This window comes from Streptomyces sp. NPDC029151 (genome assembly GCF_055564315.1).
The window spans coordinates 55,297-106,326 of record NZ_JBVHWQ010000012.1 but is presented as its reverse complement, the minus strand read 5'-3'; the positions used below and the strand labels follow the sequence as shown (position 1 = coordinate 106,326).

The window sequence follows — 51,030 nt, the reverse complement described above, 5'->3', positions numbered from 1 at the left end:
ACAAGAAAATACAACCACCCCCCCCCCCCCCCCACCCCCTCCCCCCCCCCCTCCCCCCCCCCCCCTCCCCCCCTCACCCCCCCCCCCCCCCCCCCCTCCCCCCCCCCCCCCCCCCGCCGTCGTGGGAAGCCGTGGGAAGGGCGCGGCTCGGCCAACCACCGCGGGCAGAGGCACGGCCCGCGGCCCCGCGAGAAGAAGTGAGCAGACGGACGCCTGACCGCCGTAGGGCGAGACGCGCCCCGCCGCCGTAGACGAAGACCGAGCTGCGCCCCACCGCCATAGACGAAGACCGAGACGCGGCCCCGCCGTCGTAGCGGAAAGGCCCCGCCGGAGAGCCGTCGTGGAAGAAGGCCTCGCCGGGGGAGCCGTCGTAGCGGAAAGGCGGGCGCTCAGCCGCCCTGGAGCAGCTTCTTCACCGCGGCGGCGACCCGGCCGCCCTCGGCCTGGCCGGCCACCTTCGGGTTCACGATCTTCATGACGGCGCCCATGGCCCGCGGCCCCTCGGCACCGGAGGCCTTCGCCTCCTCCACGGCCTGGGCGACGATCGCGTTCAGCTCGTCGTCGGACAGCTGCTTGGGCAGGTACTCGGCGAGCACCTCGCCCTCCGCCTTCTCCCGCTCGGCCTGCTCGGCACGGCCACCCTGCGCGAAGGCGTCCGCGGCCTCCCGGCGCTTCTTCGCCTCGCGGGTGATGACCTTGAGCACCTCGTCGTCCGACAGCTCCCGCTTCTCCTTGCCGGCGACCTCCTCCTTGGTGATCGCGGCGAGCGTCAGCCGGAGCGTGGAGGAGCGCAGCTCGTCGCGCTCCTTGATCGCGGCGTTGAGGTCGTCGTGCAGCTTCGACTTGAGCGTGGTGGTCATGGCCCGATTGTCGCAGGTGTACGCCCGGCGACGCCCGCCCATTTAACCGGCGGCCGGTCTCACACCGGCCAACCGGTCTGACACGATGGAGACATGCGCGCGCGATACGGAATTCCGCTGGGAATCGTGGCGGCCGGCACTGCCGGCCTGGTGTATGCGGCGGGCTTCGAGGCCCGCTCCTTCCGTCTCCGACGGGTCACCGTCCCGGTCCTGCCCCCGGGCATGCGCCCGCTGCGTGTGCTGCAGGTCTCCGACATCCACATGGTGAGCGGGCAGCGCAAGAAGCAGCGCTGGCTGCAGTCGCTGGCCGGGCTGCGCCCGGACTTCGTGATCAACACGGGCGACAACCTGTCGGACCCCGAGGGCGTACCCGAGGTCCTGGACGCGCTGGGCCCCCTGATGGAGTTCCCGGGCGCGTACGTCTTCGGCTCGAACGACTACTACGGCCCCCGGCCCCGCAACCCCGCCCGCTACCTGCTGGAGAAGGTCCAGGGCAAGCACGGCCTGAACGGCAACCCGCCGGTCGTCGGCGCGGTCCACAACCCGTGGGAGGACCTCCGGGACGGCTTCGACACGGCGGGCTGGCTGAACCTCACGAACACGCGCGGCGTGCTGAAGGTCGAGGGCGTCTCCATCGAGCTGACCGGCCTGGACGACCCGCACATCAAGCGCGACCGCTACGCCCAGGTGGCCGGCGGCCCGTCCGGCACGTACGACTTCTCGCTCGGCGTGGTCCACGCGCCGTACCTCCGCGCCCTCGACGCGTTCACGGCGGACGCCTATCCCCTGGTCCTGGCCGGCCACACCCACGGCGGCCAGGTGTGCATCCCCTTCTACGGCGCCCTGGTCACCAACTGCGACCTGGACACCGACCGCGTGAAGGGCCTCTCCACGCACACGGCGGAGGGCCGCACCTCCTACCTCCACGTCTCGGCGGGCTGCGGCACCAGCCGCTACACCCCCGTCCGCTTCGCGTGCCCGCCGGAGGCGACGTTGCTGACGCTGGTGAGCAAGGAGGGATGAGGGTGCCGTGAGGGGCGGTGCCTGAGGTAGGTGCCGCGAGGGGGCGCTGCCTGAGCAGTGCCACGAGGGGCGGGACCTGAGGTGGGCGCGCGACGCGTGGTACCTGAGGCGGGTGCCGCGAGGGGGCGGGCCTGAGACGGGTGCCGCCAGGGGCGTAACCCACCTGGACGAGTCCGCGTGGCCGCGCCCCTCCCCCGCTCCTAGCGTGAGGGCATGACCGCCCCGATACCCAGGGACATCCCGGACCTGCCCGCGGTCCCGGGCCCGCCCCTGCTGTTGCCCGCCCCGGTCCCGGCCGCGGCGGTGGTGGGCCCGGTCCGCCGCCCCGTGGCCGCGGTGTTCCGCCTCCTGACCGCCGTGGCGGCGGCCGGCGGCGTCGCCCTGGAACTCCTCATCGGCCCCCCGGCCCGCATGCTGAGCTACTTCAGCGTCCAGACCGGCATCCTGCTGGCCCTGGTCATGTTCCTGTCGGCGACCCGGGCCTGGCGGGCCCGCCGCCCGCTCCCCCCGGCGGTGACAGGCGCCGGACTCCTCTACGCCCTCACCTCGGCGCTGGTCTACCACCTGCTCCTGGGCCACACGACGCCCCCGTTCTCGATGACCGGCGCGACGACGCCCCCCGAGCGCTGGCACGCCCAGTGGGCGGCCCTCCAGGTCCTGCACACCCTGGTCCCGGCAGCGGCCCTGCTGGACTGGCTCCTGCTCACCCCCGCACCCCGCCTCCACCTGCGCCAGACGGCGGCGTGGCTCCTCTACCCCCTGGCCTACCTGACCTTCTCCCTCACCCGGGCCGCCTTCCTGCCGCCCACCAGTCCGTCGCGCTACCTCTATCCCTTCCTGGACGCGACGGCCCACGGCTACCGGAGCACCCTGGCCAACGCCCTCCTCCTCGGCCTCGCGATCTACGCCCTGGCCGTTCTCCTGGTGGCCCTGGACCACACCCGCCCGACCCCGGTCCGCCACGGCGTCTGAACCGGATTTCGTCTCCGGCCACCAGTGGGCTAAAGTAAACGACGTCGCCGCGGGAAGCAGCGACACCGGGGTGTAGCGCAGCTTGGCAGCGCGCTTCGTTCGGGACGAAGAGGTCGTGGGTTCAAATCCCGCCACCCCGACAGCCGAAATAGCAGATCAGCCACCTCCCAACGTTGGGAGGTGGCTGATCTGTTTCTGCGTGCGTGTCTCTCTGCGTGACTGACGCTTTCCGCGTGTCTACGACCGTCGCTCCTGCGTGCCGAAGATGCCGTCCATGACCACGGCACCGGTCTGGATCACGGGGCGGATCTGCTTCCGGTAGACCTCCTCGGTCACGGCGGTCCCGGGATGGCCGACGAGCCGAGTCGTGTTCCGTCCTCCGCCGATCGGCCGGGGCGGTGGTCCTCCGCTCCTTTCACGTTACGGGTGGGACGTCAGCGTGCCGGTGCCGAGACGCGAGCCGGTCGGGTCAGGCCGTTCCGGGATCGTGGTCCGCCTATGGTCGCGGGACGCAGGCGGATGTGAGCGTCGAGGCCGCCGCCGGGTGCGGTGTGGAGCGTGATGTCCCCGCCGGAGGCATGGACGAGGTGGCGGACGATGGGCAGACCGAGGCCGGTACCGTCGTGGTGGGAGTCCGAGGCTCGCCAGAAGCGGTCGAAGGCACGCTGCCTGTCAGCCGGGGACATCCCGGGGCCTTGGTCGACGATGTGGAGTTCGGCGGCGGGGCCGCGGGCGAGGGTGATGGTGGTCCCGGGTGGGGAGACGCGCAGGGCGTTGGCGAGCAGGTTGTCGATGATCTGCTCCAGTGCTCCGGGGATGGCCCAGACTCGGCCGATGGTCCGGCCGGTGACTGCGACGGTCACATGCTGTTCTTCGGCAAGGGGCTCCCACATGGCGGCGCGGTCGGCGATGACGGTGTCGAGGTCGACCGGTTCGGGTGTGGTGGCGGCGTTCTCCAAGCGGGCCAGGGCGAGCAGCCCCTGGACCATGCGGCTGAGGCGCTCGACCTCACCGATGCTCTCCTCCAGGCTTGGGTGGGCGCGCGGGTCGAGGTAGGGCTCGAAGTTCTCCAGGCGCAGGCGCAGTGCGGTGAGCGGCGTCTTGAGCTGGTGGGAGGCTTCGGCGGCGAAGGCGTGCTGGGCCTTGAGCAGGTGCTGGAGCCGGGTGGCGGTACGAGTGAACTGCGTCGCCAGGCGGCGGAGTTCGGGCGGACCGGTATGGGTGTCCGGCGGGCTGTCCAAGCGGCCGTCGGCGAGCTGCGTGGTGGCCGCTTCCAGGGTGCGCAGGGGTCGGGTGATCCAGCGGGCGAGGGCGAAGGCGACCAGCGCGACCAAGGCCAGGACGCAGGCGCCGGCAAGGGTCAAGGCCGCCCAGATGCGGTGCACCCGGGCGGTGACTTCGGCCATGGGGTAGGTCAGGCGCAGGGCGCCGCGGACGGTCGTGCCGGAAGAGCCGGGCATGGTCGCCGAGAGTGCGTCGTCGCCGGAGGTCACGGTCGGGGTGTTGCTCAGAGCCCGGGCGATGTCCGGCTCGGCGGAGAGGTCGGTGCCGACGGCGTCGCGGGCGCCGGAGTCCGCCAGTACGAGCCCTGCGCGGTCCGTGACCACGGCCCGGCCGCCGGTGCGTGTGGCGTAGTCGCCCACCAGGTCGGGCAGCGCGGCGAGATTGCCCTTCTCGATGTTCTCCTCAGCGACCTCGGCGAGCATGGAAGCGTCGCGTTCGACGCTCTGCGACGTACGAGAGATCTCGCCGCGGGCGTAGATCCAGCCGAGCGGGATCTCCAGGCCGGCCAGCACGAGCAGGGCCAGGCCGAGGTAGCTGAGCAGCAGGCGGCGGGTCATCCCTATGCCCTCGCGTCCGCGCCGTCGCCGGGGACGGTGAAGCGGAATCCTACGCCGCGCGTGGTGGTGATCCAGGCCGGATCACCGAGTTTGCGGCGCAGGGCGGCGACGTGAGCGTCCAGAGTCTTGGTGGGACCGAAGAAGTGCGGGTCCCACACCGCGTCCATGATCTGCCGGCGGGAGTGCACGGCTTCCGGGTCACGGGCGAGGTAGGCGAGCAGGTCGAACTCTCGGGGCGTCAAGGCGATCAGCTCCCCGTCGACGTGCACTTCGCGGGTACGGCGGTTGAGCGCCAACGCTCCCAAGCGCTGCTCTCCATCCGGCCGTTGTGGTGTCTCCCGTGCCTCGGAGGGAGTGGCCATCGCGTAGGGCTGGGCGTTGGCCCTGCGAGTGACAGCGCGAATACGGGCCACCAGCTCCCGTACCCCGAACGGCTTGGCGAGGTAGTCGTCGGCGCCCAGCTCCAGGCCGACGATGCGGTCGGCCTCCTCGCCCCGAGCAGTGATCATGATGATCGGCACGGCGGAACGGGACCGCAGGCTACGGCACACGTCCAGGCCGTCCATGTCCGGCAGGCCGAGATCGAGCAGGACCAGGTCCGGTGCACCCGTGGCATCGGCCAGGCCGGCAGCGCCGGTGCGGACGTGGTCCACGCTGAAGCCGTAACGCCCCAGGCCCTCGGTGAGTGGGCCCGCGATGCGGTCGTCGTCTTCGATGAGCAACAGGCGCATGGCGCCAGGTTCGCACAGCTGTACCAGGTGAGTTGTGCTGTTCATGGAAGCCGCCTGCGACTTGAGAGGCGAGGGTGCCGTCCGGCCGGGTCTGCGCGCTGGGAGGGACCGGCCGGACGGCACTCGGAGGGCGGTGACGAACCGGACCGGGAGGTCAGTGGTTGCGCTGACCGCCGGGAAGGTGAAACCAAAGCCGGCGAGCGCCCGGCAACCGACAGGGGCGAACTGTGCCGTAGGGCCGTCTCCATCCGCCCGCCCCTGCCGGGAGGAGCTGCCGTCGAATCACCGCTCGGCAGAACTCCGCTTCGAGGGTCGGCCGGCATCCGCTTCAGGGACGGGCATGTGTCTCAGCCGCCGTTCTCCGCGTCCTTCTCCTCGGTACCCTCCTGCTTGGTGCCGCTGACCTTGTACGACTTGTCGAGGTAGACCTCGACGGTCGAGCCGTCCGCCTTCTTGACCTCCACCGCGTACATGCCGGGCTTCTCCGCGTCCTCCTCGGACTTCACGACCGTGCCCGGGTACTTGGCCAGCGCCGCTGCCTCCGCCTTCTGCTTGACCTCGCCGGTCAGTGGCGGCTCAGGCTTGTCGTCACCGTCTCCCTCGTCGGCGGCCTGAGCTCCGCCCCCGTTCTGGGCCGACTGCTGGGTATCCGCGGCCTTCGAATCACCGGAGCCGGAGTCAGAGCCGCCGCCGCACGCGGTCAGGGCGAAGAGCAGGACGGCGACGGGAGCGGCGGCCAGGGCACGACGGGGCAGTGCGCGCATCAGTCATCTCCAGGTAATGGCGCTTCGGAGATCCGGGTTCGTGACCTCCGGGGGACGCCAACGACCCTAGGGAGACGACGTACATAGCCGGCCCAGCAAAAAGAGAGAGCAAGACCAGCAGACGACCAATCTTTCGCCACCCGTCCCAGGAGATCGACCCGTCAGCGGCAGGAAGAGACGGTCCGTAATCGAGGTCATCGCATGGCTCGCGTTGCCGCCGGCAGTACCACCGCGAGGACCTGAGTGGCGACGACCACCGAGATCAAGGCGGGAATCGAGTAGCCGTACAGGCCACCGGTCAGCGCGCCGCCGGCCAGGCTGTAGGAAGGTGCACGCTTCTTCCACCGACCGGACGGGAAACAGCGGGGAGCCAAGGTCACAGCGACGCCGGCTCCCTGGTCAGCAGGGGAGGTCGCACCGAGTCGTGATCGATGGGTTCAAACCCCGCCGCACGCGTCTCCGACCCGGAGATCATCCCGTCACGCCCGGAGCCGGCTCGGCTCGTCGGCGTCGGCGCGAGGTGGCGGCGGAGTTCGCCGGTGCTGCCCTCACGGCGTGAGGACGACCTTCTCGCAGTGGTCCTTCTTGTTCTTGAACAGGTCGTAGCCGGTCGGTGCCTCGGTCAGGGGCAGCCTGTGGGTGATGACCCGGGTGGGGTCGATCTTGCCCTGCTCGATCATGCCGAGCAGCGGCTTCATGTACTTGTGCACGTGGCACTGCCCGGTGCGCAGGGTCAGGGACCTGTTCATCCAGGCACCCGCCGGGAACTTGTCGATCAGTCCGCCGTAGACGCCGATGACCGACACCACGCCGCCGCTCCGGCAGGACAGGATGGCCTGGCGCAGGGCGTGCGGCCGGTCGGTCTCGGAGCGGACCGCCTGCTTGGCCCGGTCGTAGAGGTTCACGTGGGAGGCGCCGTGGGTGGCCTCCAGGCCGACCGCGTCGATGCACTTGTCGGGGCCCCGGCCGCCGGTGAGTTCGAGCAGGGCGGAGCGTACGTCGGTGTCCTCGAAGTTGACGGTGGTGTAGCCCTGGGCGGCGGCCATGTCGAGCCGGTAGGTCTCCTTGTCGATCGCGATGACCTTCTCCGCGCCCAGGACCCGGGCGCTGTCCATGGCGAACTGGCCGACCGGACCGGCGCCCCAGACGGCGACGACGTCGCCTTCCTGGATGTCGCACATGTCGGCGCCCATGTACCCGGTCGGCAGGATGTCGGACAGGAACAGCACCTGCTCGTCGGTGAGGTCAGACTCGATCTTGAGGGCGTTGGCGTCGGCGAGCACCACGCGGGCGTACTCGGCCTGGCCGCCGGCGAAGCCCCCGGTGAGGTGGGAGTAGCCGTAGATGCCGGCGGTGGGGTGGCCGAAGAACTTCTCCGAGATTCCCGCGTTGGGGTTGGTGTTCTCGCAGCACGAGTACAACTCGGCACGGCAGGACGCGCAGGCGCCGCAGGCGATGGGGAACGGCACGACGACGCGGTCGCCGACGCGCAGCTTGTCGCCGCTGATGCCGGAGCCGACCTCGACGATCTCCCCCATGAACTCGTGGCCCATGATGTCGCCCTTTTGCATGGTGGGGACGTAGCCGTCGAGCAGATGGAGGTCGGAGCCGCAGATCGCCGTCGCGGTGATCTTCACGATGGCGTCGCGGCTGTTCAGGATCGACGGTTCGGGAACGTCCTGCACCTCGACCGAGTTGCGTCCCGTCCAGCAGTTCGCCTTCATGCCAGGGCCTCCTTCAGTTCGTCCTCGGTCAGCGGCCGGGCCGGGTGCTGCGGGAACTCTCCGCGGGCCCGCTTGCCGCCGGGGGCGCCCTCGGAGCGGACGACCTCGCCGGTCTCCGCGATCTGCTTGAAGCGGCGCAGGTCGTCGTCCAGCTGCTGGTGCGGTTCCTCGCCGAAGTAGCGCGCCGCGGCCTGGCCCAGCGCCCCGCCGGGCAGGTCGTAGCGCAGGGCCACCCGGATCTCCGTGCCCCGGCCGCCGGGGGCGGGCTCGAAACGGACCTCGCCGGAGTTGTCGATGTCGGCGCCGTCCACCGACCGCCAGGCGATCAGCCGGCCGGCGACTTCCTCCGTGGTCTCGGCGTCCCATTCGACCGTCCTGCCGAACGGCGCGTCGGCCCGCCAGTGACTGGTGCGCGGGCCGGTGACGCGCACCTCCTCCAGGTGCGCCATGAAGTCCGGCAGCCGCTCCAGGTCCCTCCAGAGGGCGTAGACCTCGTCCGGGGGCCGGCTGACGGTGGTGGTCGCGGTCAGTTCCATGGGGGTGCTCCTACGGGTGCGGGTCACGGCCGCGTAGACGTCCGTGACCGTGAGGGCGGTGACCGCGGCGGTGGCGGCGACGGTGCGGCCCAGGCCGCGGCCGTTGTGGTTCCTCAGGGCCCGGGTCAGCACCGTCAGGTCCATGAGGTCGCCGCCGACGCGGCCCCAGAGCCAGGCGGGATGCGGTCGCCCCAGCAGCCCGGAGGCCGCCGCCAGCTCGCGCACACCGACGGCGGTCGTCGCCGAGCGGTGCCGGAAGGCGTCGCCCACGCCCAGGGCCCGGGCGAACCCCGCCGGGGCGACGACCTGGGGCACGCCCAGGAGCGCACTGGCCCAGCCGAGCCCGCGGACGAGCGGATCGTGCCGGAGGCGGGAGGTGGAACGGGTGTCTGTCTTCATGAGTGCTCCCCACGTGCGGTGAGGTGAACGGAAGGCGGGTCGCTCGAGCGTGAAGGCGGAAGGCGCGGAGCGAAGTGGACTACGGCGGAGTTTCCGCGTTGACCGCGGCCAATCCTCGGCTTCCGTCACCCACCGGCGTGGCACTGGTGAGCGGAGACGGTCGGCCGCCGTTGCCGGGTACGACAGGGGCGCAGGCGACGGCTGCCCGTCCAACCCCGTCCGCCCCCGGCCGGAGCCGGGTCGGCCGCCGCTCGTCGGCCGGCCGGTCCCGCTTTCCCGAGACCGGCCGGCCGGTCTCGGGGAAGCGGGCGGGCGGCGGCCCTGTGCTCCCTACCGCTTGTGGCCGTTGCCGTGTCCGTCGGGGTGCAGGACGACCTTGGTCCAGCCCTCGTCACGGGCGTCGAAGTGCTCGTAGGCGGTGGGGGCCTCGTCCAGGCCGAGCTCGTGGGAGACGACGAAGCTCGGCTCCGCCTTCCCGCCGGCGATCAGGTCCCGCAGGGCCCGGTTGTACTTCTTCACCGGCGCCTGCCCGGTCCCCATGTGCTGGCCCTTGAACCACATCTTCCCGAAGTCGATCGGGACCTTGCCCTGGGCCTCCAGCTCTCCCTGGGCCTCCGCGCCGCCGGGGTCCTGGGGCAGGAAGACGCCCACCACGCCGATGTGGCCCGTGAACCTGACCGAGTCGATCAGTCCGTTGAGCGTGAGGCTGGCGTCCTCGTTTCCTTGCGGGTCGTGTGCCTGGTAGCCGACGCATTCGCAGCCGTTGTCGGCGCCCAGACCGAGGGTGGCCTCCTTGACGACCTCCGCCGGGTCCTGTTCGGCGGTGTTGATGGGGATGGCCCCGAGTTCCTCCGCCTTGCGCAGCCGGTCGGGCTGGTGGTCGGCCGTCCAGACGCGGCCGGCGCCCTTGAGGAGGGCGGAGTAGGTCGCCATCAGCCCGACGGGACCGGCGCCGAAGACGATGGTCTGGTCGCCCGGCTTGACGTGCGCCATCTCGGTGGCGTGATAGCCGGTGGGGAAGATGTCGGCGAGCATCACGTAGTCGGTCTGCCGCTCGGCGGCGTCCTCGCCCAGACGCAGGGCGTTGAAGTCGCCGTAGGGCACGCGCAGCAGTTCCGCCTGGCCGCCCTGGTAGGGGCCCATGTCGGCGAATCCGTAGGCGGCGCCGGCGAGGGCGGGTTCCGGCTGCATGGTCAGGCAGTAGTTGGTCAGGCCCTGCTCGCACTGCTTGCAGAAGCCGCAGGCGATGTTGAAGGGCAGGACCACGTACTCGCCGACCTGGACCTTGCGGACGGCCGGGCCGACCTCCACGACCTGGCCCAGGTTCTCGTGGCCCAGGGTGCGGCCGGACTCGAACGAGGTGCGGCCCTCGTACATGTGCAGGTCCGACCCGCAGATGTTGGTGGTGGTGATCTTGACGATGATGTCGCAGGGGTGTTCGATCTTCGCGTCCGGTACGTCCTTCACTGTGACCGTTCGCGGTCCTTCATATACCGCTGCTTTCATGGTGACTTCCCTCGGTGTCGCGGCATGACCGCGGCACGGCGATGGTGAGGCGGCGCAAGGAGCCCGGCTCCCGGACGTTGCCGTGAGGGGGCCGTGGGTCCGGCACACCTCTGCGGGCCGTTCACCCGGATCAGGCGGAACGGTGCTTCGGCCGTCGGCCTGCTCGGCGGAGCGCCGGCACTCCGGCGGCGTGCGGTGCGGGTCCCCGTCGCCATGCGACGGAAACAACCCTTCCGGCGCGAACAGCTCTTCCGACGGAAACAGCTCTTCAGGCGGAAACAGCCCTCCCGGCGGAAACGACCTTTCATCGATCGATCAGCGGATGCGTCGCACTCGGACGGCCACCGGTCCGAGGCACGTCCGCGACTCAGTTCACCGGCTGGTCGTCGTGGTCGTCCGCCAGCATGCGGCGACGTTCCTGCTCCCGCTTGGAGAAGGCGGCTGCCCGGATCGCCTCGTCGCTCTCCAGACCGGATCCCAGCGCACCGCCCACCGTGGCGATCGACGCCACGAACCAGGACAGCGTCCAGTACTCCGTGGCGTGCAGCGGAGTCCGTGTCATCGAGGCGAAGACCTTGTCGTTGAGGATGAACAGCGCCCACACCATGTTGACGACCAGCAGACCCGCGTAACAGACGACCACGCCGATGCCCACGGTCACGACCGTGGACGCGTTGTAGAGAGCCGTCCTCTTCCTCTCCTCCGGCGAGTCGTCGGCTGACCGGTGCCACAGGTGCGCGTCCACGATCAACCAGCCGATCATGAGTACGACGGACCCGACCATGGCGATCACGAGGCGCAGCGTGCTCAGCGCCTCGGACAGGCTCCAGAGGGTGGAGTTCACGGTGGCGATGGCTCCCGTGGCGAGGGCGGCCGCCAGGGCTTTCGACAGGCCCGGAACCAGTCGCCAGGGCTGGTTGGCGCGGACCATACCGCCGAGGACCCTCAGGTAGCCGCCCGGCCCGCTGACGACGTACCGCAGATCGGCGGTCTCCTCCTCACCGATCGGGCCCGGGTGAACGGGTGCGAGACGGCTGACGAAGCGTCCCAGCGACTGGCGCTGCGCGGGTTCCCCGGCTCCGGCGGCTTGCCGGCTCGCCAGGCTGAGCACGGTCTCCTCCACCGCACGCAGGGCCCTCCCGCGGAACCGCAGACCCCCCAGCGACGGCAGGGACAGCAGGGCCACGCCGTGCTCGTGACTCAGATCCACCACGAGTTTGTGCCCGTGCGAGTGCAGCGGCAGATCGGTGAGGGCGACCACGATGTCCCAGTGCTCCGCACGCCTGCGGTCCATGATGCGGCGCGTCAGCGTCGACAGGTCCTCGGTCCCCCCGGTGAACGGCTCACTGACCACCTCGACGTCGAACCGTCGTCCTTGGCCCGACCTGTCGGCGAGTCGAGCAGGAAGCACCTCGGCCATGCGCCGCGCGATCTCCGTCGGCGCGTCCGGATCCGCCAGGAGAGTCACGACCGTCACGCCCTGCGAGGGCTCCCGCATGACCGGACCCTTCCCGTCGGCTGCCCCGCCGCTCACCGTGCTCCCAGGATGCCTCCGAGACGACGACGGCGCCCCCTGACAAGCTGCCGTCCGTCGGCGGGCGGACGATCGGGTCGCCGGCCCGGGGACCTCACCTGGTTCATTGGTCAAAAGGCGAACAAACCCTGATGAGTTGGAGGATGATCAATCCTCGAAGGTCCCGGTGGATTCGGGAAGCAGGCCATGGGGGGTCGGATGGGTAATCTCGGGCGGTATCAGGACATCACGACTGCGGCGAAGGAGGCTGGTGGCGTCGACATGCTCATCGATGCCATCAAGAAGGCCGCCGTGGATGACATGGCCCTGAAGCTGCGCGCACAAGGTGCCGGAATGGCAGTGGCCGGCACGCTGGTGGTCGGTGGAGCAGTCGCCGTGACCAGTCACTTCAGGGGCGCGAAGAAGGCCCGTAAGGAACGCGCCCAGGACGCTGAGAAGCTGCTGCGGGCGAAGCTTCGGGAACCGGAGGATGCGGAGGGGGGCGGTTCCTGAACGACGGCATGCCCCTGGCCGGAAGCCGGGGCATGTCTCCCGTGAGGTGCTGAGGGGACGGTGCCGGCGGGGGCAGAGGCCTCCTGCCGGTCCTCACCGGCACCGTCCCGCTGTTGAACGACATCAGCCCTGACAGCGACGACGTACGCCGTTGCCGCGCCGGTCGGTCAGGGGCCGACCGACGCGGCGGCCTGACCGTCCCGTCAGCCGAGAACGGAGGACGAGTCGCAGCCGAGGGCGGCCCGGGAGGCGACGGTGAAGGAGATGCTCCCGGTGTTCTCCCAGATGTTGTTGATGTTGGAGAACAGCCACCTCGTGGTCAGGCTGTGGTCGGCCGAGGAGAGGGTGGCCGTCCGGCCCTCCGTCCCGGGCCGGATCCGGAACCTCACCACGGTGTCGCCCAGCTTGTGCGGTGGTGTCTCCTGGGCGCTCAGGGTCGTCCCCGAGAGGCTGCCCGGCCCGGTCACCGATTCGACGTGGGCCACCGCCATGATCGAGGCGAGATCGACCCGGTGGACGTGGTGCTGCGCTCCCACGGGATTGCGTGTGGTGTCCGGTCGCCACCTGAACGTGAACGTCGACCCCGGCGCGATGCGTCCGCCGAACGGGTTCGGTGACGACGACTCGTGGATCACGCCCTCGCCCAGTCGGCTGCCGAACACGTTCCGCCAGTAGAAGCGGGGGTCGAGCCACGCGTTCCCCGGCTGGACGCACTCCGGCTCACGCACTGCCGTGGCCCGCGACGGCGCGGCAGGCCGCGCCGTCGGCGCCGTGGAGGCGTTCGCGGGAAAGGGGAACGACGACGTCAGCAGCATCGCCGCGATCAGCGCCCCCAGGGCATGTGCTCCCCGACGGCCCTGGCGGTTCTCTGTTCCGTGCACTCTTCGGCCCTTCCGTTCCTCTCTACCCGTCGGCGCGCCGGGGCCGTCAGTCCTCGTTGGGGTCGAGGACGCGGCCCTTGAGCTTGATCGGGTTGGCGGCGCCCACCTTGAGCTGGCCGTCGGTGTAGCGGCCCGGGGTCGCGCCGTCGACGGCGGTCACCTGGGCTCCGTAGCCGAGGCACTCCTGGTTGGTGGACAGGTACGGGTTGTGGGTGAAGGTCAGGGTGCGGCCGCCGTCGCCGAGGGTGCCCTGGGTGGTCTCCAGGTTCCCCTTCGCCTGGAGCGTGTTGACGTCGTGGTAGGCCCAGGAGAGCCAGCCGGTGAAGACGAAGCCGGTGGGTGCCTTCAGGGTGAAGGTGATGTCTCCGGGGTTCACCGGGTCGGGGACGGTGCTGAGGATGCCGAAGCTGAGGTGGGCCGGGACCCCGCCGGGGGCGTCCTCGACGATGCCCTGCTGAAGGATGTAGAGCTTGTTCTCGGAACCCGGCTGGACGGGAGCCTGAGTCTGCGTGGCCATGGTTGTCCCTTCTGTGGATGGATGTGCCCGCGAGAGCGGAGCGGATCCGCCGGTGGCGGTCTTGGGGACGGGCCCCGCTCCTGCCCCGCCGGGGGCGGAGCGGAGACGCGCGTCGTGGGCTAGGCGGACGTCGCGGAGTCGGCCGGCGGTGCGTGGTCGGCCAGGAGCGGGCCGAGGACGGACAGGGCGCCGAGGGCGATGTCCTCGTACAGGTAGAAGCCCGCCTCCAGCGGCGGCAGTCGGGCTTCGGGGTTCTCCGGGGCGGGGGTGCCGGTCTCGGTTCCGGCCCCGGGGGTGCGGGTGTCGTCGTTCCCGGTTCCGGCCCCGGGGGTGCGGGTGCCGTTCTCGGTTCCGGGCCGGGAGGCGGGGGCGCCGGTCTCGGTCCCGGGGCGGGAGGCGGGGGTGCCGTTCTCGGTCCCGGGCCGGGAGGCCGGGGTGCCGAGGAGGTCGGTGAGGTCCTGGGCGGCGCCCAGGAGGGTGCTGCGGGCGGTGGTGGTCAGCAGGCGCAGCGGGAGGTCGAGAACGCCGGCTGTGCGCTGGCCGGGGACCAGTTTCGTCGCCCCGGGGGCCTCGGCGGTGGCGGCGGCGAGCAGCTGCACGGGAAGCGTGCAGGCGGAGACGATCCGCTCGGCGGGCATCACGGGCGGCGGGTCGCCGTCGACCATGAGGTCCTCCCACTCCATCAGGTCGAAGAGGAACTGGCCGCCCTTGTAGAGGGGCCAGGGCCGGACGGTGTCGAGCAGGAGGCGGGCCCGTTCGGGGTCCTGGCGGCGCAGTGCCACGCCGTGTCTGGCCAGGGTGCACAGGCACGCCCGCAGGCTGCCGTTGACATGGCCGAGGAAGGCGAAAGCCCGGTGGTCGGTGGGGGTCAGCGGGCCGGCGGCGGGGGCGTCGGCGGGCGGGGGCGGGGGCGCGGTCGTGGTCACAGTGGCCTCGAGGTGACGTAGTGGGCGATCTGCCGCAGGACGGCTTTGCCTTCGTTCTCGGGGACGAGCCGGAGGTCTTCTTCGAAACGGGCGATGCCTTCGGCGGCGAGCCGGTCGGCGAGGTCGGTGGCGTACTCGATGGAGCCGTGCCGGCGCATCGCGGCGAGGAGTTCCTCGGCGTGCTGCTGGGTCTTGTCGGTACGGCGCTGTCGCAGGATGTCGAAGAGGCGTGGGCGCTCGTACGCCCGCGCGGTGCGGAAGAGGTGGATCAGCATCACCGTGCGTTTGCCTTCCAGCAGGTCGCCGAGGGGCTCCTTGCCGTACAGGGCCTCCTCGCCGACCAGGTTCAGGATGTCGTCCTGGATCTGGAAGGCGATGCCGATCATGCGGAACGCCTCGTCGAAGCGGCCCAGTACCTCCGGGTCGGTGACGCCGGCGCAGACGGCACCGATGCGGCACGGGCTGATGCAGGTGTACCAGCCGGTCTTCTTGGTGCTCATCGTGAAGTAGGCGTCGTCGGCCTCGGGGACGACCTCGTGGCGGATCCAGCCCAGCTCCATGGCCTGGCCCTCGATGGACTCCCGGCACATGTGCACCGCCTCGTGGATGAGGCCGAGGGTGCGGACCAGGCCGAGCGTCTCGAGGTTGGACAGGACGGCGTCGACGGCGAGCAGGTTCAGCCCGTCGCCGACGTTGACGGCCAGGCCCAGGCCGTGTTCCTCGTGCATGGTCGGCAAGCCGCGCCGGTGCGTGGACTCGTCGGCGATGTCGTCGTGGACGAGGAAGCCGTTGTGGAACAGTTCCAGGGCGGCGGCGGCGCGTACGGCGTCGTCGGGGCGCCCGCCGAAGGCGGCACAGGCCGCGATGGTCAGGGTGGGCCGCAGGCCCTTGCCCTGGCGGGCGGGGTAGGAGCGCATGAGGTCGTACAGCTCGGCACGCGGTTCGCGGTCCGGCAGCAGCCGTTCGATCTCCTCGTTGGTGCGGGCCCGGCACCGCCGCATGGTCTCCATCAGGTCCGCGTCGCGGACGACGTCCTCCAGCGACCAGTCGGTGCTGGTGCGGCCGTCCCACAGCAGGCGTGGTGCGGTGATGGTGGTGTCGCCGATCAGCGCGGGTGACGCCGGAGCGTCCTCGGGGGAGCGTCGCGCGAGGAAGTCCAGCGCCGTCCAGTCGACCGGGTCGGCGGCCGGTTCACGGGCGGCGGGTGCCGCGCTGCCCCACAGCCGGGGGGCCTGTTCGCGGTAGGCCCCCCACAGTTCCTGCATGCTGCGCAGGCCCGCCGCACGCTGGGACAGCAGGGTGAAGGCCCGCCACACGGCGAGGGCGTCGTCGCGGGAGCCGCGGACGTCGAGGCTGTCGGGCAGGACCTGGTCGACGGGCCGGCGCTGGAGGTCGAACAGCAGGTTCATGGCCCGGTCGTCGAAGGCCACCTCGACATCGGGGTCCGGGCAGCGGTCCCGGTCCACCACGATACGGCTGTGCCGCGCGGTGAGCGTGGCGTGGCTGCCGTCGTTGAAGTGCAGGCCCAGCCGGATGCCGCGCAGCTGGCCGGCCGCGGCGGCGAGGACCGCCGGTGCCCGGTCGGACAGGGCGGCGACCGTCTCGTCCAGCAGCCGGGCCCCGGTGAACGCGGGGACGGTCTCAGTCACGGGCACCCCCGGCGAACTCCACGATGCCCCCGGTGGTGAAGCCGATGCGGCGCCCGGCGACCCGGCCCTCCACCGTGCACGGGCCGAGGGTCTCGTGCACGCTGAACGGGCGCAGGCTGGTCTCGGAAGGGTTGATGATCCGGCCCGCCGTGGCCGCGCGGAAGTCGAGGACGAGCCGGTCGTCGCCGAGCCGGGCGGTGATCAGCAGGCGGCCGGGTACGGCGGCCATCGGCGGGGTGCCCAGCAGGCCCGCCAGGGGCGGCACCATCGCCACCCGGTCGCGGTCCAGGGTGCCGCTCACCGCCACGCGCAGGTTGCGCCGGGGGAAGTGGCGGACCATGCGCCCGTCGCGCCACAGCATCACCGATCCGTTGGCCGCGTCCGCCGGGTACGCGGGCTGGATCAGGGTGAAGACGACCGCCGACGGCGGGGCCTGGTCGACCGGACCCGCAGGATCGTTGACGAATCCGAACACCCAGCCGCCGAGGGTGGGCCAGGACCACCGGCCGCGTACTCGCTCGTGGTAGCCCAGCAGGTCCGTCTCCGTGGCCGTGCCGTCGCCGTGCCGCAGGGTTCCGGAGCCCCGTACGCCGGGTTCCGACTGCCAGCGCAGGTGCTCGTCGTCCCCGAACGGAGCGCACTGGGAGGTGCACGGCCTGCTGGTCCGGGTCAGCCGTACGTCGATTGCCGGGACCGCCGACCGGGCCGCCACCCGGAACGCGCCGGGCTCCCCGTGCGGGTGCGGTAACCGGAAGGCCGACCACGGCAGTTCCGGCTGTTCGGCGTTGAACTGCGTCGCACTCCAGCCATGTCCCTCCGCGTAGAGGAGCAGGATCGCCATGTGCTGTCCCTCGGCCGCCGTGCCGGTACCGCTGCGGCGCCCGGTGGCCGGGGCGCCCGGGTGCGCGTAGACCGAGCCGGTGGAGGAGCCGAGGACGGACAGGTTCGCGATCAGTGCCTGCCGGCCGCACCGGGACAGGAACGCGTAGTGCAGCCACTTGCGGTCGAGCGGATGGGCAAGCGGGGCGTGCGGGAAGGGGCCCGGCGGGCCGAGCCTCGGGAGGGCGGGCGTGGACACATTTCGAACGCTAACCCAAAGTCACGTATTGATTGCAACGCGTGACGGCGGGAGGGTGACCTGGGAGCACAGAAACGATTACCTGCGCATATCGGGTTTGGGAACGCGAAGAGCCGCCGATGGCGGGCGGTTCGCCACGGGCGGCTCAGGGTCCGGTATGTCGCTGATGTCCCTCGCGTCCCTCATGTTCCGCCTGTTCCTGGTGTTCCTCGTGTTCCTCGTGTTCCTCGTGTTCCTCGTGTTCCTCGTCAGTCCTCGTCGTCCCCCAGGACACTCGCCTTGAGGCGCACGTCGGGCCGGCCCGCGATCACCGCCCGCCCGTCGGTGTACCGGCCCGGCTCGGCGTCGCTCAGGGCCCGCACGCCGAGCGTGTAGACCAGGGCCGCCGCCGGGTGGCCGGTGGTGTTGAGGCGGGGCTCGTCCACGACGGCCAACGCCCTGCCGCCGTCCCCGACCGTCGCCGTCGGAGACCCGCCGGGGAGCACCGTACGGTCCGCGCGGTAGTACGCGCAGGTCACCCGGCCGTCGAAGACGAACCCCGTCGGAGCCGTGAACCGGTGCTCCACCCGCCCGGGTTCCCAGGGGTCGGTGGAGGAGACCCGTACGTGCAGCAGTTCGCTGCCGCCCCGGGGGACCTCCAGGCCGACTTCCTGACGGACGACCAGGTTGGCGGGCGGGGCGGGGATGGGCTCGGGTTCGGGTCCCGGCTCCCCCTCCGACCCGGACTCCGACTCCCGCTCCCCCTCCGACCCGGACTCCGACTCCCGCTCCCCCTCCGACCCGGACTCCGACTCCCGCTCCCCCTCCGACCCGGACTCCGACTCCCGCTCGTCCTCCCGTACCGGGTCGGTGACCGGCGAGGAAGCCGTGGTCAGCGGTACGGCTGCGATCCGGTGGTTCGAGTTGTCGGCCACGAGCAGGCGCCCGGCCGGGTCCACGGCGAGGCCGCACGGGTATCGCAGCGCGGTGTGTACGACGGCGCCGGCCGCGTCACCGGCCGCCTCGGCGGGCTCACCGGCCGCCGGATCCGGTTGCCCCGCGACGACCCGGGCCGCTCCGTCCGCCAGCCGCCACACCCGGTGTCCGGTCTGGTCGGCGACGTAGAGCGCGCCCTCGCCGTCGACCGCCACCGCGCACGGTGCGCCCCAGTCGACCACCGTGGCGCCGGTGCTCCCGTCCGGCGGCCCCGCCAGTACCCGAAGTGCCCCGTCCGGGCCGAGCAGCAGGAGCCTCCGGCCCACCGGGTCGGCGATGTACAGCCGGCCGGCCGGGCCGGCCGCCAGGCCGGCGGGCAGGAACGCCTCGCCCGCGTCGGCCGCGCCGGAGTCGCCCGAGCCGCCTGGGCTTCCGGACCGGCCGGTCGCCGCGACCACCGTGCTGACGACACCGCCGCCGTCGATCCTGCGCACCCGGGCGGTGCCCGCCTCCCCGACGTACAGCGACCCGGCGTCGTCCACGGCAAGGGCGCAGGGGGCGTCCAGCCGGGCGCGGCGGGCCGGGCCGCCGTCACCGTCGCCCTCGTCCGCCCCGGCCCCTCCGCCCGCGCTCCCACCTCCACCGCGCGAGCCGTCTCCCACGACGGTGTCGATGACACCCGAGGGGTCGATCCGGCGGATCCGGTGGTTCATCTCGTCGGCGACGAACACGCCTCCGTCCGGGGCGACGGCGAGCGCGGACGGGAAACCGAGGCGGGCGCGCACCGCGTCGCCGCCGTCCCCGGCGAAACCCCGCAGCCCGTCCCCGGCGACCGTCGTCAGGGTGCCGGTGCCGTCGATCCGGCGGACCCGGTGGTTCGCGTGGTCGGCGACGAAGACCGCGTCGCCTCCCACGGCCACGTCCGCGGGGAAGGCCAGCCGCCCGTCCGGCGCGGGCCCGCCGTCCCCGGAGAATCCGGGCGTGCCGTCGCCCGCCACGACGACCGGCGGCCCGCCCGCGTCCGGCGTGCGCCGCCGCTCCACGGCCTCGGCCGTCACGCCGCCGCCTCCCGGCACGAGCGCGCCCGGGCCCCGATGGTGCCCGGCACCTCCCCCGTCCACGGCCTCGTCTCCCGCATCACCGTCTCCTTCCGCGCTGTCGTCGGCATTTCTCCTGCATACCGGCCGGAGGGGCACCGCAGGAGCAGGCACCGCACTCTCCACCCGCACGGGGGAGGAGCCGCGAGGAAACCGGGAGCGAGGGACGTGCGGGACACGGCGTCGGGTCCCGGGGCCTTCGGCAGGGCCCCGGCCGGTGTGCTTCCCTCCGCCCTTCTGCGCCGTCCCCTGCCTCAACTGCACTCGAACAAGTGACGCGGAATCGATTCGGCATTCCAAACGGGGGAACGCCTGCATAGCGCCGGCGGGTCCTGGCTAACGATGGAGCCGGATGAAGGTCCGGTGCGTGCCCCGGCAGCCACGCGGACGCCCCGCTCGCGAGCCGTGGACGGCGTCCCGCGTTCCGCCTCCCGGACGCAGCCCCCGTGATCCGCTCGCTTCCCGCGGGCCGGGGTGAGCCGCACCAGGACACCTCTTCTCTCTTCCGTCCCACGCCTCGACCACAGCCCAGGAGGACCCGGAGATGAGCACCGACGTGCAGACCAAGAAGGAAGCCTACAAACGGGGAGAGGACCAGGGCCGCGCCGACGCACTCGCCGGAAAGCCCTACGCCGACCCGCCGCGCGACGGCACCCGCGGCGAGAAGGACCAGTACGCGAACGGGTACGACTGGGGCTACGAACAGGGACGGGCCCAGAAGCTGGACCTCGTGGTGTGGCAGGAGGGCGGAGTCGAGGACGCTCCCGGCGGCCTCGGCACCACCATCAACATCTGCGTCCGCACACCGAACTGGAGCGAGACGGTCGACGCGGGCGAACGTGAGCACGTCTTCACCGCTCCGAGCGGGTTCCGCTGGAACGGCACGGTGGGGGCCCAGTACAAGCGGATCGACCAGACCACCGGCGGCGACCTGCCCCCCGTCCAGGCCAAGGTGAGTGCCGACGGGCGCACCCTGACCTTCACCTACCACGTGCACCTGAACACCGGCAGCGACGACAAGGACTGCATCGTCTACACCTGCGGTCTCGAAGCCGTCGACGGAGCCGGGCCCGGCCGTCGTACCGACGGCGTCGCCCAGATCGGCACCGCGCCGCCGGCCAAGCTCAAGGCCGAGGTCGTCGAGGACGAGGACTGAGAGAGGGGGATCCGGACACCATGACCACCGTCGTCACCTCCGGCGTCTTCACGTCCACCACGCCGCCCATCTCGCCGGTCAACGGCGTGGGCACCGACTACATCCAGTGGGGCAGCGCCGGCAGCCAGAGCGGGTACCAGTTCCGCGGTGCCGCCGCGGACGTCCAGCTCGACGGCACCGAGTTCGTCATCGGTACCTTCGTGCACCGCAACAAGCCCACGAACCTCAGCCCGAGCCAGTTCGACGTCCGGCTGACCGTCAACGTCATGTTCGAGGACGGCAGTACGACCGACCTCGACTTCAGTTTCCACCACAACGAGACGCCCAACAGCACCGGTACCAGCCCCGCGGACGACGACCTGGTCGACCTGCAGACCTTCGTCCACCCGCAGCCCGTCACGATCGACGGCAAGCAGTACCGGGCGGTGCTGAGCGGTTTCAAGCGCGGCGGCCAGATCGTCCGGCGGTTCCGCAGCCCGGAGGGCGGCATCAACTTCGCCGAAATCGTGTGCATGTTCACGCTGGAGGAACCGGACGTGATCATCTCCGGCCTGCGCTACCAGGGCACGGGCACCGGCCAGGCGGACGAGTACGTCGAGATCCTCAACCGGGGCGGCGCACCGCAGGACCTGACCGGCTGGAAGGTGGAGGCCAAGCCCACCGGGCACTCCTTCCCCTTCCCACCGGGAACGGTGATCCAGCCCGGCGTGCGCTACCGCGTCTACACCGACGAGAACCACCCGGAGTACGGCGGCTTCTCCTTCGGCTCCTCCGGTGAGGTCTGGCGGGACCAGGGCGGCATCGCCCGCCTCGTCGCCGACGACGGCTTCGTCGTCGACCAGTCCCCCTACCTGGACAAGGGGTTCAACAAGTCCGGCACGCCCTGAGCGGGACCCGCCGGCCCTTCGGTGAGGGTGGCGGGTGACGGGTGACAGGTGAGCCCGCGGTGCGACCCACCTGTCACCTCCGCTGCCCGCGCACCGGCCGGCGTGACGCACACCACGTCCGCCCGTGTCACATCCCCGCGCTCCCCTCCGTCCATGAGGTGCAAGCAGCCGCAACGACCCGGGAGCACACCATGGAAGCTCGGCTCAACCTCCTCGCCAACCCGTTCGCCGGGAAGCTGTTCAAGCACTTCAACGCCGCCGGGAAGGTGATCGCGGAGTCGGCACTGCCCGCCGCCACGCAGGAGCTGGTGAAGATCCGGGCCAGCCAGATCAACGGGTGCGGGTTCTGCACCGACATGCACACCAAGGACGCCCTGGACGCCGGGGAGACGCAGACCCGGCTGAACATGGTCGCCGTCTGGCGCGAGGCGACCGTGTTCAGTGAGGCCGAGCGGGCCGCGCTGGAGCTGGCGGAGGAGGGCACGCGGATCGCGGACGCGGCCGGCGGGGTCCCGGACGAGGTGTGGGCGAACGCCGTCAAGCACTACGACGAGGACCAGCTCGCCGCGCTGGTCGCCCTCATCGCCCTGATCAACGCCTACAACCGGGCGAACGTGATCGTCCGCCAGCCGGCCGGCGACTACGTGCCCGGGATGTTCGGCTGAGGGACGGCAGGTCACTCACGGGTGCATCCGGGCGCCCTTGAGGGTCTTGTCGACGGCGTTCCGGGGCCCGTGGACCGCCAGGCCCACCAGGTCCAGGGCGGCCGTCGGGACGGCGCGCACCGCCGCGCGGTTGTCGCGGTCGTTGCCGGTGGCGAAGAGGTCCGCCGTGAACACCGCTCGGGGCAGGGCACGGCTCAGTGCCCTGCCATGGGCGGCCCTCAGCACCTCCTCGGTGCCCTCGAAGACCAGTACCGGCTGCCGGAACATCGGCAGGTACGCCACCCCGCCGGCGTCCTCGTACGGCTCGCCGATGACCTCCGGGACGGCCGTGCCCAGGCCGCTGACCAGGAACGCGGTGACGTTCAGTCGCTGCCAGGGCGCCAGGTCCGCGCGCAGCAGGACGGCGATCTTCGTGTCGAATCGGAGGGGTTCGCTGTTCATGGGACGAGACTGGCCGACGCCCGCCGGGCCGGTCTTGTACGTTCCTTGCATGGCCGCCGGACAGGACGTCACCGCGTGGCGCCCCCGGGTCCCGGGCGTCACCGAGGTGTTCCACGCCCGCTTCACCGAGTACGCCTATCCGATGCACGTCCACGACGCCTGGACGCTGCTCATCGTGGACGACGGGGCCGTACGGTACGACCTCGACCGGCAGGAGCACGGCACCCCGCACGACACCGTGTCGCTGCTGCCGCCGCACGTGCCGCACAACGGCTCCCCGGCCACGCCGGGCGGGTTCCGCAAGCGGGTCGTCTACCTGGACGGCAGCCGGCTCGGGGAGGAGTTCATCGGCCCGGCCGTGGACTCCCCCGACCTCCGGGACCCCCTGCTGCGGCTGCGCGTCGGGCGGTTGCACTCCGCCCTGGCCCGGCCCGGCGACGAGCTGGAGGCGGAGAGCAGGCTGGCCCTCGTCGCGGAGCGGCTGCGGGACCACCTGCGCGGGCGCACGCCCGCCGCACGGCCCCGGGATCCGGTACTCGCCCGCCGGCTGCGGGAGTTGCTGGACGCGCGGGTCGTCGAGGGCCTGACGCTGGAGGAGGCCGGCCGGCTGCTGCACGCCCATCCGGCGCATCTCGTCCGGTCGTTCAGCGGGGCCTACGGCATCGCCCCGCACCGGTACCTGACGTCACGCCGGGTCGGCCGGGCCCGGCGGCTGCTGCTCGACGGGGTGCCGCCGGGCGAGGTCGCCCCGATGGCCGGTTTCCACGACCAGGCCCATCTCACCCGGCACTTCAGGAGACTGGTCGGGGTGACGCCGGGGCGCTACCGGAGCGGGTCGCGCTGAGCCCGGGTCAGCCCTCGGGGCGTTCGATCAGGTGCCGGAACGCCTCCAGGTTGCGCGTGGACTCCCCGCGCGAGACCCGCCAGGCGTACTCCTTGCGGATCGAGGAGGCGAAGCCCAGCTCCAGGAGGGTGTTGAAGGCGCCGTCGGCCGCCTCCAGGACCTGGCCGAGGAGGCGGTCGACGTCGTCCGGAGTGACGGAGGCGAGGGGCAGCCGGGCGGTGACGTAGACGTCGCCGTGGCGGTCGACGGCGTAACTCACGCCGTACAGCTTGAGGTTGCGCTCCAGGAGCCAGCGGTGGACGCCGGCCTCGTTCTCGTCGGGGTGGCGGATGACGAAGGCGTTCAGCGACAGGGAGTGGCGGCCGACGAGGAAGGACACCGTGGTGGCCAGCTTGCGGCTGCCGGGGAGCTTGACCACGTAGTTCCCGGGTTCGGGGCTCTCCCACTCCAGTTCCGCGTCCTTGAAGACGCCCTCCAGGACCTGCCCGGCCTTCTCCACGTCACCCATGGTGGGAGCGTACGCGACGGCGGTGGGACTGGGTCGCGGCCGTGTAGACGTCCGCGGTGGCGGCGGCGGCCGTGTCCCAGCCGAAGGACTGGGCGTGCCCGGCGGCGGCCGCGCCCATGCGCGCGGACAGCTCGGGGTCGTCGGCGAAACGGCACAGCACGCGCGCGTAGTCGGCCGGATCGTGGCCCTGCACGAGGAAGCCGGTCTCGCCGTCCCGCACCGCCACGGGCAGGCCGCCGACCGAGGCCGCGAGCACCGGGGTGCCGGTCGCCTGCGCCTCCACGGCGACCAGTCCGAACGACTCGCTGTACGACGGCATGACGAGCACGGACGCGGCCCGGAACCAGTCCGCCAGCTGCTCCTGGCCGACCGGCGGGCGGAACCGTACGACGTCCGCGACGCCCAGCCGGGCCGCGAGCTTCTGCAGCCCCTCCGGCTTGGCGAGGCCGCTGCCGCTCGGGCCGCCGACGACCGGGACGACGATGCGGGAGCGCAGCTCGGGGCGCTCGTCCAGCAGGACGGCCACGGCGCGCAGCAGGACGTCCGGCGCCTTCAGGGGCTGTATGCGGCCGGCGAAGAGCGGGATCAGCGCGTCCTGCGGGAGACCGAGGCGGGCGCGTGCGGCGGCCCGGCCGTCGGCGGCGCAAAAGCGCTCCAGGTTCACGCCGGGGTGGACGACGGCGACCTTCGCGGGGTCGGCCGCGTAGTGCCGGACCAGCTCGCCGGCCTCCTCGGCCGTGTTGGCGACGAGCCGGTCGGCGGCGGCCACGATCTGGGTCTCGCCGATGACCCGGGCCGCCGGCTCGGGGGTGTCGCCGTCGGCCAGGCTGGCGTTCTTGACCTTGGCCATGGTGTGCATGGCGTGCACCAGGGGCACGCCCCAGCGCTGGGCGGCGAGCCAGCCGACGTGACCGGAGAGCCAGTAGTGGGAGTGGACGAGGTCGTAGTGGCCGGGGCGGTGGCCGGCCCACGCCTGCATCACGCCGTGCGTGAAGGCGCACAGCTGGGCCGGGAGGTCCTCCTTGGCCAGCCCCTCGTAGGGGCCCGCGTCGACGTGCCGGACGAGGACGCCGGGGGACAGTTCGACGGCGGGGGGCAGGCCGCCGGCCGTGGCCCGGGTGAAGATCTCCACCTCTATGTTGAGCGCGGCCAGCCGCTGGGCCAGCTCCACGATGTAGACGTTCATGCCGCCGGCGTCGCCGGTGCCGGGCTGGTGGAGCGGGGAGGTGTGCACGGAGAGCATGGCGACCCGGCGGGGCCTGCGGTACAGCCTCAGCCGCGCGCCGGCCGACGGGGAGCGTCGCCCGAGCCTGCTGACGTACTGGCTCACCTTGGCGTTCCTCCTCGCTGCGGCCATGCCTGCCGGAGGACCGACCACGCCCTCCACGGGGGTCCAACAGCAAGGGGGTGCCCGGCCATTTCCCCTTCAAGCGGCTTTGCCGAATCATTACCTCTTATCGGTCAACCGTTCGAACGCGGAAGGCGTCGACGGAGCACACTCCCGGACCCGCTTACCCTCGTACGCATGACAGCCCGCGCCACGACCCGCCGGCCCGTGGGAACGGTGACGCGCGGGACGACCAACCCCAACCGGCTCCGCCGCATGGACCGCTGGATCGCGGCCGTGCACGGCGCCGAGCTGCGGCGCGCGGGCGATCCGGTGGCCGTCGACCTGGGCTACGGCGCCTCGCCCTGGACCGCCGTCGAGCTGCTCACCCGGCTCCGCGCGGCGGCGCCCCGCGCGCGCGTGGTCGGCATCGAGATCGACCCGGAGCGGGTCGCGGGAGCCCGGCCGTACGAGCGGGAGGGGCTCACCTTCCGGCACGGCGGCTTCGAGGTGCCGGTCCCCGGGCGCCCGCTGCTGATCCGGGCGGCGAACGTCCTGCGCCAGTACGACGAGGCGGAGGTCGCCGCGGTGTGGCGGCAGCTGTGCGCGCGGCTCGCCCCGGCGGGCGGCGGCTCGCGCGGCGGGCTGCTGGTCGAGGGCACCTGCGACGAGATCGGGCGGCGGCACGTGTGGGTGGCGCTGGGGCCCGAGGGCCCGCGCACGGTCACCTTCGCCACCCGGCTCGGTTCCCTGGACCGCCCTTCCGATCTGGCCGAACGCCTGCCGAAGGCGCTGATCCACCGCAACGTCCCGGGCGAGCCGGTGCACGCCTTCCTGCGCGACTTCGACCGCGCCTGGGCCGCCGCCGCGCCGTACGCCTCCTACGGCGCCCGGCAGCGCTGGATGCGCGCCGTACGGGACCTGCGGTCCGACTGGCCGGTGACGGACTCCCCGGCCCGGTGGCGGCAGGGGGAAGTGACCGTGGCGTGGGGGGCGTTGGCACCCCGGGGCTGATCACCCGTTCGAGGGAACGGAGTACGGAACGATCCTCGTGCGCCGTTCGTCACACCGGCGAGGAGATCGTCGTATCCGATGGTGAGCGGGGCATTCCGGCTTCCGACGACCTCTGTCGCTTTGCACGCGGCCGTGGCACGATCCCTCAGGCGACCGTAAGTTACTGACGGTAAATCAGTTTGGGGGAAGAGGTATGCGTTCGGGCAAGCGTGGCCTGCTCACGGCCGCTCTGACCGTGCTCTGCGCGGTGACCGTCCTGTCGGCGCCCGGCACGGCGTTCGCGGCCCCCCACCCCGTCCCCGGCCCGACCGGGACTCCCGGCCCGACGGCGACTCCCGCCCCCGGCAAGGACCTTGAAGAGGTCCGCAGGAAACTCGACGCCCTCTACCACGACGCGGCCGTGGCCACCGACGCCTACAACGCGGCCGAGGAGAAGGCCAGGAAGCAGTCCGCCGAGATCGTGTCACTGGCGAAGAAGATCGTCGAGGGACAACAGAGGCTGGAGAGGCTCAAGGACCAGGCGGGCGCCGCCGCCCGCGACCAGTACCGCACCGGCGGGCTGTCCGCCACCGCCCAGTTCCTGCTCAGCGACGACCCGGGGCAGTTCCTGGACGGCGCCGGCCGGGTGCTCCAGGGCCAGCAGGCGGCGAAGAAGCTGATGGCGGAGAAGACCCGCACCCAGAAGGAGTTGCAGGAGTACGCCGAGGACGCCTCCGCCCGCTGGAAGAAGCTGGAGGAGGGCCGCAAGGCGAAGGCCGCCGCCAAGAAGAGGGTCGAGAAGCAGATCGACGCGGCCGAGAAGCTCCAGTCCCGGCTGGAGAAGAAGGAGAAGGAGCGGCTCGCCCGGCTGGAGCGGGAGGCGGCGGACAAGGCGCAGACCGCCTGGCTGGACACCGGTGTCCTCAAGGACGTCCACGGCACGGCCTCCGCGCAGGGCGAGAAGGCCGTGGAGTACGCCACCCGGCAGCTCGGCAAGCCGTACGTGTGGGGCGCCGAGGGGCCGGACTCCTTCGACTGCTCCGGCCTGACCTCCCAGGCCTGGGCGTCGGCCGGCCACCCCGTCCCGCGCACCTCGCAGGAGCAGTGGAGACAGCTGAAGCACGTCGACGTGAAGGACATGCGCCCCGGCGACCTCGTCATCTACTTCGACGACGCCAGCCATGTCGCGATGTACATCGGCGACGGCGCGATCATCCACGCCCCGCGCCCCGGCCGCACGGTGACGATCGCGGGCGCCGGTTCGATGCCGATCCTGGGGGTCGTACGGCCGGACGCCTGAGGCGCCTCCCGGCGATCTCCGCCCGCCGGCGCGGCTCGTGCGCCCGGGTGACGTGACTCATGTGACCCACCGCACGGCCAACCTCCGCCCAAACCGGGGCAGGACGTGAGCTTCGTCATCACCTCAGGGCGGGCGCCGTGTCCAACTGCGGTACGGAACGCGGCATATGACAGTGGCGGGCACCGGAGCGACGCGGCTCACACCATTCCATCGGGGTGGCCCGAGCCGCTATGGTCCCGGTCGGTGGGTCGAGACTCCTCGACACCGCCCCGTGCCCTCGGGGGGAGGGAAGGAACCCAGGACAATGCCCGTACCCGTACCGCGGCAGAGAGCGATCCCGGCCGTGGAGAGTGGTCAGGCTCAGGCCGCCCGCACCGTGGGCGGCCCCCTCAAGGAAGAGGCCCACCGCGACGCCACGGCCGTGAACGGCACCGGCGCCACTCTCACCCTGCTGCTGATCGAGGACGATCCGGCCGGCTCGCCGATCGTGCCCGACCTGCTGGACCCGTCCGGCAAGCCGATCCGCGTCCGCACCGCCCGCAACCTCACCGAGGCCGAGCGGCTGCTCACCGACGACGTCCACTGCATCCTGCTGGACCTGGCGCTCCCCGCGCCGGGCGGCACCGACGCCGACGACGAGCTGGCCGTGCTGCGGCACGTCCTCCAGCTCGCGCCCCGGCACGCCGTGCTCGCGCTGACCGCTTCCGGAGACGCCGAGCGCGGCGCCGAGGCCGTGCGCGTGGGCGCGCAGGACTACCTCTTCCGGGACGAGCTGGACGGCCGGCTCCTCAGCCGTGCCATCCGGTACGCGGTGGAGCGCAAGCGGTCCGACACGGCCGAGCGGCGGCTCGCCGAGGGCCGGCTGCGCGCGCAGGAGAACCGCCGCCTGGAGCGCGGTCTGCTGCCCACCCCGCTGCTGGAGGGCTCCCAGCTGCGCTTCGCCGCGCGCTACCGCCCCGGCCGGTCCCGGGCGCTGCTCGGCGGCGACTTCTACGACGCCGTCCGCACCCCCGACGGCACGGTGCACGCCATGATCGGCGACGTCTGCGGGCACGGCCCGGACGAGGCCGCGCTCGGCGTGGAGCTGCGCATCGCCTGGCGGGCACTGACCCTGGCCGGGCTGTGCGGGGACGAGCTGCTGAACACTCTGCAGCAGGTGCTGGAGCACGAGCGCGCCGACGAGGAGATCTTCGCGACGCTGTGCACGGTGGACATCGCCCCCGACGGCCGCCGGGCGGGCCTGTGCCTGGCCGGCCACCCGGCTCCGCTGATCGCCCGCCCCGGCCGCCCCGCGCGGCTGCTGCCCTACGACAACAACGGCCCCGCCCTCGGCCTGCTGCCCGGCGCCCGCTGGCCGCGGATGCAGGTGGAGCTGGGTCCCGAGTGGAGCCTGATGCTCTACACCGACGGTCTGATCGAGGGCCGGGTCGGCGAGGGCGGCGAGCGCCTCGGCCAGGACGGCATGGTGGAGCTGGTCCGCCGGCAGCTCTCCGAGGGGCTGCGGGGCGAGGAACTGCTGCGGGCCGCGGTCCACGAGGTGCGCGAGCTGAACGGCGGGGAGCTGACGGACGACGTCGCGGTGGTCCTGCTGGACCGGGCGCCGTAACGAGCCCGCCGCCCCGCGACCCGCTCACGCGGTGCGCTCAGCGGCCGCCGTTGTACGGTCCGTACGGACCGTCGCTGCTGCTCCCCCGCCGCCGCCCCCACCCGCGGCCGCCGCCGACCCGCTGGAGGGCGGGGCGCACGTCCACGAGGTACACGATGCTCGCGACGGCGCCGGCGATGGGCAGGATGGACAGGATCGAGAACAGGTAGCTGACCACGAGCGCGATGCCGAGGATGATCAGCCAGAAGACCTTGTTCTGCTTGTCGGCCGCGCGGAAGGCGTCCTCGCGCCGGAACGCGGCGTCGAACAGCCCGAACGCGGAGATGGCCATCAGGATGATCTTGAGGATGCCCATGAACCCCGCGAAGCCCAACATCAGCATGCTGCCCACCGCCCGTTGATCGCCGAACCCTGCTACGCCACCGTACCCAGAGAACGGGCCGGACACCCCAAAGGTGCCCGGCCCGGACCCGTCTCGCCGGCCATGGTCACTGGGCCGGCGGCGCCGTCTTCTTCGCCGGGGTGGCCTTGCGGGCGGCCGGGGTCTTCTTCGCCGCGGGCTTGCTGTCCTCGGCGGCCCCGGCCGACTCCGGCTTGGTCTCGACCGTCTCGGGCTTGGTCTCGGCCGTCTCGGGCTTGCCCTCGACGACGATGGCCAGCTCCTCGATCTCCTCGGCGGCCTCGCCGCGCCAGGTCTTCACGGCCTGTTCGCCGTGCTCGGCGACCCGCTCGTAGGTCTCGCGGGCCTTGACGGCGTACTCGGCGGCGACGCCGACACCGCGCAGGGCGAAGTCCTGGGCGGTCTCGCCGAGCTTCTTCAGGTCGACGTCGAGGGTGCCGATGAACTCGGTGACCTTGGTCTGCAGGGTCTCCTGCGCCTCCTTGGCGCGGGCGGCGGCCTTCTCCTGCACGGCCTTGGGGTCGGTGTTGCGCACGGCCTCGATGCGGGCCGGGGCCTCGGCGCGCAGCTGCTCGACCAGGCCGGGCACCTTCTTGGCCTGCTGGAGCGCCAGGTCGGCGGTGCCGGCGGCGAAGTAGAGCGGGGTCGGGTCGCTGAGGGTCTTGCGCAGGTCGTCGGTGATGGCCATGGTGAGGGTCCTCCCGGATCGGATTCGCGTTCGGCTGGGTCGGTGTGGTCCGCGGCGGGCGTCCGGTGCCCTGGTCCGGCGTCAGCCGGCCGTCCGCCGCGGGCCGGCGTCCGTGTCGGTTCCGGTGGCATCGCCCGCGCCGGCCGTGCGGCTGCCGCCACCGGTCCCCTGGTCCACACTCCCGTGCCCCGGCCCGTCGTCCTCGGCAGGCTCGCCGGTCCCGAATCCGTTCTCCTTGCGGAAGGACTCGTAGATCTGGAGCAGCACCTGCTTCTGCCGCTCGTTGAGCGTGGGGTCGGCGAGGATGACGGCGCGCGTCTCCACCTCGTCCCGCCCCCGCTCCGCGTCGAGGATGCCGGCGCGGACGTACAGGGTCTCGGCGGAGATGCGCAGGGCCTTGGCGACCTGCTGGAGCACCTCCGCGCTGGGCTTGCGCAGCCCGCGCTCGATCTGGCTCAGGTAGGGATTGGACACCCCGGCGGCGTCGGCGAGCTGCCGCAGCGACAGCTGGGCGCTGCGGCGCTGCTCGCGCAGGTACTCACCGAGATTGCCGACGTTCAGCGATGCCATGCCTCCACCATGCCCCACCGTCGCTAACAATTGCAAGCACCCTGCTTGCAACAGTGTGTCCCGGCTTCCGGGAGGACGAGGGGTGACGGGAGAGGACAAGGGACGCCGAGGGACGACGAAGGTCAGGAATGGAGAAGCCGTCGGGGGACCGCCGCCGCTACCGTGGCGCGCATGGACGACGCCATCGCACAGCATGCCGCCGACACGCATGACCTGATCCGTGTGCACGGGGCACGCGAGAACAACCTCAAGGACGTCAGCGTCGAGATCCCCAAGCGCCGGCTGACGGTGTTCACGGGTGTCTCCGGCTCCGGCAAGAGTTCGCTGGTGTTCGACACGATCGCCGCGGAGTCGCAGCGGCTGATCAACGAGACGTACAGCGCGTTCGTCCAGGGCTTCATGCCCACGCTGGCGCGGCCCGACGTGGACGTGCTCGACGGGCTGACCACCGCGATCATCGTGGACCAGCAGCGGATGGGCGCCGACCCGCGCTCCACGGTCGGCACCGCCACCGACGCCCACGCGATGCTGCGGATCCTGTTCAGCCGGCTCGGCACCCCGCACATCGGCTCGCCCAAGGCGTTCTCCTTCAACGTCGCCTCGATCAGCGGGGCCGGCGCGGTCACCGTGGAACGCGGCGGGAAGACGGTGAAGGAGCGCCGCGAGTTCAGCGTCACCGGCGGCATGTGCCCGCGCTGCGAGGGCCGCGGCACGGTCACCGACATCGACCTGTCCCAGCTCTACGACGAGGACAAGTCGCTCAGCGAGGGCGCGCTGACCATCCCCGGCTACAAGCCCGGCGGCTGGAACCACCGCCTCTACACCGAGTCCGGCCTCTTCGACCCGGACAAGCCGATCCGCGCGTTCACCCGGCGGCAGCTGGACGACTTCCTCCACCGCGAGCCGACCCGCATGAAGATCGCGGGCATCAACATGACGTACGAGGGGCTCCTCCCGCGGATCCAGAAGTCCATGCTCGCCAAGGACCGCGAGGCGATGCAGCCGCACATCCGGGAGTTCGTGGACCGGGCGGTCACCTTCACGACCTGCCCGGACTGCGACGGCACCCGGCTCAGCGAGGCGGCCCGGTCCTCGAAGATCGAGGGGATCGGCATCGCCGACGCCTGCGCGATGCAGATCAGCGACCTCGCCCAGTGGGTGCGCGGGCTGGACGAGCCGTCGGTGGCGCCGCTGCTGACCGCGCTGGGCGGGACGCTGGACTCGTTCGTGGAGATCGGCCTCGGCTACCTCTCCCTCGACCGGCCCGCGGGGACGCTGTCGGGCGGCGAGGCGCAGCGCACGAAGATGATCCGCCACCTCGGTTCCTCGCTGACCGACGTCACCTACGTCTTCGACGAGCCGACCGCCGGGCTGCACCCGCACGACATCCGGCGGATGAACGACCTGCTGCTGCGGCTGCGGGACAAGGGCAACACGGTGCTCGTGGTGGAGCACAAGCCGGAGGTCATCGCGATCGCCGACCACGTGGTGGACCTCGGTCCGGGCGCCGGCACGGCCGGCGGTGCCGTCTGTTTCGAGGGCACCGTCGAGGGGCTGCGGGCGAGCGGCACGCTCACCGGGCGGCACCTGGACGACCGGGCGGCGCTGAAGAAGACGGTGCGCAAGCCGGCCGGAGCGCTGGAGATCCGCGGCGCCACCGCCCACAACCTGCGGAACGTGGACGTCGACATCCCGCTCGGCGTGCTCGTCGTCGTCACCGGTGTCGCCGGCTCCGGGAAGAGCTCGCTCGTGCACGGGTCGGTTCCGGCCGGCGCGGGCGTGGTCTCCGTCGACCAGGCGCCGATCCGCGGCTCGCGGCGCAGCAACCCGGCGACCTACACCGGCCTGCTGGAGCCGATCCGCAAGGCGTTCGCCAAGGCCAACGGCGTGAAGCCGGCGCTGTTCTCCGCCAACTCCGAGGGCGCCTGCCCGGCCTGCAACGGCGCCGGGGTGGTCTACACCGACCTCGCGATGATGGCCGGGGTGGCCACCACCTGCGAGGAGTGCGAGGGCCGGCGGTTCGACTCCTCGGTGCTGGAGTACCGCCTCGGGGGCCGGGACATCAGCGAGGTGCTGGCGATGCCGGTGACGGAGGCGGAGGAGTTCTTCGGCGGCGGGGAGGCCCGCACCCCGGCCGCCCACCGGATCCTGCGGAACATGGCCGACGTGGGCCTCGGCTACCTCACCCTCGGCCAGCCGCTCACCACGCTGTCCGGCGGTGAGCGGCAACGGCTGAAGCTGGCCACGCACATGGCGGAGAAGGGCGGGGTCTACGTCCTGGACGAGCCGACCACCGGTCTGCACCTCGCCGATGTCGAGCAGCTGCTGGGCCTGCTCGACCGGCTGGTCGACGCGGGCAAGTCGGTGATCGTCGTCGAGCACCACCAGGCGGTCATGGCCCACGCCGACTGGATCATCGACCTCGGCCCCGGCGCCGGCCACGACGGCGGCCGGATCGTCTTCGAGGGCACCCCCGCCGACCTGGTCGCGGCCCGCTCCACCATCACGGGTGAGCACCTCGCGGAGTACGTCGGCGCGTGACGTCCTTGGCGGCCGGCCACTCCCGCGGCACCGTGAAGTCGGCCACCGTCAGGCCGTACCGGTGGTCGACGCGGTGCAGGAGGGCCGGTGCCGGGGGTGGACGGCGCTCCAGGCGCGGTCGGCCTCGGTGATCTCGTCGGTCCACCCGGACGAAGGCCGGCCCGCTTGGGCTGCTGGCGCCGGGCGGCGGTGGCCGTCGCGGTGCCGGTGACCGCCCCTTCCTCGGTCTGCTCCGCGGCCTGGGCGGTGCTCCTGGTCACGGTGCCGGACGGAAGGCACCACCTCCGCCGCTGCCGAGGGTGCAGACAGCCGCCCAGTCGGCCGGGTCTTCCCGTGCAGCGGGCCCGGCCGTTCGTGCGCGTCGGGCCACCGCACGACCGGCAGCGGCGGCAGCCCCAGCCACGGCGCGACGCAGTCGTCGGCGTCGTCCGTCCAGGTCGTGGCCGACACCGGCGCGCAGCCCAGCTCCGTCAGCCGGGGGCCCCGCGCCGGGTCGACGCGGGCCGGCAGCGGGTGGTCGGCGGCGGGCACCGGCGGGCCGTCGTACAGCGGGTAGCGGCGGTCCGCCGCCCCGAAGGGGATGAGCGGGCCGTCCACGTCGGGGAAGAGCAGCACCGTCCACGGGTTCCGTCCCTGGAGCACCCTCCGTCCAGGGCCTCGACCCGGTCAGAACGGCAGCGGCCGGCTGTGGACGACGTCCAGCCGGGACACCGCCCGGGTCAGCACCACGTACAGCCGGTGCGCGCCCCGCGCCTCCGCCTCGGCGACGGCGGCCGGTTCCACGGCGACGACGTGGTCGTACTCCAGGCCCTTGACCACGCTCGCGGGGACGACGGCGAGGCGGGCGCCGAGCGTGTCGGGGCCGGCCGGGTCCAGGCCCGCCCGGTGGAGCGCCTCGCGTACCCGGCCGGTGTCCGCGTCGGCCGTGATCACCCCGACCGATCCCTCCCCGGCGAGAGCCTCGCGCGCGGCGGTCACGGTGGTGGCGAGCAGGTCGTCGGTAGGGCGGAGGGTCAGCTCGCCGTCCGTGCGCAGGGAGGTGGCGGCGGGCACGGCGACGTCGAGGCGGGCGAGCAGCCGGTTGGCCGTTTCCAGCACGGCCGCCGGCACCCGGAACCCGGTGGTCAGCGGCACCACGGCCGCGTCCGGCCGGCCGAGGTGGCGCAGTTGCACGGACCAGTCGCGGGCGGCCCACGGGGTGGTGCCCTGGGCGAGGTCGCCGAGGACGGTCAGCGAGCCGAACGCGGCCCGGCGGGCGATGGCCCGGCACTCCATCGGCGAGAGGTCCTGCGCCTCGTCCACGACGAGGTGGCCGTAGCCCTCGGGGTGTTCGACGAGTCCGGCGAGTTCGTCCAGCAGGACCAGGTCGGCGGCCGACCAGCGGGCCGACTTGTACGAGCGCGGCGGGCGGGGCCAGAGCAGTGCCGCCTGCTCGTCGGGGTCCAGCAGGCCGTCGGCCGCGCGGGCCAGCGCCTCGGGGTCGGTGAGGAGTCCGGCGAGGACCTCCTCCGGGCGCGCCTTCGGCCAGAGGGCGTCGAGCTGTGCGGTCAGCGGCCGGCAGCGCTCGACGCGGCGGACCCAGGAGGCGGGCAGCACTCCGGAGCGCCGTTCGGCCTGGTCGCGCAGCCGCCGTACCACCCGGGTGCGCACCCGCTCCCGTCCGACGGCGTACGGCGGCTCCTCGGCGCGCACCTCGGCCACGAGGTCGGCGAGTTCGGCGGCGGGCACCCGCCAGCGGTACGACCCGTCGGGTACGGCGAGGTCGCCGACGCCCGCGGTGCTCACGCGCGCGTAGAGCGCCCTGCGCAGCACCTCGGCCATGCGCGGGTCGTGCTTGACCGTCGCCGTCTCCAGGGGGTCGGTGCCGGTGACGGGGTGGCGGGCGATCTCCTCCAGCAGGGTGGACTGGCGGTAGCCCCCACCGGTCGCTCCGCGACGGGCGGTCTCGCCGAGGGAGGGCAGCACCTCGGCGATGTAGGAGAGGAAGGTGCGGTTGGGGCCGAGGATCAGCAGGCCGGCGCGCTGGAGCCGCTTGGGGTGGGTGTAGAGCAGGTAGGCGGCGCGGTGCAGGCCGACGGCGGTCTTGCCGGTGCCGGGGGCGCCCTGCACGCACACGGAGTCGGCGAGGGGGGCGCGGACGAGGTCGTCCTGCTCGGGCTGGATGGTGGCGGCGATGTCCCGCATGGGTCCGACGCGGGGCCGTTCGATCTCGCGGGCCACGATGTCGCTGGCCCGGCTCTCGCCCCGGCCCAGGTGCTCGTCCTCCAGACCGGTGAGGTCGGCGGAGTCGCCCCGGCTGCCGGGCGCCCAGCCGAACCGGCGGCGGACGGCCACGCCCTGCGGGTCGCGGGCGTCGGCCTGGTAGAAGGCGCGGGAGACGGGGGCCCGCCAGTCGACGACGAGCGGCGGGGCGGCCGGGTCCTCGGTGATCCGCACCCGGCCGACGTGGTAGCTCTGCCCGCCGTGCGCGGGGTCGCCGTCGGCGAAGTCGAGGCGGCCGAAGAACAGCGGGCCGGGCGGGAGTTCGCGCATGGCCTTGGCCCGGCTGCGCAGCCGGTAGCCGAGCACCTCGGCGTCGGCTCCGGAGGCGGAGACGTCCTCGCCGACGACGACCTGTTCGGCGGCGCCCTCGACCATCGCGGCGAGGGCCGTACGGCAGGTGTCGTGGTAGGCGCGCTCGGTGTGCAGGGCGTCCGTGAGGGCGGGATCGAGTGACGTCATGCCGTCAGCGTACGGCAGAAATGTTACCGAGTTAAGTTTTTAACCGAGTTTCATTCGTTGGGTGCGATCCCCTCGGCGACCGGGCCCCGGCCGCCGGGCCTCAGGTCCGGCAGCCCCTCCGCCAGCCGCCGGAACGCCCGCTCGGCCGCCCCCACCGCGTCCCGGGCCACCTCCTCGACCGGCTCCCCCGCCGCGATCCGCCGCCAGTTCTCCTGGGCGAGGATCCGCTGGACGGCGATGATCTGTCCGGCGGCCAGCCGCGCGTCGAGACCGCCCCCGAGCGCCTCGGCCAGCGCCTCCTCGGACCGCTCCTGGTGCGCGTACGCCCGCGCCACCAGGGACGGGGTGCCGTAGAGCAGGCGGTGGAAGGCGAGCACGTCGGGGTGGTCGTTCAGCCCGGTGACCGGGTCGCGCCGGTCCAGGCCGGCCAGGAAGTTCCGGCGCAGCGCGTCGACCGGGTCGGCCGCCCCCGCGACGACGTGCGCGGCCTCCGTCTCGTGGTCCGCGATCCGGTGCAGGACCAGGTCCTCCTTGGCCGGGAAGTACCGGAAGAGGGTCGGCTTGGAGATCCCGGCCGCGGCGGCGACCTCCGCCACGGACACCGCGTCGAAGCCCCGCTCCAGGAACAGCCGTACGGCGGTGTCCGACACGTCCTGGTACATCCGCTGCTTCTTGCGCTCACGCAGACCCATCTCGCCCATGGGGGGAGCCTACGCAGCGCCGTCCGGCACCGGCGGCCACGCCAGGTCCGTACCGCCGCGCCGCCGGGACGACAGGCCCAGGGAGGCGGTGGCCGCGGCCAGCGTCATGGCGTACGACTCCACCGCGCGCCGCACGTTCGGCGCGTCCAGGGCGGCCCCGGTGACCAGGCGGTCGAGGTCGACGTAGGCGGAACGGACGATCTCGGTCCAGCGGTACACCCGCCAGTCCTGCTGCCAGCCCCGGGTGAAGCGGGGCGCCAGCCGGGTCTCCCAGCGGCGGAACATGCGGTCCCGGATCTCGGGGCGGGTCGGGGTGAGGTGCATGTGCCGGACCAGGTCGTACAGCGGGTCGCCGACCAGCGCCATCTCCCAGTCGATCAGGGTGAGCGGCGGGCCGTCGTCGCGGCGCACCAGGTTCCAGGGGTTGAGGTCGCCGTGCAGCAGGGCGGGGGCGCGGTGGGCGACCCGGTGCCGGGCGAGGATCTCGCGCAGCCGGGGGGCGTCGGGCAGCCCGAGCAGGCGGGCCAGCTGCCGGGACGCCCGGGGCAGCGCGGCGACCAGGGCCACGAGCTGGTCGCTGAGCCAGTCGTAGAACCGGGGCGGTCCGCCGAGCGGGTCGAGCGGCGCGTGGTCGACCCGGGTCAGCGCGGCCAGCTGGTCGACCAGACAGTCCGCCTCGTGCGGCCGCAGGCCGTGCACCGGGTGCTCCGGGCGGCGGCCGAGGTCGGCGGCGCCCTCGTAGGTGTGGACGGCGAAGCGGTCCCCGCGGTACGGCAGACCGGGGTCCCTCGCGTGGCTCTTCCCCAGCGCCAGCACCCGGGGCGCGGCCACCGGCACGCCGGACCGCTCGATCGCCCGCAGGACGGCGTGCTCGCTGAGGAAGCCGGTCTCGCGCCGCAGCACGACGGTCGCCTCGCGGCGGACGACGACCGGGAACGGCGTGCCGGGCACCCGGAGCACCGTGTTCAGGTGCGCGGCCCCCTTGAACACCCGGCCGGCCGGGGCGGCGCCCTCCAGGAACAGCGCGTCGGCGACCGCGGAGCGGGGGAAGTCGGGATGTTCGGGGACGCGCCGGTCCGGGGTCCAGCCGATGATCCGCCGCCCCGGACCGGCCGACGCCCCGCGCCGGAACAGGATCCGCTCGATCTCGTCCGCCTCGGGCACCCGGCCGAGCCGCAGCGGCCGGGCGGCGGCCCGCAGGGCGTCCCGGACGGCGGCCGTCGCCCGCGCCAGCCGCTCCCGGCCGAAGGACCGCTCCAGCGAGCGCGCGGCCCGGATCACGTCGGCGTACAGGGACTGGGCGTGCTCGAAGGCGACGTAGTGCCGCAGGTCCCGGGAGAGTCCGGCGGTGGCGGCGGGCCGTACCCGGTGGACGGCCTCGGCCCAGGCGTCGACGACCTCGCGCCGCTGGTGCCCGGGGTAGCGCATGCGCACCAGGTGGACGGCGAGGTCGTGCAACGGGTCGCCGTAGCACGCCAGTTCCCAGTCCACGCAGTGCGGCGGCCCGCCGCCGGACGGCAGCACCAGGTTGTCGCGGTGCAGGTCGCCGTGGAGCAGTCCGTACGGCCGCCGGGTCATCGCGGGGACCCGGTCGGCGAACCGCGCCAGGGCGTCCTCGGGCACGCCGAGGGCCGTGAACAGGCCGCCGTACCGCTGCCGGTGGGGCCGCCGGATCTGCTGGTCGGCGAGGTGGGCGAGGGTGCGCAGGAAGCCCTGGGAGTCGGTGTGGTTGCGGGGCCAGTGGGCCGGGAGGGGAGGCAGGGCGCCGCCGCGGACCTGGACGACGGCGGCGAGCAGCTCCGCCAGCTCCGTCAGCAGCGGACCGTCGACCGGTTTGCCGGGACCGCAGACGTCGGCGAGCACGGTGCCGTCCACAAAGCTGTGGACGGCGAAGCCGGGCCCCGCGGCCAGGCACTCGGGCACCCGTGGGAGCACCCCGCGCACCGCCCGCAGGATCTCCGGCTCGTCGGCCCAGGTCCGGATCACCACCGGCACCGCGTCCGGGCGCGGCACCCGCACGGTCACCAGGGCCCCCGGCTCGCGGCCCAGCAGCCCGGCCACCGGTCCGGTCAACGGCACGACGTGGTTGTGATGGTGGAAGCCGCTGCTCGACCGGCCCTCCCTGACGGCGCGGGCCACGAACTCCCGGAGGACGGCGTCCGTCCGGGCGGCAGGGGGAACAGGCGGTGCGCCCACTGGCCGCTCCGGGGTCGATCGTGCGAAAGGGTGTGGAGAGGGTGCGAAAGGGTGTGAAAAGGGTACGCAGAAGAGGCGAAACGGGTGCGGGAAGGAAGGGTCGAAGGGCCGGTCGAGCAGCCGTGCGGGTGGTCCGCCACTCGTCCGTGCCGGCGGGCGCCCGGGGGCCGGCTCGTCGCCGTCCCCCGCGCACGGGCACGCGCATGCGTCACGGACATGGGCACGCGCCCCGAGCGGTGACTCGGACGAGGCGAATGCTAGCCGACCGGACGCCCCCTCCGGAGCAGCCGCAACAGCGGCTCCAGCGACTGCACGACGTGCCTCGCGCCCGCCGCCCGCAGGTGTTTCTCCTTGCTCGCGTCGCGCGCGTACCCCAGGAACGGCACCCCCGCGCCGCGGGCCGCCGCCAGGTCCGCGAGGGAGTCGCCGATCATCAGGGCGGTGCCGGGGGCGGCGCCCATCGCGTTCAGGGCCCGGTTGAGGCAGTGCGGGTGCGGCTTGAGGTGGTGCAGGTGCTCGGTGCGGCCGTACAGGTGAGGGGCGAAGCAGCCGGTCAGGCCGCGGGATTCGAGGTAGGTGCGGGCGGCGCGGGGCGAGTTGTTGGTGGTGACGGCCAGGCGGGCGCCGACGGCCGTCCAGGTGCGGATGAGCGGGTCGGCGTAGGCGGTGGGCAGCGCGGAGGCGGCGGCCCGTTCCTCCTCCTGGGTGAGCCGCTCCTCCAGGCCGGTGACGAGGTCGCTGCCCGGCCGCCGGCGGCCCACGGCACGCAGCACCACCTGGGGGTCCAGCGTCTCCCGTTCGGTCTCGCTGAGCAGCCCGCGCAGTCCCTGCCGCTCCAGCCAGTCGACCAGGTCGGCGGCCACCCGCTCGGCGCGGTGGCGGGCGAAGAGCCGGCAGATCGGCCCGTCGAAGTCCCACAGCACGACCCGGGCCGATGTGATCAGTTCCCGAAGCTTCTCGTTCTCACTCGCAACAGAAGGCGCATCAGAAGTCGCATCAGAAGTCACTAGGAGAGTGTCAGGTCCGTCGTGATGGTTTCCCAGAGGGCGTCGAACCACATCTGCGACTGCTCCACGAACGCCGCGTCCCGCTGCCCCGCCCGTTTCTCGAAGGAGAAGAGCAGTGACTCGGAGCCGAGCGTGTCGTACATCTCCAGCGTTCCGCTCTCCGTGGGCTCCTCGCGGCGCTCGACCATGTAGTACGCGAACAGCGCCTCCGCGCCGTTGAGCAGGTACAGCTTGGCCGGAGGGGTGAACGGCAGGGCCCGGAAGGCGACGCGGACGTCGATGTCGTGGGTGCCGCGCAGGGCCTGGAGGTTGTACTGGAGCACCTGCCCCTGGGCGTTGCGCATCGCCAGCCAGCGCTGGTGGACGGCGTCGTCGGAGCTGCCGGAGTCGACCGGTACCGGGAAGGCGAGGTCGATGTCCCGGGACGGCAGCAGGACGCGGACGTCGATGCGCCCGGGTCTGAGCCGGCCGTCGTGGATCAGGCGCAGCGGTTCGCCGAGGGCGGGTATCAGGCTCTGCGCGGTCAGGCAGACGGCGTCGATGCGCACGTGCGGGACGGAGAACGCCTCGGTCAGCCGGGGCGCGAGGGCCACCATGGTGGGCTGCGGATCCTCGCGCGCGGGAGCCGGTTCGGCGACCCGGGGCGGGCTGCCCTTGCTGACGTTGCTGAGCAGGCCGTCCTCCTGGAGCACGCGCAGGGCCTGGCGTACGGCACCGCGCTCCACGCCGAACTCCTCGGCCAGCTCGGCCTGGGTCGGCAGGCGCGCGCCCACCCGGAGGACGCCGGTGCGGATGCGTTCGCGCAGGGTGTCGGCGATCTGCCGGGGCGTGAGCCGTCCGCTGCCGTTCACTGCCACGTTCTCCTGGGTCACGACCAAACGCTACAACCCTGATCCATCTGGAGGCAGTTGTTGGAAAGTTGTTTGTGGACAGTCGCCAAGTGGGCGCATGTGAGGCGAAGTTGGCTGCCAACTTTGGCGGGCCGGCGGGCCGGAGCGCGCGGCTCCGTGGCGCCGGCGCCCCGCGTCACGACGTCAGCACCAGCTCCGAGCTGATCGTCTCCCACAGCGCGTCGAACCACAGCCGCGACTGCTCCACGAAGGCCGCGTCCCGCCGCCCGGCCCGCCCGTCGAAGGCGAACAGCATCGACCGGGTGCCGTCGGCGTCGTACGTCTCCACGTGCCGCTGCCCGATCTCCCGCTCCCGGCGGCCCAGCGTGTAGTACGCGAACAGCGCCTCCGAGCCGTTGAGCAGGTACAGCTTCACCGGCGGGGTGAACGGCAGGGCCCGGAAGGAGACCCGGACGTCGACGCCGTGCGTGGTGCACAGGGCCAGCAGGTTCTGCCGCAGCACCAGGCCCTGGGCGTTGCGCTGGGACAGCCAGCGCCGGTGCAGCAGGCCCCCGTCGTCGGCGTCCACCGGCGTCGGGAAGGCGAGGTCGATGTCCCGGCCGGGCAGCAGCAGCCGTACGTCGATCTTGGCCGGTTTCAGCCGCCCCGCGTGGATCTGCCGCAGCGGCTCGCCGACCGCCAGCGTCAGCGAGACCGAGGTCAGGCACAGCGCGTCGATGCGCACGTGGGGGGCGGCGAACGCGGCGGCGATGCGCGGGGCGAGGCCCACCATGGTGGGCTGCGGCGGCGCGGCCGGGCCCGCCGGGGGGCGCGCGGGCCCCGGTACGCCCGCCACCGTGGCGGGGCTGCCCTTGGAAACGTCGGTGAGCAGGTGCTCCGACTGCAGGATGCGCAAGGCCTGCCGTACCGCACCGCGTTCGACACCGAACTCGTCGGCCAGCTTGGCCTGCGTGGGCATGCGCTCACCCGGCCGCAGCACACCGGACCTGATCCGGCTGCGCAGTTCGTCGGCGATCTCGCGGTGGGACGAACGGTGCCGCTGGGGCTTCGTCCGCCCACTGGCGGAGACGTGCTCCGGGTCCACGAACAAACCGTACAACTTCGCGCCAACTTACGGCAGTTCCTGTGCAGCTGGTTATAAGCCGCATCCCGACGGAGATAAGTACAGTGAAGTTGGCAGCCAACTTGTGGGACATGGTCGAGCTTCCCAGTGGTTGGCCGACCGGGTTCCCCTCCGGAGGGGAGCCGGGAGCCCGGGCAGGGGGCGGCCACCGGAGCGCACAGTCACAACTGAACAGCGACATCTGAATACCGACATCGCACAGCCACAACTGAACAGCTCGCTACGGATGAACAGGGCGCCGGCCTCCACGAGGCGGCGCCCTCTCGTTTCCCCCCGCCGCCGGTCACATCAGCAGGTCGTCCACCTGCGCCTCGCCCACCCGGTACCGGCGCGCGATCTCCCCGCTGCAGTCGTCGGCCGTACGCTGCAACCGCTGGCGGCACCGCGAGACCTCCTGCTCGTACCGGACCAGCCGTCCCATGGCGGCACTCAGTTCCAGGTCGGTCCGCGCGGTCAGGTCCGACAGCTCGACCTCGGCGAGCATCTCGGCGGCCAGCCGCCCGTACTCCTCGTTGTGCGGCGTGCCGAGCGTGACGTGGCGGGCCGAGGAACGCTGCCGGGCCGGAGCGTCCTTCAGGATCTCCGGGAGCCGGTCCACCACGGACCCGTCGACCGGCGCCGGCACCGACGCCCGACCGCGCCGGCCCAGTTCCGCGCGCAGGATGTCGATCCGCCCCTGGAGCAGCCGCCGCACATAGCTGAGGTCCGCCTCGTCCCGCTGGGCGTCGCGGCGCAGCGCGCGCAGCTCGGGCAGGCTCAGCCGGGCCAGTTCGGGCTCGGGAGGATCGGTGGGCGGTGCCGGTTCCGCGACGGCGTCGGCGCGCTGCGCGGGCGGCCGGTACGTCCCCTGTGCCCCCAGCCGCCCGCTGGTACTCGGTGTGCTCATCTGCTTGTGACCGTCCCCTCGACCGGCGTGTGGGAAGCATCGTGCCACCCCAACCGGCCGCTATGTGACCGAGTGCCCCCGAACGGCCCTAGATAGGCGCCAACAGATCCATATTGGGCCCCGTGCGGGCCGGTGCGGGGCACCGGGCATGATGGTCCGCATGCGTGCGGTGGTGCAGAGGGTGGACGGCGCGAGCGTCGTCGTGGACGGCGAGACGGTCGGCGAGATCGAGGGCGAGGGCCTGTGCGTCCTGGTCGGGGTCACCCACGAGGACACCGAGGAGAAGGCGGCCCGGCTGGCCCGCAAGCTCTGGACGCTCCGCGTGCTCCAGGACGAGAAGTCCTGCAGCGACACCGGCGCCCCGCTCCTCGTGATCAGCCAGTTCACCCTCTACGGCGACGCCCGCAAGGGCCGCCGCCCCACCTGGAACGCGGCGGCCCCCGGCGAGGTCGCCGAGCCCCTGGTGGACGAGGTGGTGGCCCAGCTGCGCGCCCTGGGCGCCACGGTGGCGACGGGCCGCTTCGGCGCGCAGATGAGGGTGTCGCTGACGAACGACGGCCCGTTCACGGTGCTGCTGGAGATGTGAGCCGGGAACGCCGGCGAGCGGACCGGGGGCTGTGCCGCGGCCCGCGCGACGGTCCAGCCGCCGCCCCCCGGCCTGCCCGTGGCCGTGCCTAGGGCTCGACCACGACCTCCTGGGCCGCCGCCGTCTCCCCGGCCAGGAGCCTCGCGTCGAGGGGGATGTTGCGCTTGACCAGGGCCAGGGCGACCGGGCCCAGCTCGTGGTGGCGGGCCGAGGTCGTCACGAAGCCGATCTTGCGGCCCTCCGGACCCTCGTCGGCGAGGCGGATCCCGGTACCGGGGGCCGGGAGGTGGACCTCGCTGCCGTCGAGGTGGAGGAAGACCAGGCGGCGCGGTGGCTTGCCGAGGTTCTGGACGCGGGCGACCGTCTCCTGGCCGCGGTAGCAGCCCTTCTGGAGGTGGACGGCGGTGCCGATCCAGCCCAGCTCGTGCGGGATGGTGCGGTGGTCGGTCTCGAAGCCGAGGCGGGGACGGTGGTGCTCGACGCGCAGCGCCTCGTGGGCGAGGAGGCCGGCGGCGGGGCCGTGGGTCGCCGCGAAGGACTCCAGACCGGCGCGGGGCAGGAACAGGTCACGGCCGTACGGCGTCTCGCGCACGACGACCCCGTCCGGGACGTCGGCGATCGAACCGGCGGGCAGGTGGACCACGGCGATGTCACCGGTGCGGTCGGCGACCTCGACCCGGTAGAAGAACTTCATCGACTCCAGGTACGCGATCAGCGCGTCCTGGGTGCCGGGCTCCACGTGCGCCCAGACGGTCGTACCGTCGTCCACCAGGTACAGCGCGTGCTCGATGTGCCCGTGCGCGGAGAGGATCAGGGCTTCGGTGGCCTCGCCGACGGGCAGTTCGCTGACGTGCTGGGTGAGCAGCAGGTGCAGCCAGCTCAGCCGGTCGTCGCCGCTGACGGTGATGACACCGCGGTGGGACAGGTCGACGAAACCGGCGCCGTCGGCGAGGGCGCGCTGCTCGCGGAACAGGTCGCCGTAGTGGGCGGCGACACCTTCGTCCACGCCCTCGGCGGGGACGGCGCCGGGCAGGGACAGCAGGGGGCTCTTCATACCGCCAGCCTACGACGTGGTAGTTGAACTCTTCAGCAGACAGTCCTCGCACCGGCCGAAGATCGCGAAGTGCTTCATGTCGGTGTCGAAGCCGAACTGCCGCCGCAGCTTGTCCGTGAACTCCGCGGCCACCTCGACGTCCGCCTCGATCACGTTCTCGCAGTCCCGGCACACCAGGTGGAGGTGGTGGTGGCGGTCGGCCAGGTGGTAGGTGGGGGCACCGTGCCCGAGGTGGGCGTGGCTGACCAGGCCCAGCTCCTCCAGCAGCTCCAGCGTCCGGTAGACGGTGGAAATGTTGACCCCCGACGCCGTCTTCCTCACTTCCACGAGGATGTCGTCGGGGGTCGCGTGCTCAAGGGTGTCCACGGCTTCGAGGACAAGCTGCCGCTGCGGCGTCAGTCGGTAGCCGCGCTGCCTGAGGTCGCTCTTCCAGTCGGTGCTCACCACACCGACGAGTCTAGAGCCACGGGCAGGGACGGCTCACTTGAAGAAGGCGATGCCGTCGTCCGGCAGGTCGTCGGGGAGGGCCTTGGCCCAGCGCTCGACGTCCTCCGGGGTGACGACCTTCTTCAGCTGCGCCGACATGTAGGGGCGCAGCGCGACCTCCGGGGTCTGCTTCTCGCCGACCCACATCAGGTCGCTCTTGACGTAGCCGTACAGCCGCTTGCCGCCGCTGTAGGGGCCCGAGCCGGCGGTGCGGGCGACGGCGTCCGTCACCAGGTCGATCTGCGGCTTCTTGTCGGCCATCTCGCCGTACCAGATCTCGATGACACCGTCGTCGCGGGTCATCGTCACCTCGACCTTGCGGTCGGCGTCGATCCGCCAGAAGCCGTGCTCCGTCTCCAGCGGGCGCACCTTGTTGCCGTTCTCGTCCAGCACCCAGGTGGACGAGTGGTATTCCAGGAAGTCCCGGCCGTCGTGGGTGAAGCTGACTTCCTGCCCGAAGTTGCACTTCTCGGAGCCGGGGAAGTCGTGCACGCCCGCGCCGGCCCAGTTGCCGAGCAGGAAGGCGAGCGGGACGAGGTCCTTGTGCAGGTCGGACGGGATCTCGATCATGAGCGGAAGCTTTCCTAGAGGGTGGGTCAGCGCTGGCCCTGGTACAGCTTCTTCACGGTCAGACCGGCGAAGGCGAGCACGCCGACGCAGACCAGGACCAGCAGGGTTTCGAAGAAGATCTCCACGGGTGCTCCTTGAGCGGGGGTGAGCGAACGACAGAGCCGCTGCCCAGCTTACGCGGCCGGGGGCGGGCGCTCCGTGCGAGGGGCACCGCCCGCGCGAGGGCTACGCTTCCCGCATGGCGAAGAAGCTCGTGATCAAGGTGACGGCCGGGGCGGACGCTCCCGAGCGGTGTTCGCAGGCGTTCACGGTGGCCGCGGTGGCCGTGGCCAGCGGGGTCGAGGTCTCGCTGTGGCTGACCGGGGAGTCCTCCTGGTTCGCGCTCCCGGGACGCGCCGCCGAGTTCGAGCTGCCGCACGCCGCTCCGCTGCCGGACCTGCTGGAGTCGGTCCTGGCCGGCGGACGGCTCACCCTGTGCACGCAGTGCGCCGCACGGCGGGGGATCACGGAGAAGGACGTCATCGAGGGCGTACGGATCGCGGGCGCGCAGGTGTTCGTGCAGGAGTCCCTGGCGGACGGGACGCAGGCGCTCGTCTACTGAGCCGCGCCGGTCTGGAGCCGACGGCCCGCCCGGTCACGGCCGCGGGCGCTTCTTGCCGTCCAGTTCGTCCCACCACTCGTCCGACTGCGGGTCCCCGGAGGGGTCGTCCCACCAGCGGTCCTCCGGCCCCCGGCGGTTGGCGATCATCGCGGCGACCGGCGGGATGACCATGGCGACGACGCACATGCCGACGGCCGCCGGTACCGACCACAGGCGCACGACGCCCCAGGCCAGGACGAAGAGCCCGATGCAGGCCCCCATCATGGCGAAGTAGGCGTGCCGTCGCCGGGCGTACATAGGTACAGGGTAGGCCCGGTGCGCCCTGTCACAACTGATCCACAATTCCCGTTCGCCGGGGCCCGGCAGGGTTACCGTGACGTAGAAGCACCGATTTCCGAACACCGTCGCATCCGAGCACCGTAGCCACCGAACCGTCGCCGACCGGGGGAACCACCACATGCGCGCCCTGCGAATACTGCTGATCATCGTCGTGATCCTGGGCGGACTCTTCGTGGTCGCGGACCGGGTCGCCGTGCACTTCGCCGAGGGCAAGGCCGCCGACAAGCTGAAGTCGACCGAGAACCTGGCCTCGACCCCGGACGTGGACATCAAGGGCTTCCCGTTCCTCACCCAGGTCGCGGGCGGCTCCCTGGACGACGTCGAGGTGAAGATCAAGGACTACGAGGCGGCCACCGGCAAGCCCGGCAAGACCATCCGGATCGACGACCTCAAGGCCGACATGAAGGGCGTCTCGTTCTCCGGCGACTACAGCTCCGCCACCGCGGACACCGCGACGGGCACCGCGACGGTCTCCTACGCCGAGCTGCTGAAGACCGCCAAGTCCGAGCCGACCGAGGTCGCCCCCGGCGTCACCGCCCGGGTCGTGGGCCTCTCCGACGGCGGCAACGGGAAGATCAAGGTCAAGGTGGAGGGGACGGTCTCCTCACTCGGGCTCCAGCAGACCGTGTCCGTGCTCAGCTCGGTGAGCGTGGTGAACAACAAGGTCGAGGTGCACGCGGACTCGCTGCCCCAGCTGGGCGCCGCCGCGATCGCCGAGAACCGCATCCGCGAGATCACCGACTTCCAGCAGGCCATCGACCAGCTGCCCGGCGGCATCAAGCTGGACAAGGTGCAGGCCGCGCCGGACGGCGTGGAGATCACCGTGAAGGGTTCGGACGTCAGGCTCGCCGGGTAGGCGAGAAGGGCCGGCGGACCCCGTCTGTCCGACTGGCGAGACGATCACGTCCGTAACGCAGATGCAGGGACGCACACGAGCGCCCGGAGCGGTCCACCGACCCTTCGGGCGCTTTTCCTTTCCCGCCATTCGGACGATCGCGTCTCGCCATATGACACGCCGGTGACATGTCCGCCCGGACGTCCCTACGATCGGCCCCATGAAGCGACAGGCGGATCTCACGAAGCGGCGGGCAGTGGACCTGTGCCGCGTTGCCGCCATGCTCTGTCGCCCCTTCTGAGCGGAAGCCACGGCTCCCGCGTCTCCCCGCCCTGCTGCCAGGGCATCCGTGCGCCGCTCGAGCCCCGAACGCGCGCCCCTCTCTACTCGCACGCCCCGCCGCGACTGCCCCGGAGGAGAAAGAGCATGAGCCGCAGCGACGTCCTGGTCGACGCCGACTGGCTCCAGGACCACCTGGACGACCCGACCATCGCGATCGTGGAGGTGGACGAGGACACGTCCGCCTACGAGAAGAACCACATCAAGAACGCGATCCGCATCGACTGGACCAAGGACCTGCAGGACCCGGTCCGCCGTGACTTCATCGACCAGGAGGGCTTCGAGAAGCTCCTGTCGGAGAAGGGCATCGCCAACGACCACACCGTGGTCCTCTACGGCGGCAACAACAACTGGTTCGCGTCGTACGCCTACTGGTACTTCAAGCTGTACGGCCACGAGAGCGTCAAGCTCCTCGACGGCGGCCGCAAGAAGTGGGAGCTGGACGCCCGCGAGCTGGTCGCCGGCGACGAGGTCCCCGAGCGCGCCAGGACCGACTACAAGGCCAAGCCGCAGGACACCTCGATTCGCGCCTTCCGCGACGACGTCGTGAACGCGATCGGCTCGCAGAACCTGGTCGACGTCCGCTCGCCCGACGAGTTCTCCGGCAAGCTGCTCGCCCCGGCCCACCTCCCGCAGGAGCAGTCGCAGCGCCCGGGCCACGTCCCGACCGCCCGCAACATCCCGTGGTCGAAGAACGCCAACGACGACGGCACGTTCAAGTCGGACGACGAGCTCAAGGCCCTCTACGCCGACGAGAGCGTCGACCTCGCCAAGGACACGATCGCCTACTGCCGCATCGGTGAGCGCTCGGCCCTGACCTGGTTCGTGCTGCACGAGCTGCTCGGCGTGGAGAACGTCAAGAACTACGACGGCTCCTGGACCGAGTACGGCTCCCTCGTCGGCGTGCCGATCGAGCTCGGCGCCAACAAGTAAGACCTTCCCGACCTTTACCCCTCAAGGAGTTGCCACATGTGCGGAGCGAAGGCCGGCGGCCCCGACGCCTCGACGATCAAGCCCGGTGAGACCACGATCCAGGGCCAGGTGACCCGCGACGGCGAGCCGGTGACGGGCTACGTCCGTCTCCTCGACTCGACCGGCGAGTTCACCGCGGAGGTCCCCACCTCCGCGACCGGCCAGTTCCGCTTCTACGCGGCCGAGGGCACGTGGACCGTGCGCGCGCTGGTGCCGGGCGCCACCGCCGACCGCACGGTCGTCGCCCAGCAGGGCGGCCTGGCCGAGGTGGCCATCGCGGTCTGAGCGCGGCCCGCGCGCGGGCTCTGTGACGGCTGAGGGCCGCACCCCCTGGGTTGGACGCCAGTGGGGGTGCGGCCCTTCGGCTTTCCCCGGGCCCCGTCAGCACCGCGCCCGTACGGCCGCCAGCCCGATCGCCGCGAGCAGCGAGGCCACGCAGAGGGCGGCGAGCAGACCGCTCACCGCCGCCCCGTCGGGCAGCCGGCGCCGGCGGCGGCGGGGGCGGGGGCGAGAGCGACCGCCCGGGGCGGGAGCCGGCGCGGGGCCGGCGACGGGCGCGTCGGCCGCACCCTGCGCCCTGGGCGCGTACGCGGGATGGAACGGCGGAACCGCGTAGCCCAGCCACAGGGTCCCCTCCTCCCGGGCCCCGGTGCCCTCCGCGGCCGTCATGCGCGGTGCTCCGTCCGCTGGTGCTGGCGCAGCAGCACGTTCGCGTCGCTCTCCGCGCTGCGGTCGTACGCCACCCGCGCCGCCTCCCGCCGCTCCGCCAGCTCCAGGCAGGCGGCACAGCCGGGCACGGGCCGCGGCGGCCGGCTCGCCTCGTCCAACGGCGACGGAAGGCTCCGCGCACGGTGGTTGGCCGCCCGCACACCCGCCCCGAGCCGCTCCCGGTCCGTCGCCGGCCGCACCGCCCGCGGATCGGCCTGCCACTCCACGCCACCGCCGACGGGACGCAGTATCACGTAGGGACCGGACCGGTCCCGGTACTCACCGACCTTGTCGGTCGCGGGGTCGTAGAGCAGCTGTCCCGGCTCGTGGGTCATGCGGCCGGCTCCTTTCCGAGAACGAGTGAGCGCAGCGCGAGCCTGCGGCTACGCTGCGTGTTCGGGCGATGCTTGGAGCATGGCGCACGGAAAGGGCGTCCGGGCTGTTGAGCGGCCCAAATTCAACGCTGGGCCTGCCAAATTCAACAAATTCAACAGGAGCGCGATGCCACAGCGGTTGGTGTTCACAGGGCGGAGTCAGGAGCCGAGGGCACGTTTCGCCGAGGAGTTACGGCGTCTGAGGAGCGAACGCGGACTGAGTCTGCGCGAGTTGGCAAAGGAGGTGGGCTGGGACTCGTCACAGTTCAGCAGGATGGAGAGCGGGCAGTCGCTGGGCGGACCCGAGATCGTCCAGGCGCTGGATCAGTTCTACGGCACGCCAGGGTTACTGGTGACGCTGTGGGAGCTGGCCATGGCGGATCCCACGCAGTTCAAGGAGCAGTACCGGCGGTACATGGTCCTGGAGGCCGAGGCGGTGAGCCTGTGGCACTACGGCGTGAGCAGGCCCCCTGGACTGCTCCAGACCGAGGCGTACGCCCGCGAAGCGCTCACGGCTGGCGGACTCAAGGGGAAGGAGCTGATCCAGCAGGTGGACGCGCGCATCGGTCGGCGGGAGTTGCTGGAGGGAGGAGACGCGCCGCCGTTCCGCAGCATCCTCTCCGAGGCGGTCCTGCGGACCCCGTTACCCGACCAGGGCGAGTGGCGTGAGCAACTGGAGCACCTGGTGGAGATGTCGGAACGCCCGAACGTCACGCTCCAGGTACTGCCGTTCAGCGACAGCTTCCACGGCCTGGCGAGCACTGACTTGATGTTCCTGCGACTGCTGGACACCCGGAGCGTGGCCTACGCCGAAAACGACGTACACGGTGAACTGATCTCAGAACCGAGCAGAGTTGAGCGTTACCAGCGCACTTATGATGCGGTGCGCGACAAAGCCCTGTCCCCGGCCCACTCGCGCAAGTTCATCCTGCAGATGTTGGAGGAAGTGACGTGCGAGCCATCGACCTGAGCAACGTGACGTGGCGCAAGAGCAGCTACAGCAACTCGGACGGCGGCCAGTGCGTCGAGGTCGCCGACGGCATCCCCACCCTCGTCCCCGTCCGCGACAGCAAGGCCCCCTCCCGCGCCCTCGTCTTCGACGCGGGCACCTGGGCGGCGTTCGTGGACGGAATCAAGTCGGAGTAGCCGCGCTGCGCTAGCCCAGCACCTGCCCCAGTACCCACACCGCCGGGGCCGCCGCCGACAGCGGCAGCGCGACGCCGGCCGTGAAGTGGACGAAGCGGGAGGGGTAGTCGTAGCTCGCGACGCGGTGGCCGATCAGGGCGCACGCTCCGGCCGCGGCGCCCAGC

At 72.2% G+C, this 51,030-nt stretch carries 55 protein-coding genes, 1 tRNA gene and 1 pseudogene (1 of these 57 only partly in view); 20 read left to right on the top strand and 37 right to left on the bottom strand.

The features are described from left to right. Nucleotides 1–389: 389 nt before the first annotated feature. The gene (locus ACZ4VF_RS33535) at nt 390–860 is read right to left on the bottom strand and encodes a GatB/YqeY domain-containing protein (RefSeq protein WP_189303423.1); all 471 of its coding nucleotides are present in this window, start codon (nt 858–860) and stop codon (nt 390–392) included. A gap of 93 nt (nt 861–953) precedes the next feature. On the opposite strand from ACZ4VF_RS33535, the gene ACZ4VF_RS33530 reads away from it, so the two are divergent. The 3 genes from ACZ4VF_RS33530 (at nt 954) to ACZ4VF_RS33520 (ending at nt 2,995) form a co-directional block, all read left to right on the top strand. Continuing rightward, nucleotides 954–1,883 (top strand): metallophosphoesterase, encoded by a 930-nt coding sequence (locus ACZ4VF_RS33530; RefSeq protein WP_467930738.1) that lies wholly within the window; start codon nt 954–956, stop codon nt 1,881–1,883. A gap of 213 nt (nt 1,884–2,096) precedes the next feature. Continuing rightward, on the top strand, nt 2,097–2,855 hold the full coding sequence (locus ACZ4VF_RS33525; RefSeq protein ID WP_467930737.1) for a Pr6Pr family membrane protein: 759 nt from the start codon (nt 2,097–2,099) through the stop codon (nt 2,853–2,855). Nucleotides 2,856–2,921: 66 nt separating this feature from the next. Further along, nucleotides 2,922–2,995: transfer RNA gene (locus tag ACZ4VF_RS33520), tRNA-Pro, on the top strand. Between the two features lie 97 nt (nt 2,996–3,092). On the opposite strand, the pseudogene ACZ4VF_RS33515 reads toward ACZ4VF_RS33520, so the two are convergent. The 9 genes and pseudogenes from ACZ4VF_RS33515 to ACZ4VF_RS33475 form a co-directional block, all read right to left on the bottom strand. Next, nucleotides 3,093–3,221 (bottom strand): annotated as a pseudogene (locus ACZ4VF_RS33515) (site-specific integrase); the annotation flags it as partial. A 68-nt stretch (nt 3,222–3,289) separates the two neighbouring features. Further along, nucleotides 3,290–4,696: a sensor histidine kinase gene (locus ACZ4VF_RS33510; RefSeq protein WP_467930735.1), complete on the bottom strand. Its 1,407-nt coding sequence runs from the start codon at nt 4,694–4,696 to the stop codon at nt 3,290–3,292. Between the two features lie 2 nt (nt 4,697–4,698). Then, nucleotides 4,699–5,427 carry a response regulator transcription factor gene (locus ACZ4VF_RS33505; protein WP_467930734.1) on the bottom strand — a complete coding sequence of 243 codons (729 nt, stop codon included), beginning with the start codon at nt 5,425–5,427 and terminating at the stop codon, nt 4,699–4,701. Nucleotides 5,428–5,774: 347 nt separating this feature from the next. Then, the gene (locus ACZ4VF_RS33500) at nt 5,775–6,191 is read right to left on the bottom strand and encodes a PepSY domain-containing protein (protein WP_467930733.1); all 417 of its coding nucleotides are present in this window, start codon (nt 6,189–6,191) and stop codon (nt 5,775–5,777) included. Nucleotides 6,192–6,385: 194 nt separating this feature from the next. Further along, complete coding sequence (locus ACZ4VF_RS33495) at nt 6,386–6,571, bottom strand: hypothetical protein (RefSeq protein ID WP_467930732.1); 186 nt, start codon at nt 6,569–6,571, stop codon at nt 6,386–6,388. 168 nt (nt 6,572–6,739) lie between these two features. Then, entirely contained in the window at nt 6,740–7,915 is a 1,176-nt protein-coding gene (locus tag ACZ4VF_RS33490) for a zinc-dependent alcohol dehydrogenase (protein ID WP_467930730.1), read from the bottom strand. Beyond that, nucleotides 7,912–8,850: an SRPBCC family protein gene (locus ACZ4VF_RS33485; protein WP_467930729.1), complete on the bottom strand. Its 939-nt coding sequence runs from the start codon at nt 8,848–8,850 to the stop codon at nt 7,912–7,914. Before ACZ4VF_RS33485 ends, ACZ4VF_RS33490 begins: the two co-directional genes overlap by 4 nt. Nucleotides 8,851–9,180: 330 nt before the next feature. Beyond that, nucleotides 9,181–10,356 (bottom strand): glutathione-independent formaldehyde dehydrogenase, encoded by a 1,176-nt coding sequence (locus ACZ4VF_RS33480; RefSeq protein ID WP_467930728.1) that lies wholly within the window; start codon nt 10,354–10,356, stop codon nt 9,181–9,183. A 367-nt stretch (nt 10,357–10,723) separates the two neighbouring features. Next, nucleotides 10,724–11,854, bottom strand: coding sequence for a hypothetical protein (locus ACZ4VF_RS33475; protein WP_467930726.1), 1,131 nt, complete (start codon nt 11,852–11,854; stop codon nt 10,724–10,726). A gap of 234 nt (nt 11,855–12,088) precedes the next feature. On the opposite strand from ACZ4VF_RS33475, the gene ACZ4VF_RS33470 reads away from it, so the two are divergent. Next, on the top strand, nt 12,089–12,382 hold the full coding sequence (locus ACZ4VF_RS33470; protein ID WP_467930725.1) for a hypothetical protein: 294 nt from the start codon (nt 12,089–12,091) through the stop codon (nt 12,380–12,382). Nucleotides 12,383–12,585: 203 nt separating this feature from the next. On the opposite strand, the gene ACZ4VF_RS33465 is transcribed toward ACZ4VF_RS33470, so the two are convergent. From ACZ4VF_RS33465 to ACZ4VF_RS33440, 6 genes are all read right to left on the bottom strand, one after another. Further along, complete coding sequence (locus ACZ4VF_RS33465) at nt 12,586–13,263, bottom strand: hypothetical protein (protein ID WP_467930724.1); 678 nt, start codon at nt 13,261–13,263, stop codon at nt 12,586–12,588. Between the two features lie 46 nt (nt 13,264–13,309). After that, nucleotides 13,310–13,780 carry a hypothetical protein gene (locus tag ACZ4VF_RS33460; protein WP_393739514.1) on the bottom strand — a complete coding sequence of 157 codons (471 nt, stop codon included), beginning with the start codon at nt 13,778–13,780 and terminating at the stop codon, nt 13,310–13,312. A 119-nt stretch (nt 13,781–13,899) separates the two neighbouring features. Next, complete coding sequence (locus tag ACZ4VF_RS33455) at nt 13,900–14,706, bottom strand: hypothetical protein (RefSeq protein ID WP_467930722.1); 807 nt, start codon at nt 14,704–14,706, stop codon at nt 13,900–13,902. Continuing rightward, nucleotides 14,703–16,355, bottom strand: coding sequence for a polyprenyl synthetase family protein (locus ACZ4VF_RS33450; protein WP_467930721.1), 1,653 nt, complete (start codon nt 16,353–16,355; stop codon nt 14,703–14,705). The genes ACZ4VF_RS33455 and ACZ4VF_RS33450 overlap by 4 nt, the downstream gene beginning before the upstream one ends. After that, nucleotides 16,348–17,433, bottom strand: coding sequence for a hypothetical protein (locus tag ACZ4VF_RS33445; protein ID WP_467930720.1), 1,086 nt, complete (start codon nt 17,431–17,433; stop codon nt 16,348–16,350). Before ACZ4VF_RS33445 ends, ACZ4VF_RS33450 begins: the two co-directional genes overlap by 8 nt. Before the next feature lie 248 nt (nt 17,434–17,681). Beyond that, complete coding sequence (locus tag ACZ4VF_RS33440; protein ID WP_467930718.1) at nt 17,682–19,406, bottom strand: NHL domain-containing protein; 1,725 nt, start codon at nt 19,404–19,406, stop codon at nt 17,682–17,684. A gap of 583 nt (nt 19,407–19,989) precedes the next feature. Between ACZ4VF_RS33440 and ACZ4VF_RS33435 the strand changes: the two genes are divergently transcribed. The 3 genes from ACZ4VF_RS33435 to ACZ4VF_RS33425 all read left to right on the top strand — a co-directional run bounded on the left by ACZ4VF_RS33435 (nt 19,990) and on the right by ACZ4VF_RS33425 (nt 22,153). Next, nucleotides 19,990–20,601 carry a hypothetical protein gene (locus tag ACZ4VF_RS33435; protein ID WP_467930716.1) on the top strand — a complete coding sequence of 204 codons (612 nt, stop codon included), beginning with the start codon at nt 19,990–19,992 and terminating at the stop codon, nt 20,599–20,601. 20 nt (nt 20,602–20,621) lie between these two features. Further along, entirely contained in the window at nt 20,622–21,488 is an 867-nt protein-coding gene (locus ACZ4VF_RS33430; RefSeq protein WP_467930715.1) for a choice-of-anchor K domain-containing protein, read from the top strand. 191 nt (nt 21,489–21,679) lie between these two features. After that, a complete protein-coding gene (locus ACZ4VF_RS33425) occupies nt 21,680–22,153 on the top strand; it encodes a carboxymuconolactone decarboxylase family protein (RefSeq protein ID WP_467930714.1) in 474 nt (157 codons plus the stop codon). Between the two features lie 15 nt (nt 22,154–22,168). Here the strand turns inward: ACZ4VF_RS33425 and ACZ4VF_RS33420 are convergent, their stop codons facing one another. Further along, the gene (locus ACZ4VF_RS33420; RefSeq protein ID WP_467930712.1) at nt 22,169–22,645 is read right to left on the bottom strand and encodes a DUF2000 family protein; all 477 of its coding nucleotides are present in this window, start codon (nt 22,643–22,645) and stop codon (nt 22,169–22,171) included. Between ACZ4VF_RS33420 and ACZ4VF_RS33415 the strand changes: the two genes are divergently transcribed. Continuing rightward, the gene (locus tag ACZ4VF_RS33415) at nt 22,644–23,438 is read left to right on the top strand and encodes a helix-turn-helix transcriptional regulator (protein ID WP_467930711.1); all 795 of its coding nucleotides are present in this window, start codon (nt 22,644–22,646) and stop codon (nt 23,436–23,438) included. The two genes, ACZ4VF_RS33420 and ACZ4VF_RS33415, sit on opposite strands and share 2 nt — an antisense overlap. A 7-nt stretch (nt 23,439–23,445) precedes the next feature. Here the strand turns inward: ACZ4VF_RS33415 and ACZ4VF_RS33410 are convergent, their stop codons facing one another. Together ACZ4VF_RS33410 and mshA are read right to left on the bottom strand one after the other, a co-directional pair. Next, on the bottom strand, nt 23,446–23,946 hold the full coding sequence (locus ACZ4VF_RS33410) for a type III secretion system chaperone family protein (RefSeq protein ID WP_467930710.1): 501 nt from the start codon (nt 23,944–23,946) through the stop codon (nt 23,446–23,448). Then, on the bottom strand, nt 23,939–25,276 hold the full coding sequence (mshA, locus tag ACZ4VF_RS33405) for a D-inositol-3-phosphate glycosyltransferase (RefSeq protein ID WP_467930708.1): 1,338 nt from the start codon (nt 25,274–25,276) through the stop codon (nt 23,939–23,941). Before mshA ends, ACZ4VF_RS33410 begins: the two co-directional genes overlap by 8 nt. Before the next feature lie 195 nt (nt 25,277–25,471). Here mshA and ACZ4VF_RS33400 point away from each other — a divergent pair, with 195 nt between their 5' ends. From ACZ4VF_RS33400 to ACZ4VF_RS33390, 3 genes are all read left to right on the top strand, one after another. Beyond that, the gene (locus ACZ4VF_RS33400; protein WP_467930707.1) at nt 25,472–26,287 is read left to right on the top strand and encodes a class I SAM-dependent methyltransferase; all 816 of its coding nucleotides are present in this window, start codon (nt 25,472–25,474) and stop codon (nt 26,285–26,287) included. A 193-nt stretch (nt 26,288–26,480) separates the two neighbouring features. Next, a complete protein-coding gene (locus tag ACZ4VF_RS33395) occupies nt 26,481–27,566 on the top strand; it encodes a C40 family peptidase (RefSeq protein WP_467930706.1) in 1,086 nt (361 codons plus the stop codon). Between the two features lie 304 nt (nt 27,567–27,870). Continuing rightward, nucleotides 27,871–29,172 (top strand): PP2C family protein-serine/threonine phosphatase, encoded by a 1,302-nt coding sequence (locus tag ACZ4VF_RS33390; RefSeq protein ID WP_467930704.1) that lies wholly within the window; start codon nt 27,871–27,873, stop codon nt 29,170–29,172. 37 nt (nt 29,173–29,209) lie between these two features. Here ACZ4VF_RS33390 and ACZ4VF_RS33385 read toward each other — a convergent pair whose 3' ends face one another. The 3 genes from ACZ4VF_RS33385 to ACZ4VF_RS33375 all read right to left on the bottom strand — a co-directional run bounded on the left by ACZ4VF_RS33385 (nt 29,210) and on the right by ACZ4VF_RS33375 (nt 30,830). Continuing rightward, nucleotides 29,210–29,554, bottom strand: a complete 345-nt coding sequence (locus ACZ4VF_RS33385; protein WP_467930703.1) for a DUF2516 family protein — start codon at nt 29,552–29,554, stop codon at nt 29,210–29,212. A gap of 106 nt (nt 29,555–29,660) precedes the next feature. Continuing rightward, nucleotides 29,661–30,260, bottom strand: coding sequence for a hypothetical protein (locus ACZ4VF_RS33380; RefSeq protein ID WP_467930702.1), 600 nt, complete (start codon nt 30,258–30,260; stop codon nt 29,661–29,663). An 81-nt stretch (nt 30,261–30,341) separates the two neighbouring features. Next, on the bottom strand, nt 30,342–30,830 hold the full coding sequence (locus ACZ4VF_RS33375) for a helix-turn-helix domain-containing protein (protein WP_467930701.1): 489 nt from the start codon (nt 30,828–30,830) through the stop codon (nt 30,342–30,344). A gap of 171 nt (nt 30,831–31,001) precedes the next feature. Between ACZ4VF_RS33375 and ACZ4VF_RS33370 the strand changes: the two genes are divergently transcribed. Beyond that, nucleotides 31,002–33,371 (top strand): ATP-binding cassette domain-containing protein, encoded by a 2,370-nt coding sequence (locus ACZ4VF_RS33370; protein WP_467930699.1) that lies wholly within the window; start codon nt 31,002–31,004, stop codon nt 33,369–33,371. 48 nt (nt 33,372–33,419) lie between these two features. On the opposite strand, the gene ACZ4VF_RS33365 is transcribed toward ACZ4VF_RS33370, so the two are convergent. The 8 genes from ACZ4VF_RS33365 to ACZ4VF_RS33330 form a co-directional block, all read right to left on the bottom strand. After that, a complete protein-coding gene (locus ACZ4VF_RS33365) occupies nt 33,420–33,986 on the bottom strand; it encodes a hypothetical protein (RefSeq protein WP_467930877.1) in 567 nt (188 codons plus the stop codon). Nucleotides 33,987–34,037: 51 nt separating this feature from the next. Beyond that, nucleotides 34,038–36,092, bottom strand: coding sequence for a HelD family protein (locus tag ACZ4VF_RS33360; protein WP_467930698.1), 2,055 nt, complete (start codon nt 36,090–36,092; stop codon nt 34,038–34,040). A gap of 50 nt (nt 36,093–36,142) precedes the next feature. Further along, nucleotides 36,143–36,793 (bottom strand): TetR family transcriptional regulator, encoded by a 651-nt coding sequence (locus tag ACZ4VF_RS33355; protein ID WP_467930697.1) that lies wholly within the window; start codon nt 36,791–36,793, stop codon nt 36,143–36,145. A gap of 9 nt (nt 36,794–36,802) precedes the next feature. Continuing rightward, nucleotides 36,803–38,989, bottom strand: a complete 2,187-nt coding sequence (locus ACZ4VF_RS33350; RefSeq protein WP_467930695.1) for a phosphotransferase — start codon at nt 38,987–38,989, stop codon at nt 36,803–36,805. Between the two features lie 257 nt (nt 38,990–39,246). Beyond that, entirely contained in the window at nt 39,247–39,996 is a 750-nt protein-coding gene (locus ACZ4VF_RS33345) for an HAD family hydrolase (RefSeq protein ID WP_467930694.1), read from the bottom strand. Beyond that, nucleotides 39,996–40,874, bottom strand: coding sequence for a GntR family transcriptional regulator (locus ACZ4VF_RS33340; protein WP_467930693.1), 879 nt, complete (start codon nt 40,872–40,874; stop codon nt 39,996–39,998). The genes ACZ4VF_RS33345 and ACZ4VF_RS33340 overlap by 1 nt, the downstream gene beginning before the upstream one ends. A gap of 148 nt (nt 40,875–41,022) precedes the next feature. Further along, complete coding sequence (locus ACZ4VF_RS33335) at nt 41,023–41,937, bottom strand: winged helix-turn-helix domain-containing protein (protein WP_467930691.1); 915 nt, start codon at nt 41,935–41,937, stop codon at nt 41,023–41,025. Nucleotides 41,938–42,253: 316 nt separating this feature from the next. Then, on the bottom strand, nt 42,254–42,856 hold the full coding sequence (locus ACZ4VF_RS33330; protein ID WP_467930690.1) for an RsiG family protein: 603 nt from the start codon (nt 42,854–42,856) through the stop codon (nt 42,254–42,256). 160 nt (nt 42,857–43,016) lie between these two features. On the opposite strand from ACZ4VF_RS33330, the gene dtd reads away from it, so the two are divergent. Continuing rightward, entirely contained in the window at nt 43,017–43,442 is a 426-nt protein-coding gene (gene dtd, locus ACZ4VF_RS33325; protein WP_467930689.1) for a D-aminoacyl-tRNA deacylase, read from the top strand. A gap of 88 nt (nt 43,443–43,530) precedes the next feature. On the opposite strand, the gene ygfZ is transcribed toward dtd, so the two are convergent. The 3 genes from ygfZ to ACZ4VF_RS33310 are packed head-to-tail and all read right to left on the bottom strand — an operon-like array spanning nt 43,531 to nt 45,552. Then, a complete protein-coding gene (gene ygfZ / locus ACZ4VF_RS33320) occupies nt 43,531–44,496 on the bottom strand; it encodes a CAF17-like 4Fe-4S cluster assembly/insertion protein YgfZ (RefSeq protein ID WP_467930687.1) in 966 nt (321 codons plus the stop codon). Nucleotides 44,497–44,505: 9 nt separating this feature from the next. Continuing rightward, a complete protein-coding gene (locus ACZ4VF_RS33315; protein ID WP_467930686.1) occupies nt 44,506–44,943 on the bottom strand; it encodes a Fur family transcriptional regulator in 438 nt (145 codons plus the stop codon). A 33-nt stretch (nt 44,944–44,976) separates the two neighbouring features. Next, nucleotides 44,977–45,552 (bottom strand): heme-binding beta-barrel domain-containing protein, encoded by a 576-nt coding sequence (locus ACZ4VF_RS33310; RefSeq protein WP_467930685.1) that lies wholly within the window; start codon nt 45,550–45,552, stop codon nt 44,977–44,979. Nucleotides 45,553–45,790: 238 nt separating this feature from the next. Between ACZ4VF_RS33310 and ACZ4VF_RS33305 the strand changes: the two genes are divergently transcribed. Then, a complete protein-coding gene (locus ACZ4VF_RS33305; RefSeq protein WP_467930683.1) occupies nt 45,791–46,153 on the top strand; it encodes a DsrE family protein in 363 nt (120 codons plus the stop codon). 33 nt (nt 46,154–46,186) lie between these two features. Here the strand turns inward: ACZ4VF_RS33305 and ACZ4VF_RS33300 are convergent, their stop codons facing one another. Continuing rightward, entirely contained in the window at nt 46,187–46,450 is a 264-nt protein-coding gene (locus tag ACZ4VF_RS33300; RefSeq protein ID WP_467930682.1) for a DUF3099 domain-containing protein, read from the bottom strand. A gap of 160 nt (nt 46,451–46,610) precedes the next feature. On the opposite strand from ACZ4VF_RS33300, the gene ACZ4VF_RS33295 reads away from it, so the two are divergent. From ACZ4VF_RS33295 to ACZ4VF_RS33280, 4 genes are all read left to right on the top strand, one after another. Beyond that, nucleotides 46,611–47,348, top strand: coding sequence for an LmeA family phospholipid-binding protein (locus ACZ4VF_RS33295; RefSeq protein ID WP_467930681.1), 738 nt, complete (start codon nt 46,611–46,613; stop codon nt 47,346–47,348). 199 nt (nt 47,349–47,547) lie between these two features. Then, the gene (locus tag ACZ4VF_RS33290; protein WP_350751515.1) at nt 47,548–47,628 is read left to right on the top strand and encodes an Ms5788A family Cys-rich leader peptide; all 81 of its coding nucleotides are present in this window, start codon (nt 47,548–47,550) and stop codon (nt 47,626–47,628) included. A 125-nt stretch (nt 47,629–47,753) separates the two neighbouring features. After that, entirely contained in the window at nt 47,754–48,599 is an 846-nt protein-coding gene (locus ACZ4VF_RS33285) for a sulfurtransferase (protein WP_467930679.1), read from the top strand. A 36-nt stretch (nt 48,600–48,635) separates the two neighbouring features. Then, complete coding sequence (locus ACZ4VF_RS33280) at nt 48,636–48,923, top strand: DUF1416 domain-containing protein (RefSeq protein ID WP_010351646.1); 288 nt, start codon at nt 48,636–48,638, stop codon at nt 48,921–48,923. A gap of 96 nt (nt 48,924–49,019) precedes the next feature. Here ACZ4VF_RS33280 and ACZ4VF_RS33275 read toward each other — a convergent pair whose 3' ends face one another. Both ACZ4VF_RS33275 and ACZ4VF_RS33270 read right to left on the bottom strand, forming a co-directional pair. Then, on the bottom strand, nt 49,020–49,307 hold the full coding sequence (locus tag ACZ4VF_RS33275; protein ID WP_467930678.1) for a hypothetical protein: 288 nt from the start codon (nt 49,305–49,307) through the stop codon (nt 49,020–49,022). Further along, complete coding sequence (locus ACZ4VF_RS33270) at nt 49,304–49,681, bottom strand: hypothetical protein (RefSeq protein WP_467930677.1); 378 nt, start codon at nt 49,679–49,681, stop codon at nt 49,304–49,306. The genes ACZ4VF_RS33275 and ACZ4VF_RS33270 overlap by 4 nt, the downstream gene beginning before the upstream one ends. 166 nt (nt 49,682–49,847) lie before the next feature. Here ACZ4VF_RS33270 and ACZ4VF_RS33265 point away from each other — a divergent pair, with 166 nt between their 5' ends. Next, nucleotides 49,848–50,690, top strand: a complete 843-nt coding sequence (locus tag ACZ4VF_RS33265; protein ID WP_467930876.1) for a helix-turn-helix domain-containing protein — start codon at nt 49,848–49,850, stop codon at nt 50,688–50,690. Beyond that, a complete protein-coding gene (locus ACZ4VF_RS33260) occupies nt 50,672–50,866 on the top strand; it encodes a DUF397 domain-containing protein (RefSeq protein ID WP_467930675.1) in 195 nt (64 codons plus the stop codon). The genes ACZ4VF_RS33265 and ACZ4VF_RS33260 overlap by 19 nt, the downstream gene beginning before the upstream one ends. Before the next feature lie 10 nt (nt 50,867–50,876). Here ACZ4VF_RS33260 and ACZ4VF_RS33255 read toward each other — a convergent pair whose 3' ends face one another. Further along, nucleotides 50,877–51,030, bottom strand: partial view of a hypothetical protein gene (locus ACZ4VF_RS33255; protein WP_467930674.1) — the final stretch only. Its footprint extends 1,106 nt past the window's final position; the window shows 154 of its 1,260 coding nt (coding positions 1,107–1,260); its start codon lies off the right edge, out of view; it ends in the stop codon at nt 50,877–50,879.

What these genes read in the sequence shown, in the direction of transcription:
- ACZ4VF_RS33535 (WP_189303423.1), bottom strand. Translation starts at nt 860, where the DNA reads ATGACCACCACGCTCAAGTCGAAGCTGCACGACGACCTCAACGCCGCG.
- ACZ4VF_RS33530 (WP_467930738.1), top strand. Translation starts at nt 954, where the DNA reads ATGCGCGCGCGATACGGAATTCCGCTGGGAATCGTGGCGGCCGGCACT.
- ACZ4VF_RS33525 (WP_467930737.1), top strand. Translation starts at nt 2,097, where the DNA reads ATGACCGCCCCGATACCCAGGGACATCCCGGACCTGCCCGCGGTCCCG.
- ACZ4VF_RS33510 (WP_467930735.1), bottom strand. Translation starts at nt 4,696, where the DNA reads ATGACCCGCCGCCTGCTGCTCAGCTACCTCGGCCTGGCCCTGCTCGTG.
- ACZ4VF_RS33505 (WP_467930734.1), bottom strand. Translation starts at nt 5,427, where the DNA reads ATGCGCCTGTTGCTCATCGAAGACGACGACCGCATCGCGGGCCCACTC.
- ACZ4VF_RS33500 (WP_467930733.1), bottom strand. Translation starts at nt 6,191, where the DNA reads ATGCGCGCACTGCCCCGTCGTGCCCTGGCCGCCGCTCCCGTCGCCGTC.
- ACZ4VF_RS33490 (WP_467930730.1), bottom strand. Translation starts at nt 7,915, where the DNA reads ATGAAGGCGAACTGCTGGACGGGACGCAACTCGGTCGAGGTGCAGGAC.
- ACZ4VF_RS33485 (WP_467930729.1), bottom strand. Translation starts at nt 8,850, where the DNA reads ATGAAGACAGACACCCGTTCCACCTCCCGCCTCCGGCACGATCCGCTC.
- ACZ4VF_RS33480 (WP_467930728.1), bottom strand. Translation starts at nt 10,356, where the DNA reads ATGAAAGCAGCGGTATATGAAGGACCGCGAACGGTCACAGTGAAGGAC.
- ACZ4VF_RS33475 (WP_467930726.1), bottom strand. Translation starts at nt 11,854, where the DNA reads ATGCGGGAGCCCTCGCAGGGCGTGACGGTCGTGACTCTCCTGGCGGAT.
- ACZ4VF_RS33470 (WP_467930725.1), top strand. Translation starts at nt 12,089, where the DNA reads ATGGGTAATCTCGGGCGGTATCAGGACATCACGACTGCGGCGAAGGAG.
- ACZ4VF_RS33460 (WP_393739514.1), bottom strand. Translation starts at nt 13,780, where the DNA reads ATGGCCACGCAGACTCAGGCTCCCGTCCAGCCGGGTTCCGAGAACAAG.
- ACZ4VF_RS33435 (WP_467930716.1), top strand. Translation starts at nt 19,990, where the DNA reads ATGAGCACCGACGTGCAGACCAAGAAGGAAGCCTACAAACGGGGAGAG.
- ACZ4VF_RS33430 (WP_467930715.1), top strand. Translation starts at nt 20,622, where the DNA reads ATGACCACCGTCGTCACCTCCGGCGTCTTCACGTCCACCACGCCGCCC.
- ACZ4VF_RS33425 (WP_467930714.1), top strand. Translation starts at nt 21,680, where the DNA reads ATGGAAGCTCGGCTCAACCTCCTCGCCAACCCGTTCGCCGGGAAGCTG.
- ACZ4VF_RS33415 (WP_467930711.1), top strand. Translation starts at nt 22,644, where the DNA reads ATGGCCGCCGGACAGGACGTCACCGCGTGGCGCCCCCGGGTCCCGGGC.
- ACZ4VF_RS33420 (WP_467930712.1), bottom strand. Translation starts at nt 22,645, where the DNA reads ATGCAAGGAACGTACAAGACCGGCCCGGCGGGCGTCGGCCAGTCTCGT.
- ACZ4VF_RS33410 (WP_467930710.1), bottom strand. Translation starts at nt 23,946, where the DNA reads ATGGGTGACGTGGAGAAGGCCGGGCAGGTCCTGGAGGGCGTCTTCAAG.
- ACZ4VF_RS33400 (WP_467930707.1), top strand. Translation starts at nt 25,472, where the DNA reads ATGACAGCCCGCGCCACGACCCGCCGGCCCGTGGGAACGGTGACGCGC.
- ACZ4VF_RS33395 (WP_467930706.1), top strand. Translation starts at nt 26,481, where the DNA reads ATGCGTTCGGGCAAGCGTGGCCTGCTCACGGCCGCTCTGACCGTGCTC.
- ACZ4VF_RS33390 (WP_467930704.1), top strand. Translation starts at nt 27,871, where the DNA reads ATGCCCGTACCCGTACCGCGGCAGAGAGCGATCCCGGCCGTGGAGAGT.
- ACZ4VF_RS33385 (WP_467930703.1), bottom strand. Translation starts at nt 29,554, where the DNA reads ATGCTGATGTTGGGCTTCGCGGGGTTCATGGGCATCCTCAAGATCATC.
- ACZ4VF_RS33380 (WP_467930702.1), bottom strand. Translation starts at nt 30,260, where the DNA reads ATGGCCATCACCGACGACCTGCGCAAGACCCTCAGCGACCCGACCCCG.
- ACZ4VF_RS33375 (WP_467930701.1), bottom strand. Translation starts at nt 30,830, where the DNA reads ATGGCATCGCTGAACGTCGGCAATCTCGGTGAGTACCTGCGCGAGCAG.
- ACZ4VF_RS33370 (WP_467930699.1), top strand. Translation starts at nt 31,002, where the DNA reads ATGGACGACGCCATCGCACAGCATGCCGCCGACACGCATGACCTGATC.
- ACZ4VF_RS33360 (WP_467930698.1), bottom strand. Translation starts at nt 36,092, where the DNA reads ATGACGTCACTCGATCCCGCCCTCACGGACGCCCTGCACACCGAGCGC.
- ACZ4VF_RS33355 (WP_467930697.1), bottom strand. Translation starts at nt 36,793, where the DNA reads ATGGGCGAGATGGGTCTGCGTGAGCGCAAGAAGCAGCGGATGTACCAG.
- ACZ4VF_RS33330 (WP_467930690.1), bottom strand. Translation starts at nt 42,856, where the DNA reads ATGAGCACACCGAGTACCAGCGGGCGGCTGGGGGCACAGGGGACGTAC.
- dtd (WP_467930689.1), top strand. Translation starts at nt 43,017, where the DNA reads ATGCGTGCGGTGGTGCAGAGGGTGGACGGCGCGAGCGTCGTCGTGGAC.
- ygfZ (WP_467930687.1), bottom strand. Translation starts at nt 44,496, where the DNA reads ATGAAGAGCCCCCTGCTGTCCCTGCCCGGCGCCGTCCCCGCCGAGGGC.
- ACZ4VF_RS33310 (WP_467930685.1), bottom strand. Translation starts at nt 45,552, where the DNA reads ATGATCGAGATCCCGTCCGACCTGCACAAGGACCTCGTCCCGCTCGCC.
- ACZ4VF_RS33305 (WP_467930683.1), top strand. Translation starts at nt 45,791, where the DNA reads ATGGCGAAGAAGCTCGTGATCAAGGTGACGGCCGGGGCGGACGCTCCC.
- ACZ4VF_RS33300 (WP_467930682.1), bottom strand. Translation starts at nt 46,450, where the DNA reads ATGTACGCCCGGCGACGGCACGCCTACTTCGCCATGATGGGGGCCTGC.
- ACZ4VF_RS33295 (WP_467930681.1), top strand. Translation starts at nt 46,611, where the DNA reads ATGCGCGCCCTGCGAATACTGCTGATCATCGTCGTGATCCTGGGCGGA.
- ACZ4VF_RS33290 (WP_350751515.1), top strand. Translation starts at nt 47,548, where the DNA reads ATGAAGCGACAGGCGGATCTCACGAAGCGGCGGGCAGTGGACCTGTGC.
- ACZ4VF_RS33285 (WP_467930679.1), top strand. Translation starts at nt 47,754, where the DNA reads ATGAGCCGCAGCGACGTCCTGGTCGACGCCGACTGGCTCCAGGACCAC.
- ACZ4VF_RS33280 (WP_010351646.1), top strand. Translation starts at nt 48,636, where the DNA reads ATGTGCGGAGCGAAGGCCGGCGGCCCCGACGCCTCGACGATCAAGCCC.
- ACZ4VF_RS33275 (WP_467930678.1), bottom strand. Translation starts at nt 49,307, where the DNA reads ATGACGGCCGCGGAGGGCACCGGGGCCCGGGAGGAGGGGACCCTGTGG.
- ACZ4VF_RS33270 (WP_467930677.1), bottom strand. Translation starts at nt 49,681, where the DNA reads ATGACCCACGAGCCGGGACAGCTGCTCTACGACCCCGCGACCGACAAG.
- ACZ4VF_RS33265 (WP_467930876.1), top strand. Translation starts at nt 49,848, where the DNA reads ATGCCACAGCGGTTGGTGTTCACAGGGCGGAGTCAGGAGCCGAGGGCA.